At 61.2% G+C, this 44,663-nt stretch carries 37 protein-coding genes and 1 tRNA gene; 25 read left to right on the top strand and 13 right to left on the bottom strand.

The window, feature by feature from the left end; all coding sequences use genetic code 11:
* Positions 1-1,112: 1,112 nt before the first annotated feature.
* From OQE62_RS05460 to OQE62_RS05450, 3 genes are all read right to left on the bottom strand, one after another.
* The gene (locus tag OQE62_RS05460; RefSeq protein ID WP_265720991.1) at positions 1,113-2,336 is read right to left on the bottom strand and encodes a hypothetical protein; all 1,224 of its coding nucleotides are present in this window, start codon (positions 2,334-2,336) and stop codon (positions 1,113-1,115) included.
* A gap of 154 nt (positions 2,337-2,490) precedes the next feature.
* Positions 2,491-2,567, bottom strand: a tRNA-Pro gene (locus OQE62_RS05455).
* Positions 2,568-2,634: 67 nt separating this feature from the next.
* Positions 2,635-3,477, bottom strand: a complete 843-nt coding sequence (locus OQE62_RS05450; protein ID WP_265720990.1) for an acyl-CoA thioesterase — start codon at positions 3,475-3,477, stop codon at positions 2,635-2,637.
* 322 nt (positions 3,478-3,799) lie between these two features.
* Here OQE62_RS05450 and OQE62_RS05445 point away from each other — a divergent pair, with 322 nt between their 5' ends.
* The 4 genes from OQE62_RS05445 (at position 3,800) to OQE62_RS05430 (ending at position 9,948) form a co-directional block, all read left to right on the top strand.
* A complete protein-coding gene (locus tag OQE62_RS05445) occupies positions 3,800-4,480 on the top strand; it encodes a TetR/AcrR family transcriptional regulator (RefSeq protein ID WP_265720989.1) in 681 nt (226 codons plus the stop codon).
* Positions 4,473-5,015, top strand: coding sequence for a DUF1285 domain-containing protein (locus OQE62_RS05440; protein WP_265720988.1), 543 nt, complete (start codon positions 4,473-4,475; stop codon positions 5,013-5,015). The genes OQE62_RS05445 and OQE62_RS05440 overlap by 8 nt, the downstream gene beginning before the upstream one ends.
* A 343-nt stretch (positions 5,016-5,358) precedes the next feature.
* A complete protein-coding gene (locus tag OQE62_RS05435) occupies positions 5,359-7,104 on the top strand; it encodes a serine/threonine protein kinase (RefSeq protein ID WP_265720987.1) in 1,746 nt (581 codons plus the stop codon).
* A gap of 123 nt (positions 7,105-7,227) precedes the next feature.
* Positions 7,228-9,948 (top strand): TonB-dependent receptor domain-containing protein, encoded by a 2,721-nt coding sequence (locus OQE62_RS05430; RefSeq protein ID WP_265720986.1) that lies wholly within the window; start codon positions 7,228-7,230, stop codon positions 9,946-9,948.
* Positions 9,949-10,143: 195 nt separating this feature from the next.
* Here the strand turns inward: OQE62_RS05430 and OQE62_RS05425 are convergent, their stop codons facing one another.
* Complete coding sequence (locus OQE62_RS05425) at positions 10,144-11,781, bottom strand: electron transfer flavoprotein-ubiquinone oxidoreductase (RefSeq protein ID WP_265720985.1); 1,638 nt, start codon at positions 11,779-11,781, stop codon at positions 10,144-10,146.
* Between the two features lie 481 nt (positions 11,782-12,262).
* Here OQE62_RS05425 and OQE62_RS05420 point away from each other — a divergent pair, with 481 nt between their 5' ends.
* The 16 genes from OQE62_RS05420 (at position 12,263) to OQE62_RS05345 (ending at position 28,446) form a co-directional block, all read left to right on the top strand.
* Positions 12,263-13,015 (top strand): electron transfer flavoprotein subunit beta/FixA family protein, encoded by a 753-nt coding sequence (locus OQE62_RS05420; protein WP_265720984.1) that lies wholly within the window; start codon positions 12,263-12,265, stop codon positions 13,013-13,015.
* Positions 13,012-13,941, top strand: coding sequence for an electron transfer flavoprotein subunit alpha/FixB family protein (locus OQE62_RS05415; RefSeq protein ID WP_265720983.1), 930 nt, complete (start codon positions 13,012-13,014; stop codon positions 13,939-13,941). Before OQE62_RS05420 ends, OQE62_RS05415 begins: the two co-directional genes overlap by 4 nt.
* 223 nt (positions 13,942-14,164) lie before the next feature.
* The gene (locus OQE62_RS05410; RefSeq protein ID WP_265720982.1) at positions 14,165-14,854 is read left to right on the top strand and encodes a type II secretion system protein N; all 690 of its coding nucleotides are present in this window, start codon (positions 14,165-14,167) and stop codon (positions 14,852-14,854) included.
* A gap of 61 nt (positions 14,855-14,915) precedes the next feature.
* The gene (gene gspD, locus OQE62_RS05405; protein WP_265720981.1) at positions 14,916-16,922 is read left to right on the top strand and encodes a type II secretion system secretin GspD; all 2,007 of its coding nucleotides are present in this window, start codon (positions 14,916-14,918) and stop codon (positions 16,920-16,922) included.
* Positions 16,919-18,406, top strand: coding sequence for a type II secretion system ATPase GspE (gene gspE / locus OQE62_RS05400; RefSeq protein WP_265720980.1), 1,488 nt, complete (start codon positions 16,919-16,921; stop codon positions 18,404-18,406). The genes gspD and gspE overlap by 4 nt, the downstream gene beginning before the upstream one ends.
* Before the next feature lie 134 nt (positions 18,407-18,540).
* Complete coding sequence (gspF, locus tag OQE62_RS05395) at positions 18,541-19,758, top strand: type II secretion system inner membrane protein GspF (RefSeq protein WP_265720979.1); 1,218 nt, start codon at positions 18,541-18,543, stop codon at positions 19,756-19,758.
* A gap of 140 nt (positions 19,759-19,898) precedes the next feature.
* Positions 19,899-20,327 (top strand): type II secretion system major pseudopilin GspG, encoded by a 429-nt coding sequence (gene gspG / locus OQE62_RS05390; RefSeq protein WP_265720978.1) that lies wholly within the window; start codon positions 19,899-19,901, stop codon positions 20,325-20,327.
* 125 nt (positions 20,328-20,452) lie between these two features.
* The gene (gene gspH / locus OQE62_RS05385) at positions 20,453-21,034 is read left to right on the top strand and encodes a type II secretion system minor pseudopilin GspH (RefSeq protein WP_265720977.1); all 582 of its coding nucleotides are present in this window, start codon (positions 20,453-20,455) and stop codon (positions 21,032-21,034) included.
* Positions 21,024-21,410 (top strand): type II secretion system minor pseudopilin GspI, encoded by a 387-nt coding sequence (gene gspI, locus OQE62_RS05380; RefSeq protein WP_265720976.1) that lies wholly within the window; start codon positions 21,024-21,026, stop codon positions 21,408-21,410. Before gspH ends, gspI begins: the two co-directional genes overlap by 11 nt.
* Entirely contained in the window at positions 21,407-22,213 is an 807-nt protein-coding gene (gspJ, locus tag OQE62_RS05375) for a type II secretion system minor pseudopilin GspJ (protein ID WP_265720975.1), read from the top strand. Before gspI ends, gspJ begins: the two co-directional genes overlap by 4 nt.
* Positions 22,210-23,208 (top strand): type II secretion system minor pseudopilin GspK, encoded by a 999-nt coding sequence (gspK, locus tag OQE62_RS05370; RefSeq protein ID WP_265720974.1) that lies wholly within the window; start codon positions 22,210-22,212, stop codon positions 23,206-23,208. The genes gspJ and gspK overlap by 4 nt, the downstream gene beginning before the upstream one ends.
* Positions 23,209-23,223: 15 nt before the next feature.
* Positions 23,224-24,546, top strand: a complete 1,323-nt coding sequence (gene gspL, locus OQE62_RS05365; protein WP_265720973.1) for a type II secretion system protein GspL — start codon at positions 23,224-23,226, stop codon at positions 24,544-24,546.
* Between the two features lie 55 nt (positions 24,547-24,601).
* Positions 24,602-25,087 carry a type II secretion system protein GspM gene (gspM, locus tag OQE62_RS05360; protein ID WP_265720972.1) on the top strand — a complete coding sequence of 162 codons (486 nt, stop codon included), beginning with the start codon at positions 24,602-24,604 and terminating at the stop codon, positions 25,085-25,087.
* A 371-nt stretch (positions 25,088-25,458) separates the two neighbouring features.
* Complete coding sequence (locus OQE62_RS05355; RefSeq protein ID WP_265720971.1) at positions 25,459-25,746, top strand: acetyltransferase; 288 nt, start codon at positions 25,459-25,461, stop codon at positions 25,744-25,746.
* Between the two features lie 254 nt (positions 25,747-26,000).
* Positions 26,001-26,204, top strand: coding sequence for a DUF2788 domain-containing protein (locus OQE62_RS05350; RefSeq protein ID WP_265721026.1), 204 nt, complete (start codon positions 26,001-26,003; stop codon positions 26,202-26,204).
* Positions 26,205-26,241: 37 nt separating this feature from the next.
* Entirely contained in the window at positions 26,242-28,446 is a 2,205-nt protein-coding gene (locus OQE62_RS05345; RefSeq protein ID WP_265720970.1) for a response regulator, read from the top strand.
* Positions 28,447-28,557: 111 nt separating this feature from the next.
* On the opposite strand, the gene OQE62_RS05340 is transcribed toward OQE62_RS05345, so the two are convergent.
* Complete coding sequence (locus tag OQE62_RS05340) at positions 28,558-31,698, bottom strand: TonB-dependent receptor (RefSeq protein ID WP_265720969.1); 3,141 nt, start codon at positions 31,696-31,698, stop codon at positions 28,558-28,560.
* Positions 31,699-32,054: 356 nt separating this feature from the next.
* On the opposite strand from OQE62_RS05340, the gene OQE62_RS05335 reads away from it, so the two are divergent.
* Positions 32,055-32,858, top strand: coding sequence for a S1/P1 nuclease (locus OQE62_RS05335; RefSeq protein ID WP_265720968.1), 804 nt, complete (start codon positions 32,055-32,057; stop codon positions 32,856-32,858).
* Between the two features lie 85 nt (positions 32,859-32,943).
* Here the strand turns inward: OQE62_RS05335 and arsH are convergent, their stop codons facing one another.
* The 4 genes from arsH to OQE62_RS05315 are packed head-to-tail and all read right to left on the bottom strand — an operon-like array spanning position 32,944 to position 35,598.
* Positions 32,944-33,672, bottom strand: coding sequence for an arsenical resistance protein ArsH (arsH, locus tag OQE62_RS05330; protein WP_265720967.1), 729 nt, complete (start codon positions 33,670-33,672; stop codon positions 32,944-32,946).
* Positions 33,659-34,717: an ACR3 family arsenite efflux transporter gene (gene arsB / locus OQE62_RS05325; protein ID WP_265720966.1), complete on the bottom strand. Its 1,059-nt coding sequence runs from the start codon at positions 34,715-34,717 to the stop codon at positions 33,659-33,661. Before arsB ends, arsH begins: the two co-directional genes overlap by 14 nt.
* Positions 34,717-35,193, bottom strand: a complete 477-nt coding sequence (locus OQE62_RS05320) for an arsenate reductase ArsC (RefSeq protein WP_265720965.1) — start codon at positions 35,191-35,193, stop codon at positions 34,717-34,719. Before OQE62_RS05320 ends, arsB begins: the two co-directional genes overlap by 1 nt.
* 60 nt (positions 35,194-35,253) lie before the next feature.
* Entirely contained in the window at positions 35,254-35,598 is a 345-nt protein-coding gene (locus tag OQE62_RS05315) for a metalloregulator ArsR/SmtB family transcription factor (protein ID WP_265720964.1), read from the bottom strand.
* A 180-nt stretch (positions 35,599-35,778) separates the two neighbouring features.
* Between OQE62_RS05315 and modA the strand changes: the two genes are divergently transcribed.
* The 4 genes from modA to OQE62_RS05295 all read left to right on the top strand — a co-directional run bounded on the left by modA (position 35,779) and on the right by OQE62_RS05295 (position 38,963).
* Positions 35,779-36,525, top strand: a complete 747-nt coding sequence (gene modA, locus OQE62_RS05310) for a molybdate ABC transporter substrate-binding protein (protein WP_265720963.1) — start codon at positions 35,779-35,781, stop codon at positions 36,523-36,525.
* A complete protein-coding gene (modB, locus tag OQE62_RS05305) occupies positions 36,526-37,221 on the top strand; it encodes a molybdate ABC transporter permease subunit (RefSeq protein ID WP_265720962.1) in 696 nt (231 codons plus the stop codon). It begins immediately after the preceding gene.
* Between the two features lie 2 nt (positions 37,222-37,223).
* Positions 37,224-38,315: a molybdenum ABC transporter ATP-binding protein gene (gene modC, locus OQE62_RS05300; RefSeq protein WP_265720961.1), complete on the top strand. Its 1,092-nt coding sequence runs from the start codon at positions 37,224-37,226 to the stop codon at positions 38,313-38,315.
* A 306-nt stretch (positions 38,316-38,621) separates the two neighbouring features.
* Complete coding sequence (locus tag OQE62_RS05295) at positions 38,622-38,963, top strand: TraR/DksA family transcriptional regulator (RefSeq protein ID WP_265720960.1); 342 nt, start codon at positions 38,622-38,624, stop codon at positions 38,961-38,963.
* A 327-nt stretch (positions 38,964-39,290) separates the two neighbouring features.
* Here the strand turns inward: OQE62_RS05295 and OQE62_RS05290 are convergent, their stop codons facing one another.
* From OQE62_RS05290 to nhaB, 4 genes are all read right to left on the bottom strand, one after another.
* On the bottom strand, positions 39,291-40,316 hold the full coding sequence (locus OQE62_RS05290; RefSeq protein ID WP_265720959.1) for an isocitrate dehydrogenase: 1,026 nt from the start codon (positions 40,314-40,316) through the stop codon (positions 39,291-39,293).
* A 46-nt stretch (positions 40,317-40,362) separates the two neighbouring features.
* Complete coding sequence (locus OQE62_RS05285) at positions 40,363-41,244, bottom strand: universal stress protein (RefSeq protein WP_265720958.1); 882 nt, start codon at positions 41,242-41,244, stop codon at positions 40,363-40,365.
* A gap of 13 nt (positions 41,245-41,257) precedes the next feature.
* A complete protein-coding gene (locus OQE62_RS05280; RefSeq protein ID WP_265720957.1) occupies positions 41,258-42,745 on the bottom strand; it encodes a SulP family inorganic anion transporter in 1,488 nt (495 codons plus the stop codon).
* A 76-nt stretch (positions 42,746-42,821) separates the two neighbouring features.
* Positions 42,822-44,327: a sodium/proton antiporter NhaB gene (gene nhaB / locus OQE62_RS05275; RefSeq protein ID WP_265720956.1), complete on the bottom strand. Its 1,506-nt coding sequence runs from the start codon at positions 44,325-44,327 to the stop codon at positions 42,822-42,824.
* Between the last annotated feature and the right edge of the window lie 336 nt (positions 44,328-44,663).

The following is a 44,663-nucleotide window of genomic DNA, read 5'->3' as shown; positions in this document are numbered from 1 at the left end:
CCATTCCGCCGGTTCGACTCACCGGCACTCTCTATCGGCCGCGGGCGCTGGAGTTGCAGTCCGCTGCATAACCACTCTGCCACCCAGCCATATAATGTCGAATTTTGTGCTTCCATTCCGCCGGTTCGACTCACCGGCACTCTCTATCGGCCGCGGGCGCTGGAGTTGCAGTCCGCTGCATAACCACTCTGCCACCTAGCCATATAAAGTCGAAGTTTGTGCTTCCATTCCGCCGGTTCGACTCACCGGCACTCTCTATCGGCCGCGGGCGCTGGAGTTGCAGTCCGCTGCATAACCACTCTGCCACCTAGCCATATAAAGTCGAAGTTTGTGCTTCCATTCCGCCGGTTCGACTCACCGGCACTCTCTATCGGCCGCGGGCGCTGGAGTTGCAGTCCGCTGCATAACCACTCTGCCACCCAGCCATATAATGTCGAATTTTGTGCTTCCATTCCGCCGGTTCGACTCACCGGCACTCTCTATCGGCCGCGGGCGCTGGAGTTGCAGTCCGCTGCATAACCACTCTGCCACCTAGCCATATAACGTCGAATTTTGTGCTTCCATTCCGCCGGTTCGATGTCACCGGCGTTCTTTTCGGCCGCGGAGTTTAGCCGATCGGGGCTAAAAATCCCAGCGTTTTCTTATACTTACGCGCCGCTGGGCGTGTAAGAAGGCGCTATTCTAGGGGCTGGTCCGGATTAGTCAAGCGTTGTAAGCCCGCTCGCGTCGATTGCAAGGAAGTGCGTATGCGCACTGCTCCGGATTGACGGAAATTGGCAGCCGGCGGCTCCGGATTGTCGATTTTTTGTGCGGTCTCGGCGGTTTAATAACTTTTCGATTTGATTTTGGCCGGGCTATTTCCAATTATTCTAAATTTCGGTTGCGGGTCGACTGGCAATCTGTCGGCCTTGTTCGATACTTCTTTGTAACTGGCTAACACATCTCCCCCAAGCGTGTTCAGTAATGCCGGTAGGGCACTCCGCTAGTTAGTTGCCCGCTGTGTAGCAAGGATGAAATCCTCCAAGTTTCACTCCAAATGGTCTTGGCCCTGACGCTCTCCCCCCCCCGTCGTCAGGGCTTTTTTTTGTCTGCCTGTTTTGTCCCGCGCTTCTTCAGTCCGGTTTCTCGCCAAGACTGTCTTTGTCCAGGGTTTTGACGGGGCCATCGGCGGCCTGTTCGGCCAGTTGGCGGAACCTGGCCAGGGTTACCTCGCCGCGGTCCTCTGCCAGACCGCGGGCCACATCGTCGATGCTTTTCTCGCCGTCGCTGGCGCTGCGGATCTCGCGGTCGAGTGCCCGCATCACGCCGACGGCGCGGGCGGTGATCGGGCCGGAGGATCGGCGCTTGAACAGCGTGGGTGCCTCGCGACCCCACTGGACCAGATCCTCCATGGCTTCGTCGTAGCGCCGCTCGCTGATTCCTCCGGTGCGGCGCAGGATATCCAGGGAGTAGAATTCGGCGATACCCTCAACAATCCAGTCGCTTTCCTTGTCACCGCGGATGCCGGTGGCGACGTGGACCAGTTCGTGGATCAGGCTGCTGGTGCGGTTGCCGCTGATCAGTGGGCGATCGGCGTGCATGAACAGGGAGCGGGTACCGGAAAGGCCGCCGCGCCACATGGGGTCGCCGGCGCTGACTACCAGCAGCCGCTCCGGGAAATCGGGAAAGACTTGCTTGAGCTCCGGCAGGTTCCAGCCCAGGAAGGCGAGGGTGTCCTGGCGGTGGATATCATTGCCGAGCGGGGCGGCGACCCGGGTGTTGATGCCGGCGATGATGTCCTGGCGGCTGCCGATGCGTCCGACGATCATCCAGCCCTTGGGGCGGTCGAAGCGGCGGCCCGGATCGATGATCCGGTAATCGTCGTCTTCTTCCAGCTCCTCATAGGGCATTGCCGAGGACCAGCCTTCCGGCAGGCTCAGGTGCAGTTCCGCTTTCGAGTACAGGTCTCGCTCCGCGGTTACGGACATCGGCGGGATCAGTTTGTCGCCGCGCAGTATGGCCCAGTCGCCGGTGATGCGGGAATCGTAGCTGCCGCTGTCTTTCTGTTCGTCGATCTCGAACCGGTAACTGAGGCTGGAGTCGGGAGCAGTGGGTTCCCAGATGGCTCTGTCGCCATTCAACTCCAGCGGTTGGTCGCTCTCCAACTCGGAGTAGCGCCCCGATGACAGGTTGAGGTCGAGCTCGCTGGGCAGGGTGTCGCCGTCGAGCCGGATTTCGACCCGGGCTTTGCCGGTATCCGGATCGATAGTAACCCGGTAGAGGAGATCGTAGGTCTCTGCGGCTGCGCTCAGGGGCAACGTGGCAGCGAGAAGGGCAGTAAAAAACAATCGCAACATAGAAACGCCGTATCCGATTTGTTGAATCCGTTGGACAGCGCGAAAGCCTAAGGGTGCCGCGAGTGTGGATTCAAGCGATAAAGGTACGGACTTGCCCGCCTTGGGACTGGGTCGACGGAGAAAGTGGAAGTGCAGATGGGAGAGTGTAAGAAAATGGTCGGTGAGAGAGGATTCGAACCTCCGACCCCTTCCTCCCGAAGGAAGTGCGCTACCAGGCTGCGCTACTCACCGACTTGTTTGCTTCTCTGCGAAAGCGGGGCGCATTATAACAGCCAATTCCCCGCTGTAAACTACTGATTTACTTTATTTTTCGAATCAGCCCTTCCTGTGTGGTGGATGCCACCAGAACGCCGTCGCGGGTGAAGATCTGGCCGCGGCAGTAGCCGCGGGCGCCGCTGGCCGAGGGGCTGTCGGTCACGTAGAGCAGCCACTCGTCGGCGCGGAAGTCCCGGTGGAACCACATGGCGTGGTCCAGGCTGGCCGGCATCATATGCGGATCGAACAGCGAGGTGGGGTGCGGTTGCAGGCTGGTGCCCAGAAGCCCCATATCCGAGGCGTAGGAGAGGGCGCAGCGGTGTTCCACCGGGTCGTCACCCAGTTCTCCCTCGACGCGCAGCCACATCATGCCGTGCGGCGGGTGCTCCTTGTTGTCGTAGTGAATTTCCGGATTGATCGGACGAAAATCCACCATGTAGCGGCGCTGGTCGTGCTGCGGGGTGTTCAGGCCTGCCTCTTCCGCCAGTTGCTGGGTGCTCTTGAGGCTTTCCGGGGTGGGGATGTCGCCGGTAGGCATATCGCACTGGTGATCGAAGCCCGGTTCCCGGATCTGGAAAGAGGCGGACATATTGAAGATGGCCCGCCCGCGCTGCTTGGCCACCACGCGGCGGGTAGTGAAGCTGCCGCCGTCGCGGATCGGGTCCACATCGTAGATCACCGGCATTTCACTGCTGCCGGGGCGGAGGAAGTAGGCGTGCAGGGAGTGGGGCAGGCGGTCGTCCACGGTACGGGTGGCGGCCATCAGCGCCTGGCCCAGTACCTGGCCGCCAAACAGGATCTTGCGGTAGTTCTCCACATGCTGACGGCTGCGGAACAGATTGCTGTCGAGTTCCTCGACATCCAGGAGTTTGCTCAACTTTTCCATATATAAGGTAACTGCTGTCACTACAAAATGAGTATGTTCGATCGCACGGGAAGCTGCCGCATGCGAGCGCGGATGATACCAGTAGCACGTCCCCGGGGCATTGTCGGGTGGCCATTGTCGGGTGATGCAATCCGCCAGCGGGTGCGAGAGACCCGCCAACAGCGGGAATCGGGCGCCGGAAGGCCCTCAATGGCCGCAAAAAGCGCATCGGACTCCTCATCCACTTTCCCATGTTGGGCGAATTGCCTATCATTCATGAATGAATAGTCAATTTCAGTCCCCTGAACCGAGGGGAGAGACAAGGGCAGAGAAGGTCGGAAGTATGGACAAGGCAAAAGAGAAGGTACAGCGCTTCCGCGCGCGCGAGCAGCGCATCCTGGATGCCGCCCTGGAGCTGCTGCTGGAACACGGCGAGGAAAAGGTCACCGTGGAGCAGGTTGCCGAGCGCGTGGATATCGGCAAGGGCACCATCTACAAGCATTTTATCTCAAAAACAGAGATTTACATGCGTTTGTTGATGGACTATGAGAAGTCGCTGACCGAGCGCCTGAAGACCGCCGTGGCCGCCGCCGAACAGGGCGATATCACCGCACCGGCGCGGGCCTACTTCGAGTCGCGCATGGCGGATCCATCCAAGGACCGCCTCTTTCAGCGGCTGGAGGAGAAGATCATTGCCCTGAACCTGGCGCCGGAGATGATCGCGGAGCTCCACGCGATCCGCAATTCCAACGCCTCTGCCCTGAACCGCGTGTTCGAGCGGCGCATGGAGCAGGGCGTCCTGAAGAAGGTGCCGGCCTATTTCTATTACTCCACCTACTGGGCCCTGGTGCAGGGCGCCGTGGAACTCTACCACTCGCGCTCGTTCGCCGATGTGATCGAGGATCGCGAGGGGCTGATGGAGTTCATCATGGATGTCGGAGTCCATATCGGCGATGTTTCCGGCCGCAGATCCCAGGAAGAGAGTAAATCCGGCAGCGAGAGTGCGGGGCCCTCCTTTGGCTGAACCGCTGTTTGAGCAACTGCAGGCATTGCAGCGCGAGTTCCGTGGCCACCCGCCGGTACAGAAGTGGAACCCGGATTTTTGTGGCGACATGGACCTGGTGATCCGGCGGGATGGCCGCTGGATCCACGAGGGCACGGAAATCCGCCGCCGGCCCCTGGTGGACCTGTTTGCCAGTATTCTCCGCCGTGAGGGGAGCGAGTACTTTCTGCTCACCCCGGTGGAAAAGTGGCGTATCCGGGTGGAGGATGTGCCCTTTATCGCCACCCAGGTTGCCCGCGGCGGGAAGGGCGGCGGGGAACTGCTGCTGTTCACCACCGATACCGGCGATGTAGTGCCGCTGGACAGCGAACGGGACTGGCAGTTGAGATCCTTTGGCGAACCCCCGCAGAAGGTTCCCTACCTGGCAGTGCGGGACGGCCTCTACGCCCGTGTATCCCGCGAGGTCTTTTACCAATTGGTCGACTGGGCGGAAGATCGCGATGGTCGGCTCTGGATTCGCAGTGGCGGCAAGTCTTTTCTGCTCGGGGAATACTGAGCAGGCCCCGAAACACAATCCCTTCTGAGGCGCGCAATGAGGTGGTGTATAAAACACCACCTTGACTGTTGCCTGATCATTTACTGAAACATTTCTGCAACCCTATCGTAACTTTTGGTTTCCTGCGCATAAGTATTGCAACTTTTTCGGGAAATCCTTCCTGGAGTAACAATTTCGCAATATTCCCTTCCTACACTCCTTCGCGTCCGAATTGCTCAGGCGAGTAAATAACACGGTTTCAGGGACGCTGGAGATCGGTTTTTAAAACATTCAGGACGCACAGCTGAATCATAAGAAACGGGTTTTCACTGGCCCCAATCTGCAAACTTCCGTAGGGGGAAATATGAAGCGAGTCAATAAGAAACTGCTGCTGGCGGCTACCATCACTGCATTGCTGGCCGGTTGCGACAGTGGTGGCATCAATATCGAGCCGGAGACCAACGATAATTCCGTCGATGAAGGCGGTAATGATAACGATGGCAATAATAGCGGGGACAACCCCTGCGCCTCCTACGAGGAGGGTGGTGAGAATGTGCGGGGCAGTTTTGACGCCGACAGCGGGGACTGCACCTATTCCGCCAGTTTTGTCGACTCAGGCAACCCTCTGACCACAGACCTGTTCATTCCCGCGCTGGACAATGACGGTGTGCATATTTTTGAAGGCAGCCTGTTTGTCGGTAGAAACTTCGACGACGACGCCACCATGGCTGCAGCGGGTATCGCCGAAGGTGGAGATGGCACCAAGCTCACCGTCGAAGCGGGCTCCACCATCGCCTTCCCGGACAACACCAAGTTTGCAGTGATCAATCGCGGCTCGCAGATATTTGCCGTGGGCACCGAAAATGCACCGATTACCTTCACCTCCACTTCCGATGCCGTCGACAACGCCGTTGCCTACGATGACGTCCAGCAGTGGGGCGGGCTGGTGATCAACGGTTTTGGTGTGACCAACAAGTGCGCCTATACCGGCAACCTGGATGACGGTTCCCTGGCACTGGAAAGTGAGTGTCACGTACTGGCTGAAGGTGCCGCCGGTAAAGACCAGTCCAACTACGGCGGCGACAACAACGAGGACAGCTCCGGCCAGCTGGAGTACTTCATGGTCAAGCACACGGGTGCGGAAGTGGCCAATGGCGACGAGCTGAACGGCATCACCTTCAGCGGTGTGGGCAGCGAAACCATCATCAGGAACCTGCAGGCCTACTCCACCTACGACGACGGTATCGAGTTCTTCGGCGGTGCCGCGAATGTCGAGAACTTCGTTGGCCTCTATGTGCGCGACGACTCCATCGATATCGACGAGGGCTACCGCGGTTCCATCACCAACGCGCTGGTTATCCAGGCCGAGGCGGATGGCAACCACTGTATCGAGTCGGATGGTATCGGCAGTTATGACGGCGATACTGACTACAGCGACGTCATCGGTGAGGGGATCAACAGCCGTCCGAAGATCGACGGCCTGACCTGCATCATTTCCGCCCAAGAAACTGGTACTCACGGTGCCGGTGCCGGCTGGCGCTTCCGCGAGGGCATCTTCCCGCAGATTACCAACTCCATGGTGGTGGCTTCCTTCAGTGCCGACGAGAACGGTGAAGACGGCAGCAACTACTGCCTGCGCCTGGAGAGCGAGGAGAGCCGTACCGAGGCCGAAGCCGCCGACTCAGCCATCCGTATGGAATCCGTCATCTTCGCCTGCGAGGATCGCACCAGGACCGATATGGACGACAACGGTACCCCGGAAGACACGAGCGACGATTTCCCGCTGATGGACGTGGAGACCTGGGCTGTAGACAGCGGCAACGTCTTTGCCGATATCAGCGGCGAGGTCAACCCGACTGCCATCGCCAGCACCCAGCTCCAGCTTCTGGAAGGTACTCCGTCCTTCTACTCCATCGACACAGCCAGCATGATGGTGGATGGTGAATCGATCGCCATCAGCCCGGTAGTCGGCGCCACCGATGAGTCCGACGATGCGGCGGCCCGCGCCTATTTCGGTGCTCTGAGTCAGGGTGACCTGGACTGGACCCTGGGCTGGACCTACGGCCTGCACGACGGCAACCGCGCAGAAGCACTGTGGTTCGAGCAATAAGCAGTAGAAACGATCGGGAACAGGCTTCCCGATCCCTTTCGGGGCGCCACTTTCTGCAGGGGAGTCGGCGCCCTGATTGGTTCTAGCACAGTGTTGAACAGGAACGATTAAGAGGCCTGGGTAATGATTAAGATCGATAAATTTCAAAGAGCGCCGTTGGTGGTGGCTGTTGCCGCGGCCTCGTCAATGGCTCCGCAAGTCTGGGCGCAGGTGGAAATGGAGGATGTCTCCGGTCCGTCGAGCCAGCAGATTGAAGAAGTCATGGTGCAGGGGCGCCTGCGCGATTCGGCCGAGATGCTGATCGACGAGCGCCTGGACGAGGAAGTGGTTACGGATGTCCTCGGTTCCGAGATGATCGGCCGTGTGGGCGATTCCACCGTTGCGGCGGCGCTGCGGCGGGTTTCCGGCCTGTCGCTGGTCAACGACAAGTTCGTCTATGTGCGCGGCCTGGGTGAGCGCTATTCCAGCACCACCCTGAACGGCGCCACAGTGCCGTCTCCGGACCTGACCCGCAATGTCATCCCGCTGGATATTTTCCCGACCTCCGTGGTCGACTCCCTGGCGGTGCAGAAATCCTATTCCGCCGACCAGGCCGCGACCTTTGGTGGCGGCAATGTGGATATCCGCACCAAGGGCATTCCGGACCAACTGACCTATTCGATAGAGATGGGCAGTGGCTTCAACAGCGAAACCAGCGGCGATGTGCTCTCCTATAAAGGTGGCGGCGACGACGCATTCGGTACCGACGACGGCACCCGCGCGATGCCCTCGGAGCTGCAGGCGGCCCTGCAGCGCTTCCAGGGCGGCCTGGGCGTCAATGATATTCGCGAGACACTGCTGGCCGAAGGCAACGAGTACGGCTCCCCGCAGGAAGAAATTGCCGCGGCGGAGGCGCTGAACCGCGAGCTGGCACTGAACCTGAATCGCGATATCTCGATCAAAGAGGAATCCTCCGACCCCGATTACAATTTCAAGGGCAGTGTCGGCAATCGCTTCTATATCGGCGACGACTGGGAGCTGGGCTTCCTGGCCGGCAGCTCCTACCAGACCAAGTGGCGGGAAGAGGAAACCTTCAAACGCAGTTACGGTTTTCCTGAGGAACGTACCGACAACCGGGACAGGTCGACTTATTCCGTCGACATCAGCGGCAACCTGAACCTGGGCCTGCGCTACGCCGGCGAACACGAGATTTCCACCACCAGTCTCTATCTGCGCAATACCGACGATGAGACTTCGGTTCGCGATTACTTCAATGAGAACCGCCAGATTTCAGACGGCCGGGGTTTCCGCGAATACACCATCCGCTATGAAGAGCGCGACCTGCGGGTGCACCAGGTCAAGGGGAGCCACTCAATAGGGCCTGCCACCAAGGCGCTGTTTGACGGCCTGTTGGACTGGGTGCCGGAAGAGCTGGTAGTGGACTGGCAATACTCCGATTCCACTGCAGCCACCAGTATCCCGAACGAAATCAGCATCAATGCCGATACCATGACGGATACCAATGGCCTGGTGGAAAGCTCGTCTGTCAGCATCGGTGTCAACAGCGCCGGTTTCCGCTTCACCGACCTGGACGACGAAGTGATCAACTACGGCTGGAGCGCGACCCTGCCGCTGCACTTTTCGACCTCCACGCTGGAATTGAGCGGCGGTTTTGCCCGCACGGAAAAAGGGCGTACTTACAGAGAAACCCAGTTCCGCCTCGGCGCCCTCGATGTGGCCGATCCGGATTCCCTGGTCGGCGATCTGGACGAAGTGTTCGGCGATGAACCGATCACCAATCCGGACAACGATTTTGTATTCGACCGCGCCGGCGCCGACAACCAGAGTTATATCGCCGCGACCCTGACCGAGGCCGCTTTCGGTAAGGTGGACTGGACCTTCAATGAGACTTGGCGCGTGGCCGCCGGTGCCCGCTGGGAGGACTACAGCCAGGTCGCACTGGACTGGAACCCCTACGGCTACTCCGTTGATGATCCGCAGATTCCCATGGACCCCGACGAACTCGCCGACGCCACCTTCGCCGAAGATAAGGTATATCCCTCGCTGTCGCTCACCTATATGGGCTCGCTGTGGGCGGAAACCTTCCAGCTGCGCTTCGGCGCCAGCAAGACCGCAGTGCGCCCGGACCTGCGCGAGATCACCGATGCCATCTACATCGACCCGATCACCGACGAGCAGATCAAGGGCAACCCGGACGCGCGGCCATCGGAAATCACCAACTTCGACGTGCGCGCCGAGTGGTTCTTCGACAATGGCGACAACCTGACAGTCTCCGCTTACTACAAGGACATTGCGGACCCGATCGAGTTTTTCGAGCTGGCCTCCAGTGATACCAACGTGGCGCGGGAGATCATCAACGCCGAATCCGGCGAAATCACCGGTATGGAGATCGAGGGCATGAAGACCATGGGCTTCCTTGGCGAGACCATGGACAGCTTCTTCCTGCAGGGCAACGTGACGATGCAGGACTCGGAACTGCTGGCTGGCAGCAGGGCCGACGCCCCGACCAACCCGGAGCGCGAAATGACCGGCGCCTCGGATTATGTGGTCAATATGCTGGTGGGCTTCGATTCGCCGGATGGCAACCACTCGGCCACCCTGGGCTACAACGTGTTCGGCGAGCGCCTCTACCTGGCCGGCCGCAACGGTGCCCCGGATGCATTCGAGCAGCCGTTCCATTCCCTGGACCTGACTTACTCCTGGTACCCGACCGATGAAGTAACGCTCAAGGCCAAGATGCAGAACCTGCTGGACGAGGCGATTGAAATCGAGCGCAGTGGGGTGGCTGTATTCGAAGAGAAGCCCGGGTCGACTTTTGCACTGAGCGCACAATATCAATTCTGAATCCGGAAGCTCGAACTGATAAAACAGGGATGCTTGAACCGGACACTGGCAACAGTGTCCGGTTTTTTTGTCTGTGCGCCAGCGTGGGTCCCGTGTAAAGTCCGGTACGCTGAACAGGGGCACGAGTTGTGGTGGGTCCACAAAAAAGGGCGCCGGGGCGCCCTGAAAAGATAAAGCCGTTACAACTTCAAATCGTTACATGTTCGGGTAATTGGGCCCGCCGCCACCTTCCGGCGCGATCCAGACGATATTCTGGGTCGGGTCCTTGATGTCGCAGGTCTTGCAGTGCACGCAGTTCTGCGCGTTGATCTGGAAGCGCTTGCCTTCCGCATCCTCTACCACTTCGTAGACGCCGGCGGGGCAGTAGCGCTGGGCCGGTTCGTCGTAGATGGGCAGGTTGTGATTGATCGGGATCTCGCTGTCCTTCAGCGTCAGGTGACAGGGCTGGTCTTCCTCGTGGTTGGTGTTGGAAATGAACACCGAGGACAGCTTGTCGAAGCTGAGAACGCCGTCGGGTTTGGGGTAGTCGATCTTCTTGCAGTCCGCCGCCGGTTTGAGTTGGGCGTGGTCGGCCTTGGTATCGCGCAGGGTCCAGGGAAGCTTGCCCTGGAAGATGTTGATATCGATAAACGCGTAGGCGGAGCCGAGGATATTGCCCCACTTGTGCTGCGCCGGGCCGAAGTTGCGCTGCTTGTGCAGTTCCTTCCAGGCCCAGCTGTCGCGGTATTTGGTGCTGTATTCGGTCAGCTCGTCGCCGGCGCGCTCGGCGCCCAGGGCTTCAACGACGCTCTCAGCGGCGATCATGCCGGATTTCATCGCCGTGTGGTTGCCCTTGATCTTGGCGAAGTTCAGGGTGCCGGCGTTGTCGCCGATCAGCAGGCCGCCGGGGAAGGTCATCTTCGGCTGCGACTGCAGGCCGCCCTTGGTAATCGCGCGGGCGCCGTAGGCGGTGCGCTGGCCGCCGGCCAGGTACTGTTTGATGACCGGGTGGTGTTTGTAGCGCTGGAATTCGTCGAAGGGGCTCACATGCGGGTTGCTGTAGGCCAGGTCGGTGATCAGGCCCACGACCACCTGGTTGTCCTCGATGTGGTAGAGGAAGCCGCCGCCGTGGGAGCCACTCTCGTCCAGCGGCCAGCCGGCGGTGTGGACCACCAGGCCCTCTTGGTGCTTGTCGTCGTCGACCTTCCAGATTTCCTTGATGCCGATGCCGTAGTGCTGCGGGTCCACGCCCTCGTCGAGCTTGAAGTTGGAGATCAGCTGTTTGCCCAGGTGGCCGCGGCAGCCTTCGGCAAACAGGGTGTACTTGGCGTGCAGCTCCATGCCGGGCATATAGGCATCTTTCTCGGAGCCGTCGGCGGCCACACCCATATCGCCGGTGGCGATGCCCTTGACCGAGCCGTCGTCGTTGTACAGCACTTCCGCTGCGGCGAAGCCCGGGAAGATCTCGACCCCGAGGTTCTCGGCCTGTTCGGCCAGCCAGCGGGTCAGGTTGCCGAGGCTGATGATGTAGTTGCCTTCGTTGTGCATGGTGCTGGGCACAAAGAAGCCGGGCACTCTGGAGGCCTTCTCGGCGCTGCCCATCACATAGATGTCGTCGCCCTTGACCGGGGTGTTCAGCGGCGCGCCGCGGTCTTTCCAGTCGGGGAAGAGTTCGTTCAGGGCGGTGGGCTCGAATACGGCGCCGGACAGGATATGGGCGCCGACTTCGGAGCCTTTCTCGACAACGCAGACTTCGATGTCCTCATTGAACTGGCGAATACGGCAGGCCGCCGCCAGGCCCGCCGGGCCCGCACCCACGATCACTACATCGTATTCCATTGATTCGCGTTCCACGGCGCTCTCCTCTTTGTGTTCCCGGACCCCGAAGGCTGGCTTTCGGGCGAGTCGGGACCTTCAGGTTTGACTTGTGTTTATTCTGTTCGGGGCCTCCATCCGGCGCCCGATCTTCCTCTGGCCGCGGATTATATAGACCATCATTCAACCCTACCAATTGCAGGACTATTCAAATCGTGTGGCAAATGCGCTGTCATGCGGCGGGGCGGCCAGCGCCGATCCCGCGCCGGGAGCGAGGTGGCCGCTCGATTTCGGTGCGATCATCGCGCTCCCCGCCAGTCTGGAATAGACTTTCTTTATGCCCTGAAATTGATCTGCTGAATGATCCCTGGCCCGGGTATTGGACTATTGATTTTGGTGTATAGAAGGGCCAACATACACGCCGTTCAAACAGGTGTTTGACCAGAAGACCCTATTCGTTCGCGATATGAACTGTCAGTCAGTCGCGGCTCCCACAAAGCTTATTTAAGACGGGATTTCCATGAAAGTTCTTGTAGCTGTGAAACGCGTTGTGGACTTCAACGTCAAGGTTCGCCCCAAGGCGGATGGCTCTGACGTCGATACTGCCAACGTAAAAATGTCTATCAACCCCTTCTGCGAAATTGCGGTGGAAGAGGCGGTACGCTTGAAGGAGAAAGGCGTCGTCAGCGAGATAGTCGCCGTTTCCATGGGGCCGAAGCAGTGCCAGGAGCAGATCCGCACCGCGCTGGCACTGGGTGCCGACCGCGGCATTCTGGTCGAGTCGGACGACGAGCTGCAGCCGCTGGCCGTGGCCAAATGCCTGAAGGCGATCGTCGACAAAGAGGAGCCGCAGCTGGTGATCATGGGCAAGCAGTCCATCGATGGCGACAACAACCAGACCGGCCAGATGCTCGGGGCGCTGACCGGCATGGCTCAGGGTACCTTCGCTTCTGAGGTGGACGTCGAGGGCGAGTCCGTCAAAGTGACCCGCGAGATCGACGGCGGCCTGCAGACCGTAGAGCTGAAGCTGCCGGCCATCGTCACTACCGACCTGCGCCTGAACGAGCCGCGCTACGCTTCCCTGCCGAACATCATGAAGGCGAAGAAGAAGCCCCTCGATACCACCAACCCGGGCGACCTGGGTGTGGACATCACCCCGCGCACCAAGACCCTGAGCGTGGAACCGCCGGCCGAGCGCCAGGCGGGTGTCAAGGTTGCCGATGTGGCAGAACTGGTAGAGAAACTGAAGAACGAGGCGAAGGTACTCCAATGAGCATTCTGGTTATTGCGGAACACGACAACGCCGAACTGAAGGGCGCTACGCTCAACACCATCGCCGCGGCGAAGGCCATCGGTGGCGATATCGACGTCCTGGTAGCGGGCGAAAACTGTGGCGCCGCCGGCGAAGCCGCCGCCAAGATTGAAGGCGTCAACAAGGTACTGGTGGCCGACAACGCCGCCTATGGCCACCAACTGGCCGAGAATGTGGCCAAGCTGGTGGCCGATCTGGGCAAGGACTACAGCCACATCCTGGCCCCGGCCACCACCACCGGCAAGAACATGCTGCCGCGTGCGGCGGCGCTGCTGGATGTGCAGCCGGTTTCCGATATTATCGCGGTGGAGGGTCCCGATACCTTCAAGCGCCCGATCTATGCCGGCAATGTGGTTGCCACGGTGCAGAGCTCGGACGCCATCAAGGTGATCTCCGTGCGCACCACGGCGTTCGACGCCGTGTCCGCCGAGGGCGGCAGCGCCCCGGTGGAATCCGTCGACATTGCCGACGATGCCGGTGTATCCTCGTTCGTCGGTGAAGAGCTGGCTGAATCCGATCGCCCGGAGCTGACGTCCGCCAAGGTAGTGATCTCCGGCGGCCGCGGTATGCAGAATGGCGACAACTTCGAAATTCTGTACAAAGTGGCCGACAAACTGGGGGCCGCAGTGGGCGCCTCCCGCGCGGCAGTAGACGCCGGCTTCGTACCCAATGATATGCAGGTGGGGCAGACCGGCAAGATTGTCGCCCCGGACCTCTACATTGCCGTGGGTATCTCCGGTGCCATCCAGCACCTGGCGGGCATGAAAGACTCCAAGGTGATCGTGGCTATCAACAAAGATGAAGAAGCGCCAATCTTCTCCGTAGCCGATTACGGCCTGGTGGCGGATCTTTTTGATGCGGTACCGGAGCTTGAAACAAAATTGTAAACTCTGATTAATAGACTATACAGAAAAGAAAGGGCGGCCATGGCCGCCCTTTCTTTTGTCGCAAAAGTGTGTTTTTGTGTGCCCCGCAGAAATTTGTACAGAAAGTGTGCGGATTTGAGCGCCATCAACTGGAACATTGCCTTTCCGGGAGTGACGAAAGAGAATAGGCGTCAATAATTGATAAATTTGGTCAATCGTCGAATTGGCTAGTACAGGGTTACCCATGTCTGCAGTGCAGCGAGTTATCAGCTCCTTGGGGGCGGCGTTTTCCCGGCGCTCGGCGCGCAGGGGAATGTCGCTCGGCGCCAAAGCATCCATCGGCGTGGTCGGTGGATGGCTGTCTATCAACCTGCTTGCCTACGGGGCCCTGTTGGTTCCCGGCGAATCGCAGGAGCAGGACCTGCTGGCCGAACGCAACAGCGGCACTGCGCGCCCGGCAGCCGTCGAATCCCTGCCCAATACGCCCTTTTTCGGTCGCGCCGCGGTCGAGGCCGAAGACAGCGAGCCGGAAGTGGACCTCGCCAATATCCCCATTACCCAGCTCAACCTGGTGTTGTCCGGCGTTCTCAACAACAGCAGCAAGGATAAGGCCAGCGCCCTGGTGGCGGAGAAGGGCAAGCCGGCCGAGCGGGTCTATGTCGGCGATATGCTGCCCGGCGGCGCCGAGCTCTATTCCGTGGCAGTGGACCACATCGTGCTGCGCCGCAACGGCGAGATGGAAAAGCTGACCTATCCGGATCAGGATGGGCGGCCGGGTGTGGCCATGCGCCGCTACAGCAACCGCGCCCGCCAGGCGACGGGGGCGAGCGGGCGGAGTTCTGCCAGCCGCTCGGAAAAACAGCAGTCCATCCGCGACCGGCTGGAACAGTTACGGGACCTGGCCCGCGAGCGCCGGGCGGAGCGTCGCCAGTAAACCGAATTTATTTTTCCAAGACCATTTTTCAGTATCAAAAAATAAAAGAGCCAGATAAATAATGATGAGGATGTTTTATCGACGGCTGCTCGCAGTCGGCCTGGGTTTGTTGATAGGGACTTCAGTACTGGCTCAACCCCCGGAGCGGGTCACCCTGTCGCTGGACAACGCGGACATTCGCGACCTGATCAACTGGGCGGCGGATTTCACCGGCAAGAATATCGTCGTGCACCCCAATGTGAAGGGCAAGGTCACGGTGGTCGCCGGCGACCCCATGACCCACGACGAAGCCTTCAATGTGTTCATGTCGGTGCTGCAGGTGAACGGCTTCAGCCTGGTGGAGCGGGGCAACGCCTGGAAGGTGGTGCCGGATGCGCTGGCCAAGCAGCAGGCAATTCCCGTGGTGGATATGGAAAGCAAGGGAGGGGCGGCTGCACCGGAATCCCTGGTGGTGCGCACCGTGCGGGTGGAGAATATCTCCGCAGCGCAGCTGATCGCCATGCTGCGCCCGTTGATCCCCCAGACCGGCCACCTGGCCGCCTACGCCGATACCAATACCCTGATCATCGCCGACCGTGCCGCCAATATCGATCAGATAGTGAGCCTGGTGCGCCAACTGGACCGGGCCGGCGCCATCGATATCGAGCTGGTGCCGCTGCAGTTTGCCTCCGCCAAGGACGTCAAGCAGGTCCTCAGTGAACTGCTGCAGTCCGGCGGCAACAAGGGCAACGATGTGCAGCCTCTGCGCATCGCCGTGGACGAGCGTTCCAACAGTGTCCTGCTGACCGGCGACCCGGTTACCCGCCAGCAGCTGAAAGATGTCATCCGCCGCCTCGACCAGCCGCTGGACGGCGACGGCAACACTGCAGTGGTCTATGTGCAGTACGCCAATGCCGCGGACCTGAAGCCGATCCTCGAGGGCATGAGCGGCAGCATCCAGGAGACCGAGAAGGACCAGCAGGCCGCCGACGTGGAGGTCAGCATCCAGGTCAACGAATCCCTGAACTCGCTGGTACTGACGGCGCCGCCGTCGCTGTTGGAAACCATGAAAGGCGTGATCGCCAAGCTGGATGTGCGCCGCGCCCAGGTACTGATCGAGGCGATCATCGTCGAAGTGAGCGAGGGTGATGACAGCGATCTGGGTATCAAGTGGATCGCCGGCGCCGATGACGATGTGGTGGCGGGCTTCAATAACGACACTGCCGAGGGCGAAGTGGTGGACGAGGAGGGCGATGTCATCTCCGATATCAATCCCTTCTCCCTGAACCCGGGCAACCTGGTGGGCAGCGGACTGAACCTGGGCTATCTGAGTGGCACGGATATCCGCGTGGCGATCAACGCCATGGCCACGTCGCGGAATTCCAACATCCTCTCCACACCGACGGTGATCGCGCTGGACAACGAGGAGGCGGAAATCCTCGTGGGCCAGAATGTGCCCTTCGTGACCGGAGAGCAGCTGTTGTCCGGCAGCAATAACGACCCCTTCACCACCATCCAGCGGGAGGATGTGGGCACAGAGCTCAAGGTGACGCCGAGGGTCAACAACAACAATTCAGTCACGCTGGACATCGAGCAGAAGGTTGAGAATGTGCAGCCGACCAGCAGTGAGACCTCCGAGGCCGCGGACCTGATTACCAGCAAGCGCGAGATCCGCACCAAGGTGCTGGTCGACGACGGCGCCATCCTGGTGCTGGGCGGCCTGATCGCGGACCAGGTGAACGAGAGCAAATCCAAGGTGCCGCTGCTGGGGGATATCCCGGGCATCGGCCGCCTGTTCCGCTCCAGCAGCAAGGAAGTCAGCAAGACCAACCTGATGGTGTTCATACGGCCGCGGATCCTGAACACCCGCACGGCCGGCTACGAAGAGACCCGCAAACGCTACCTGGATATGCAGGAAAAGCAGATGCGCCTGCGCGACAAAACCAGCGTGATCTGGGACTGGCACCGCGGCGATACCCTGCCGGACCTGATGCCGCCCTCCGGTACCTACGACGAAGGCGACGAGCCGCAGGACGACGACGCCCCCATGAAAGTGCTGGATTCCGAGGTGATCGAGGCCGAGAAATGAGTGGCGGTACGGTAGACACAAGTGCGGCGGTACGGCGCCTGCCGTACACCTTCGCCAAACGCCACCGGGTGCTGCTGGTGGACAGTGACGGCCACCCCTGCTGCCGCTACGTGGCGCCGCTCAACCCGTCGGTACTGGCGGAGGTGCAGCGCCTCAGCGGCTGCGCCCTGGACATCGAGGCGGTAGAGGAGGGGGCCTTCCAGACAGCTCTGCAGGAACTCTACGAAAACCGCGAGGGCGGCAACCTGTCCGATGTCGAGGGGCTCGGCGATGAACTGGACCTGGCCGCGGTGGTGGACTCGCTGCCGGAGACCGAAGACCTGCTGGAGCAGGAAGACGATGCCCCCATCGTCAAGCTGATCAACGCCATTTTTGCCGAGTCCCTGAAGCAGGGCGCCTCGGATATCCATATCGAGACTTTCGAAAAACGCCTGGTAGTGCGCTTCCGCGTCGACGGTGTGCTGCGCGAGGTGCTGGAGCCCCGCCGCGCCCTGGCGCCGCTGCTGGTCTCCCGGATCAAGGTGATGGCCAAGCTGGATATCGCCGAGAAACGCGTGCCCCAGGACGGCCGCATTTCCCTGCTGATGGCCGGGCGCGAAGTGGACGTGCGCGTGTCCACCATGCCGTCCTCGGCCGGCGAGCGGGTGGTGATGCGCCTGCTGGACAAGCAGGCGGGCCAGATGGACATGGGCAAGCTGGGCATGGCCGACAAAGACCTCAAGGTCATCACCGACCTGCTGTCGCGCCCCCACGGCATCCTGCTGGTGACCGGCCCCACCGGCTCCGGCAAGACCACCACTCTCTACGCCGGCCTCGCCTCCATCAACAACCGCGAGAAGAACATCCTCACCGTCGAGGACCCGGTGGAGTACAACCTGGAAGGGGTCGGCCAGACCCAGGTGAATACCAAGGCGGACATGACCTTCGCCCGTGGCCTGCGCGCCATTCTGCGCCAGGACCCGGATGTGGTGATGGTGGGCGAGATCCGCGACCTGGAGACGATGCAGATCGCCATCCAGGCCAGTCTCACCGGGCACCTGGTGCTCTCCACCCTGCATACCAACACCGCCCTGGGCGCCGTGACCCGCCTGGTGGATATGGGCATCGAGCCGTTCCTGTTATCGTCGAGCCTGATCGGCGTGCTGGCCCAGCGCCTGGTGCGCGTCCTCTGCCCGCAATGCAAGCAGCCCCACGAGGCGGATGCCACCGAATGCAAGGTGCTGGGTGTCGACAGTGCCACCATCTACGGCCCCTCGGGCTGTGAACACTGCAATAACAGCGGCTACGTCGGCCGCGTGGGCATCTACGAACTGGTACCGGTCAACGAGACCATGCGCCAACTGATCCACGACCGCGCCTCCGAGAGCAAGCTGGTGGCCGAGGCGCGCGAAGTGTCGACGAGTATTCGCGAGGACGGGCTGGCCAAGATTCTGGCGGGAGTGACTTCGTTGGAGGAGGTGTTGCGTGTTACGCAGGAGTCGTAGAGAAATGCGGAATGCGGGACGGATACATGAGTACAGCGCCCTGCCCATCATCGGTGTATTGATCGGCGCCCATCCAGCGGGTAAGCACCATTGCTTGGCTTCGGCACCGAATATTCCGCATTTGGAGGCTTGCCGTGGCTGCCTTTGAATACACCGCCCTCGCCGACTCCGGCCGCAAGAACCGCGGCACCCTGGAGGCCGACAGTGCCCGCGCGGCGCGCCAGCAACTGCGCGCCAAGGGGCTGATCCCGCTCGAGGTGGCGCCGGCCACCGAATCCTCTTCCGGCAGCGGTGACTCCCTGCTGTCCGGCAGCCCCGGCCTCAGTGTCAAGAACCTGGCCCTGCTGACCCGCCAGCTGTCGACGCTGCTGCGAGCCGGTATCCCGCTGGAGGAAGCGCTGGGCGCCATCGCCAACCAGACGCGGAACCACAAGATCCGCCGCATCGTGCTGGCGGTGCGCGGCAAGGTGCTGGAAGGGCACAGCTTTGCCCAGGCCCTGGGCGGCTTTACGCGCGCCTTTCCCAAGCTATACCGTGCCACTGTGGAGGCCGGCGAGCACTCCGGTCACCTGGACGCGGTGCTGGAGCGCCTCGGCGACTATACCGAGGGTCAACAGCAGTTCCGCCAGAAGGTACAGCTGGCGCTGATCTACCCGGCGGTACTGGTGGTCATCTGTATTCTCGTGGTCACCGGCCTGATGGTGTACGTGGTGCCGGATGTGATCGAGGTGTTCACCGGCACCGGCCAGGTGCTGCCGCTGGCGACCCGTATCCTGGTGGCCCTCAGTAACTTCATCTCCGCCTGGGGCTGGCTGGTGCCGCCCGCCTGTATCGCCCTGGCGGCGGCGGTGATGCTGTTGTTGCGCCGGCCGGCGCTGCGCTATCGCTGGCACCACCGGTTGCTGGAAATGCCCCTGGTGGGCTGGCTGGTGCGCGGCACCCAGAGCTCCCGCTATATCGGTACCCTGGCGATCCTCACCGGCAGCAGCGTGCCGCTGGTGCAGGCGATGGGCATCGCCAGCGGCGTGATGAGCAACGAGTTTCTCAAGGAGCGCCTGGTGCGGGCGCAGAAGTCTGTGCGGGAAGGTGGCAGCCTGCGCCGGGCGCTGGAGGAGGTGGAATACTTTCCGCCGATGATGATCTATATGATCGCCAGCGGCGAGTCCTCCGGTACCCTGGACACGATGTTGCACCGGGCTGCGGAGTCCCAGGAGCGGGATCTGCAGGGGGCAGTGACCGCGTTCGTGAGCCTGTTCGAGCCGATCATGCTGCTGCTGATGGCCGGCATAGTCCTGTTTATCGTGGTGGCCATCATGATGCCCATCATGAGCATGAACCAGCTGGTAGTATAGGGCTTGGCGAAAGCCATTGATCGAGTAGAAAGTTTATTGTTATCAATGAGTTGGGCGGAGTTTTTGCAGTGCTTTCGAATCCGCCCGGCCCGCTGACTGCAGATCGCCCGGCAGGGCTGTGAATCGTTGAAGGTGATGAAATGACAAACTTACGCAAAAGCGGCGGCTTTACGCTGATCGAAATCATGGTGGTGATCGTGATTCTCGGTGTGCTGGCGGCGCTGGTGGTGCCGAACGTCCTCGGGCGCACCGGCGAGGCGCGCATGAAGGCGGCGGCGGTGGACCTGCGGGCCATCGAGACGGCGCTGGACATGTACCGCATGGACAATTTCGTCTATCCCAGCTCCGACCAGGGCCTGGAAGCGCTGATCTCCAAGCCCAGCGGTTTCCCCGAGGCCAAGAACTGGAGCCAGCCCTACCTGAAGAAAGCGCCCCGCGACCCCTGGGGGAACGACTACCAGTACATCAGCCCCGGCGCCAACGGCCCCTACGACCTGTTCAGCCTGGGTGCCGACGGCAAGCCGGGCGGTGAGGGCGAGGCGGCGGATATCTTCGTCAACGAAATCTGAGTGGGGTTGAGGCCGTGGGGCTGCTGGCAGTTCGGGTGCATGAAGAGGCCCCGGGGACCGGGGACCGGGGACAGGGGGCTGGGAGTCGCCTGCGAGCAGGCTCTGGCCCTACCGGTTCCACTTTATTGCGGCGCCGGGTTCCCCGGTCCCCACAGAAAGGCTTCACCCTGATCGAACTGCTGGTGGTCATCGTCATCATCGCCGTAATGGCCGGCATGGCGGTGTTGTCCCTGGGCAATTCCGGCGCCCGCGCCTGGAGCGGCGAAGTGCAGCGGCTGTCCAACCTGCTGCAACTGGTGGCCGACCGGGCGCTGATCGACAAGGCCCACTACGGCGTGGTGCTGGAACCCGACAACTACAGCGTGGTGCGCTACGACCCCTCGACCATGAAATGGCAGGCGCCCGGCGACGTCGCGGCCGGTACCGGCGTCGAGCGCTTCACCTCCCACGAGCTGCCCCCGCACACGCGCCTGGAGGTACTCAGCCAGGCCGAACTGCCCATGGCCGAGGAGACCGAGTTTGCGGCGGAGGAAAGCGAGGACGAGGACGGGCCCAAGCCGCAGTTCGTGGCGCTTTCCAGCGGCGAGATACTGCCGGTGGAACTGGCGATCCTCTATATGAGTGACGGTGAGGTCGGCCGCACCGCGAGTATTTCCTACACCAGCCTGTACGGTCTGCAGCTCGAATGGCAGGCGGATGATGACTGATTTTGCCAATGAACAGCGCGGCTTCACCCTGATCGAAGTCCTGGTGGCCCTGGCCATCTTCGGCGTCATTGCCGTCAGCCTGCTCAACACCATGCAGGGTAGTGTGCGCCAGCAGGCGGTCATGGAGGAGCGCCTCAGCGCCAACCTGGTGGCGCAGCAGGCGCTGGCCGAGATCCGGATGCGCAGCGCCTGGCCTCCGGTGGGCGAGAAGACCGAGCGCATCTCCCTCGGTGCCCGCGAGTGGCAGGTGACCGCCCGCGTGGAGGACACCAGCGAAGAGCGCATGCGCCATATCACCGTCGAAGTCGCCCGGCCCGAGAGCGAGAATCTGGCCTATACGCTGGATGCCTGGACCGCCCGGGAGGAAGAGCGATGAGTGGAGAGTGTCCGGCACGGTTCGAGACCGGGTTCCGCCAGTCCGGCTTCACCCTGGTCGAAACGCTGGTGGTTCTGGTCCTGGTCTCCATCATCAGCCTCGGTTCCTTCGCCCTGCTCCAGACCTTCAACAACACCGATGCGGCACTGGAGCAGCGCGCCGAGGAGCTGCGTCGTTTCTCCATGGCCATGTACCGGATCGACGATGACCTGCGCCAGTTGACCGTGCGCCCGGTGAAAAATGCTTACAACGGCTACGAACCGGCGCTGCGCGGCGATGCCGACGAGCTGGAGTTCACCCGCCTGGGCGCGGCCAACCTGGTCGACGAGCCCCGCGGAGAACTGCAGCGTCTCGGTTACAGCCTCGGCTTTCCCGAAGAGCAGGACGACGCAGTGAGCAGGGCGCTGGACGGAGAGGAGGCCGGTGCACTGCTACTGCGAAGCCGCTGGCGGGTGCTCGACCGGGCGCCGGATTCCGAGCCGGTGGTGGAGCCGCTGCTGATGGGCGTCGAGGCGCTGAACCTGCGCTACTACGACGGGGACACCGAAACCTGGCTGTCCCAATGGCCGCCGGTGACGGCCCGCGCCTCCCTTTCCCAGGCGGATACCAGCCTGCCACGGGCGATCGAGATGGTGTTGATCACCCGCAACGGCGGTGAGCTGCGCCGGGTTTTCCCGCTGTCGCGGGTGACCAGCCATGCCGGCGGGAGTAGCGGTAGCGGTGGGAGTAGCGGCAGTGGGGGAAACAGCGGTAGCGGCGGGAACGGCAACGGCGGTGAGCGCACACGGGGAGGCAGGCGATGACCGGTTTCCCGGGGCCATTGCGCCGCCAGCGCGGTGTCGCCCTTATCACCGTGATGCTGGTGATGGTGATCGCCATCGCCGCGGCAACCCACTCGATCCTGCGCAATCGCATCGCCGTGTCGCGCACCGGTGCGCTGCTGGCGAATACGCAACTGGCGGAGTTTGTCGGCGGCGCCGAAGTCTGGGCGCGGGTGGCACTGGAGAAGGATTTCGAGAGCGATCGCGAACAGACGCCCTCGTCGGACTCGGCGCTCGATTCCTGGGCCCGGAAGGCGCTCGCCTTCAATCCGGACAACGGAAAAATCCGTATTAATATCAAAGACTTAAACTCTTGTTTTAATGTCAATAATCTGTCGGACGCCGGCGACAACAGCGAAGATCAGCAGATCTTCGAGCGCCTGGTGCGCAATGTCACCGGCCGCGCGGAACTGGCCAAATCCATTCGGGACTGGCTGGATGCGGGCGACACCCCGCTGGCGCCGGGGACCGAGGACGACGGCTACCTGGGCCGGGAGATGGCTCACCGCACGCCGGATACCCCGATCACCGATATCTCCGAACTGCGTGTGGTGCAGGGCATGGAGGCCGAGGACTGGGAAAAACTGGAGCCCTTCCTCTGCGCACTGCCGGAGACGGGTACGACGATCAATGTGAATTTCGCGCCGCAGGAACTGCTGCTGGCCATCGATCCGCAGGCCAACGTCAACGAGATACTGCGTTTTCGCGAGTCCGAAGGCGTCTTCGATGACAACAGCCAGCTCGGCAGCTACGGCATCGGTGGTGGTGGCCGGCTGGTCTTCCACAGCCAGTACTTCCTGGCGCGGATCGCGGTGCAGCTGGGCAGCGACGGCCAGCACCGGCAGTACTGGGAGACAATGCTGCAGTTGGATGAAACCGACGGTAGTGTAAAGATTGTACAGCGGCAGCGCCGGGCCTTCTCCGGCGAGTTTATGCAGGAGCTGCTGGAATACAGTGTCTCCGGCGAAGAAAGTTAAATAAAACAAGCAGTTATGAAGAAAAGCCCAACTACAGAATCAACGCCCGCGGAGGCCCGGTCGCAGCTGATCCTGCTGCGACTGGTCGAAGGGGAAAGCGGCGCGCCGGTTCGCATCCAGTGCTGGAGCGACCGCGGCTGGCGCCCGGTGGCCGTGGACGACGAATTTGCCCGCGCCTTCGACCCGGCGTGCGAAATCGCAGGGCCCCCGCAGGACGCACTGGAACTGGACTTTCCCGAGGGGGCGCGGGCACTGCTGCTGCTGCCGGGCAGTTGGGCCTGGAGCGGCCTGGAAGCCGTGCCCAAGGCGGTGCGGCGCCAGGGCAACGCCGTGGGTTACATGGTGGAGGAGCGCCTCGCCGAGGATGTCGAGGATCTTCACTTTGTCTGCCAGCCGCGCAGCGGCGACCTGTGTTCCGTCTACGCCGTGGCGCGGGAGAAAATGGACACCCTTTACGGCCAGGTCCGGCGCCTGAACTGGCCCCTGGTGGCGGCGATTCCGGAATACCAGTTGCTCGACCTGATGGAACGGGACATCGCCCTGTGGCTCGACGGCGATCGCGCGCATATCTGGCGCAGCACGGGCTACGGCCTGACGGTGCGTCGCCGGTACCTGCAGCCACTGCTGGCGAGCCTGGCCCGGCCGGAAGGCGAGGAGGAGGATTCCGACGCGGAAGAGGCGCCCCTGCCGCGGCTGCAACTGCTGGGGGCCGGCGACAGCGACGGCATGACTGCGGCGGAGCTGGAGTCCCTGTTCGGCGACAACCTCGAACAGCTGCCCGGGGCGGCGGAAGAGGAACTGCTGGCGCGCTGCAAGACCTCGCGCCTCGCCAACCTGCTGACCGGCGAGTACCAGATTGAAGAGAGCAGCGACGAGCGCGACTGGTGGCGGCGCCCGCTGAAACTGGCGGTCGCCTGTTTTGTCGTCCAACTGCTCCTGTTCGCCGGCGCCGGCGGCTACTACCAGTGGCGTGCCAGTGCCGCCGACAGCGAAGTGCAGGCACTGTTCAGCGAGCTGTTCCCGGAGGTTACGCCGCGCGCGGACATCCGCCGGCAGATCGAGGGCTACCTGAACCGCGCCGGCGGCGCCAGCAGCAGTTTCGGCAGCCAGGTGCAGTTGCTGGCCGGCGTCTGGAGCAAGAACAGGGGCGACGGGCTGAAACTGCAGTCGCTGCGTTTCGACGGCAATCGGGGCGAGATGGTGCTGCAGCTGCAGGCGGCCAACCTGACGGATCTGGATCGCATTGTCGGGGAGCTTTCCAGTAACCGCTTCCGCGCGGAACTGCTGGCGGCCAACGAGCTGGAAGAGGGCGTGGCGGGGCGTATTCGCCTGCGGTAACGCGGTGTTGAGTGATGGAGGTTGGAGTGCGAACTCCAACACTCGGTGATGAACAATGAATGAACAAATAGAACAACTGAAACAGAAATGGCTGGCGATGCCGCGCAACGACCAGCGGGCCCTGGGCGGGCTGATACTGTTTCTCGGCGGTCTGTTTCTGGTCTACGGCCTCTTCATGCCGGCCAAGCACTTTTTCGACAGCGCCCGCACGGAGGCCGAGGAGTCCCGCCAACTGGTGGACTGGATCGAGTCCCAGCGCCCGGTACTGGAGCAGCTGCAGCCCGCCGGCAATTCCGGCCAGTCCTCCGGGACCCTGCTGCAGCGGGTCACCGCCGCCGCGGAACAACACCGCATCACCATCAAGCGCTTCGAGCCGGAGGGCGACGGGCGTATCCGCGTATGGATCGAGCGGGCCCGCTACCAGGACCTGCAGCCCTGGCTGAACAACCTGATGCGACAGAAAATGTCGATTCGCACCGTCAATCTCGACGCGCTGCCGGACGAGGGCTACATCTCCGCGCGGGTGACGCTCGAGGGGTGATTTTTCGGTTTCGCGGCAGTCGACCGGTTGAGGTGCAGCCTTCGGAGGCCCTCTCCCCGGCCCCTCTCCCGGTGGGAGAGGGGAGCTACGTAGAGAGGTCTGGGGGTTGCGCGAACCCAGTCCCCTCTCCCTGGGGAGAGGGTTAGGGAGAGGGGGAGCTACCGGCAGTGGGCTGGCCGAGGCACATGCTTTCGAAAACTCTGAAGTAAAATAGTGCGGCCACTTCCATTTTTTCGAACATCACGCGCTCAATATTCTTTTAATTTTTCGTTTCTGTCGATTTCAATTCGGCCCCCGGCGCTTGATCCAATTTTTCGCATCCGTCACGAAGCGGCCGTCTGACGCCCTATACTGTGGGTTAGTACGACGAAATGAGTGCCAAGACGATGCTGTTTAAAGATGTTTCCACCAGCCACCTGATCGAGGTCGCGGACATAGTCACTCTTTCGAATCCCTACGAACTGACGGTTGTCGGACGCTATCTCTGGGGCGAGGAGGTGCAGGATCCGGAAGTGTTCGACAAGACGGAACTGCGCTTCCTGTCCGGCGAGGAGCTGCCCCGATGCTGGCACGACAGCCGCTACCGGGATCGCGAAGTGCGCCGCCTGCGCTGCGGTACCCGGGCGGCAGAGGACGGGGATTACTACCAGGGGGCCTAGTGGTCCATGCGATAAATTCAGTAACACCATCTCTTCGCCACAGGCCCCAGTGCTGCGTTGAAAAAGCTTGAATTAGCGCTGCTAGTCCTGCGCTTTTTCGCCTTGCCCTGGAACCTGTGGCTGTGAGCTAGAGTCACCGAATTTACCACATGAACCACTAGTGGGGCTGGCGGCGGCCGTCGCTGGCCACTCACCACTAACAACTCACCAGCGACCACTGTACAATGCGCGCCAATTTCCAACCGGGCAGCCCCATGTCGTTCGAGCAGTTTGAAGAATATTCCCTCTGGTTCGGTATCGGCGGACTCATTCTCTTTATGACGTTCATCGTCTGGAACCTGGCGAAGGAGTCCAGGGCCGGCCGGTTTGGTACCTTTATTCTGTTTATCGCGCTGGGCCTCGGATTGCTCGGCTTTCTAATAAAAACCGTGTTGGTAGAAGTACTGGGAATAGGCTAGTGGGCTAGCCCCGGCCGGTGTTCCAGGGAATATCTCCATGCCGATATTTGACCGCCCCGAACTCAAAGTCCAGAAAGACCGCCGCGTGTGCCGGGTGACCGATACACGTATCGCCAAATACAGCCGGCGTGGCATGCTTCTCTCCGTGGGCGCCTTCCTGCTCGCGGCAGCCGTTGGCGACCTGCGCCTGGAAGTACCGCAGATGGTGCTGATCCTCGGCATCGGCCTGGTGGTGCTGACCCTGGCGCGTGGCTACTATGTATTCCGTTTCAGTCGCCTCTATGCCACTGGACCGCACCGCTGGCGGCGGCGCTACTTTCTCGCTTCCACCGTCGGCGCGGCCTGGTGGGGGCTGATCCTGCTGTGCCACGTCTGGATCGTCGGGTTTGCCCCGGAAACCCAGTTCCTGTGGCTCTATACCGTCATTTTCTGTTCCAGCGTCACCTCGGTATTCGCGCCCTACCACCGCTTCCTGAGCTGGTTTGTCGGCGCCTCGCTGTTGCCGGCCGCCCTCAAGGCGCTGGTGTCGGGCGAAGTGCTCGGCACCATCTACGGCGCCCTGACCGTGGCGTTTGTCTGGCTCACCGCGCACCAGGCGCGGCGGGATTCGGAAAACTACTGGGATCGACTCGCCGCCATGCAGGAGTTGCAGCATCGGGCCAGTAGCCTGGCGGCAGCGCGCAAGCACTCGGAAGCGGCGGTGGAACTGACCAACGAGTTCGTCGCCAATATCGGCCAGGAATTCCGCAGCCAGTTGTCCGATTCCCTGGGCGCGCTGGCACTGCTGGAGGCAGAGCCGCTGAACGATCGACAGCGGGAGTGGGTACAGTTGGCCAAGGCCGCCGGCAGTCAGCAACTGAAACTGGTGGACAACGTGGGGCTCTTCACCCGCGTGGCGCGCAAGGATATCCGCCTGCGCCAGGGCCAGTTCAATCTGATCAAGACGATCGAGAAATCCTTCAAGTTCGCCGCCCGCGTCGCTCACCGACAACGCCTGGAATTCAATTTCCAGATCGACGACAACCTGCCGGTGATGGTCACTGGCGACAACCGCAAGACCTCACAGCTGATCCGCAATCTGGTGGAGTCCGCCACCGCCATCGCCCGGGAGGGCGAACTCTGGGGCCAGGTGAGCTTCACGCCGATCACCAGTGCCGAGGGGCAGCTCAGTATCAGTCTCAACGACGACGGCCAGGGGGAAATCCTGCCGGACGAGAGCGAACTGTTCGGCGCCTTCTCCCGCCTCGATACCACCCAGGTCACCACCGGCCTGGGGTTGTCCATTGCCAAGGGGCTGGCGGAGGCCATGGGTGGTTACCTGCAGCTCAACTCGTCCGCCGAGGGCAATCGCTACCTGGCGGTGGTGAAGTTCACCATGGAACCGAACCAGCGGGTATACCTGACACCAGATCGCCGCCTGCAGGATTCCGAGGTGCTGCTGTTGCACCAGAAGGGGCTTTTCGTCGCCGGACTGGTACAGGTTTTGCGCTCCTTCGGCATGGAAGTCAATACGGTGAAGTGGAAGCCGGAGTTCAGGCACGAGGTGGAGCAGGAGTTGCAGATGGCCCTGGAGCGGGGGCGGCTGGTGATACTGGCGCCGGCGATGAGCGATCCGCGGTTGCTGGAGCATGCGGCCGAGTACCTGCACCGGAACGAGTCCGAAAACTGCCAGTTGATCTGTCTCGGTGGCTTCGGGCACAAAGCCGAATTCACGCCGGTGCTGCACGAATTGCCCAGCGCCCTGTACCTGCAGCGCCCGGTCACGCGCAAGGAGCTGCACGATAGCCTGATCACCAAACTGTTCGGCGGGGTCAAGAAGACCAATCGCCGCGTCGTCTCCAGCGGCAGCGACCAGCCGCGCCAGCGCTCCCTTCTGTTGATCGAGGAGTCCCGGCAGCACCAGGGTGTCACCGAGGAGATGTTGCAGGCGCTGGGTTACCGGGTGGACGTCGCGTCGTCGGTGGTGGATGCCATCGAGCGGTTGCCGCAAACCGACTACGACCTGCTGCTGGTGGACTGCCAGCAGAACACGAATCACAGTGCGCGCATCATCGAGAGCCTGCGTCACTGGGAATCCGAAAACACCCCCGACGACCGCCTGCCGATCGTGGCGCTCACCAGCACCACGGAAGAACAGTTCGAGGGCCGCTGCCTGGCCGCGGGCATGGACGACTTCCTGACCAAGCCGCTGAACAAGGATGCGCTCTGCGAGACCCTGGAGCGCTGGTTGGGAGACGCCTGATTTCCTCCCGAATACTGTAAACCCTGCTCCTGTCGCCATTGCAGGAGTTGCTTCCATAAAAAAGCCGGCGCTGGGCGCCGGCTCCATTCTGAAACGATTTCCGATACGGGATCAGAAGTTGTATTTCAACCCCAGCTTCACCCGCCAGGTGGATTCGGCTGTCTGGAAGCGGGAGTAGTTGTCGCTGTTGAGACCGCCGTAGGGTTCATCGTAAACATACTGACCCTCTGCGTTGAGGTCGTAGTCGAACAGCTTCTGTTGCGGGTACTCGAGGTCGTATACCTTGCCCCAGTCGTCGTTCAGCAGGTTGGCAAAGTTGTCCACGGTGAAATAGACCAGGCCGCGGTGGTCCGGCAGAAGGCCGGGCACTTCCTGGGTAATGGCGAGATCCATGGTGGTCACCCAGGGCATGGTGTCGGAATACTTGTCCGTGTAACCGCCGGCCGAACCGGCCACGCCTGCCGCGCGCGCCATCTCCATGACTTCCTCGTAACTGAGGCCGTTTTCGAAATCCACGGCCGGGTCGTTGGGGCCGGAGGGAATGTAGGCCAGGTAGACATCGGAGTCGTCGAAGTTCGTCTGGTCACCCAGGTCCCCGTCCTGGTAGGCATCCAGGGTCCAGGAGAAGGGGCGGCCGGAACGGCGCTCCACAAACAGGTTGAAGTTGGTGGCGTAGTCCTGCACAAACTCCGCGCGGTAACCGAGGTTGAGCACCAGGCGGTGTTCAATTTCGTAGTAGGCGGTGCCCTCCAGCGGTGTGTTGCGGTTCTCCACCACCTCGTACTGGTAGTTGGATTCCGCCGTGGAGCTGGTGCCCGGGTTGACCTCGGTAATGTCCTGGTGGGTGTAGGACAGGTTGAAAGACACACCGTTATCGAAGGCCTTGTCCAGCGATGTGGACCAGATGACACTGCGGCCGCCGTTGTCGATATTGGTCAGTTCCAGGTCGTAGTTGTCCTCGAACTCGGTGCCAGCGTAGACGTTGTCCCAGATCACACGGCCGTCCGGCGTTCTATCGCCGCTGTCGATCCGCGACAGGTCGCGCCAGTAGACGGCGTCTTCGCGGTCCACATAGGTCAACTCCGTACTCCAGTTGAAATCCTCGGCCACGCCGGGGATATCGAAGGCGTAGTCAGCGGCCAGCTGGTAGCGCCAGTCCGACGGCAGCTCGAAATCGGGGTCGATATTGTTGGTGCTGCCGGCACCCGGTGCCAGGGCGTCCATGGCCGACTCGGGCACACCGGTAAAGTCCACGTCGCCGGGGTTCAGGCTGTCGAAGTAGACGGAGTCCTTGGTCGTGCCGTCGTTGGTGTAGGCGTTGGAGACCCATACCAGCGGCATACCGCCGCTGAAGCGACCGACGCCACCGCGCAGTGTCAGGTCGTTGCGCAGATTCCAGGTGAAGCCGACGCGCGGCAGCCAGATATCGCGGCCGTCGAGGTTTTCGGTGTTGGCGTAGCCGTAGGTTTCCTCGAAGTTGCTGTTGCGGTTGGGCGCGCTGCCGACGCTGAGAGTCTCGTAGCGCAGGCCGGCAACCAGCTCGAAATCGGTGAAGGGCTCGAGGGTGACATCGCCGTAGAGTGAGTAGGTCTTGCTGTCGACGTCGTAGGCAATATCCTGGATATCGTTGGTATAGGCATTGCCGTACTGGAAGCCGTTGGCCATGCGGTTTTCGAAGTCGTCGATACTGGGGAAGCTCCAGGTGCCGGAGGCGTGACGGCCGTAAAGGTTGTAGTTCCAGGTATCCTCAAGTTCCGCACCGAAGCGGTACTGCGCGTAATCGCTGGTATAGATGCCGTGAACACCGAAGTTCCACACTTCGTTTGCCAGCACATTGGCATGACGGTTCTGGTCGGCACCGGCGACGATGTAGCCATTGGCCGTCCTGATATTGACTTCGCCCCAGTCGGAGTCGGTCAGAGAAGCCTGCTCGTATTCCTTGTAGGAAAGGTTCACCTCGGTGCTGAAGGAGTCGCTCCAGTCGGAAAACAGGTGCGAAGTGTAGTAGGTGGTGTCCTGGGCCATGGTCCACAGGTTGGACGCCAGGTTCAGGGTTTCGCTTTCGTTGGTGTAGTTGCGGGCCGAGCTCGTTTCCTGGTTACTGTAGGTGAAGTCCGCGCGGTGGTTCTCGCTGATGTTCCAGTCCAGCTTGACCAGCAGCTTCTCGTCTTCATCGGGGGAGGGCGCCGAACCCACGGAGTCGTTCAGGCCGTACACATCCTGCATGATGCCCAGCACACGTGACGCTTCGTCGGGAGTGACATCGTGGTTTGCCAGTGTGTCGAGGTTGTAGTCGAAGGCGACTTCCTCTTCCCATTTTTCATAGGAGGTGAAGAAGAACAGCTTGTCCTGGATCAGCGGGCCGCTGAAGGCCACGCCGTAGGTTTCCTCTTCGTTCTCGATATCGTATTCGGTGACGGAACCGTCATCGGGAAGCTTGTCATCCTTTGCCGTTCCCGCCCAGGGCACGGATTCGAAATAGGCGCTACCGTGGAATTCGTTGGTGCCCGACTTGGTCACGACATTGATGTTACCGCCGGTAAACTTGCCCTTGCGCGCATCAAAAGGCGCGTAATCGATGGAGATCTGCTCCACCGCGTCCAGGGATATGGGCGGGCGATTGGTCGGATAGCCGTTGTCCTGGAGACCGAAGGTATCGTTGATGCCGACACTGTCGATGGTCAGTGAGTTGTACTTCGGGTTGCTGCCGGCAACACTGAGCTGGTTGCCGTCCGGGCTGACTACGGCCAGCGGGTTGGAGCGGACCACATCCTTCAGGTCGCGGTTGAAAGTGGCTGCATCTTCGATCTGGTCCTCGCCGAACACGCTGCTGGAACCGCTGTTGGAGAACACCTCGGCCTCGGCGGTGACCACGACTTCTTCCAGGTCATTCACCTGGATGTCGGCCTCGGTGAGGTCGACGGGCAGGCTCAGGGGGCTGCCCAGGGTCAGGTAAATACCGTCCAGTACCTCTTCCCCCTGATCGGACTCCACGCGAACGGTGTAGGGGCCACCGACACGCAGGCCGTTGAGATTGAAGCGCCCGGATTCGCCGCTGGTCATCTCCCTCCGGCTGTTCGACGGCTCGTGGATGGCGATGACTTTTGCGTTGTCGACCGGCTGACCGCCTGCGCCGGTGACGATACCGCGAATTGCCGCCGCGGTTTCCTGTGCGAATGCCGCGGGCGTCGTGCCCATTGCCGAAATGACCGCCGCGGACAAGATCGCGTGCGGGAAGAGGCAACGTTTCATAGAAATCTCCTGGTCTTATTAATTGGCCGAAGCCCGGCTGCCGGTAGCAGCCAGGGGATAGGCAAATAACATTCTTGTAAATCAAGTTTCAGGGTTGGAGGTGCCTGCCGATGGCGCCGGCTCCCAAAAACTGAATCCGTAACTTGAATTTTTATTGGCACTGGTGATTCGGTCGGGACTGGCCGACTCGATTTGGGGCTCTCCATGCCAGTGCGCTTTGTAGCAGGAGAAGTTGACGGGTTGGTGAAATGTTTGTTGCAGTTTTATATCTTTTTTATGAAGGAAAAGTGACCCCCGGTTTTCCGGCGCTAAAGTATGCATAATAGGCCGCTGATGTACTGATTCGGGAATCGAGTATGAAAATAGCGAACAATGTTTTTCGAGTGGCGCTGCTGGTGGTCATGATCGCGGCCGCACCGCGGGTATTCGCCTGGGGTGGTGACGGACACAGAGTCGTGGGGGAGCTGGCCCGGTTCTACCTGGAACCGGATACCCGCGAGAAAGTGGAACGGCTGCTGGACAGTGTCGACGAACCGAGCCTGGCCGAGGCCTCCACCTGGGCCGACCGCATCCGCAGCGACGACAGCTACGATTGGGCGGCGCCGCTGCACTATATCAACCTGCCGAAAGACTGGCAGGGTTATGACGAGAAGCGGGATTGCCCCCCGGCCGGTTGCCTCCTGAAGGCGATAGAGCGCTTTGAAGGCGTGCTGGGGGACCGCAGTGCGACGGAAACGGCCCGCGCCGAGGCGCTGATGTTCCTCGCGCATTTTGTTGGTGACCTGCACCAGCCGATGCATGTGGGCCTGAGAGAGGATCGCGGCGGCAACGATGTGGAGGTCACTTTCTTCGGTTTCGATACCAACCTGCACTGGCTCTGGGACAGCAAGCTACCGGCGGGTTTTATCGGTGATTGGCGCATTTATGCAGAGGAGGCCGCGGAAGAGATTACACCGGAACAGCGCGCGGCCTGGCGGTCCGGCACTGTGGAAGACTGGGCGGCCGAGTCCCACGAGCTGGCGCACCGCTATGCGTACACCGACAGGAAAGCGCTGGGGGAGGATTACTACCTGCGCAATCGCGACAGGGCCGCGCGGCGTTTGCACCAGGGTGGGGTGCGCGCGGCGCTGTTGATCGAACAGGCGCTCGACGGCAACTGAGGCCGTAAGGTGCGCCGTGCGCACCGATATCACTGCGGCTCGATCCAGCCGGTGCGCACGGCGCACCCTACCGCTGTGGGAGCCGCTACTTTTCCGGGGTCTGCAGCGCGCGCTGGTCGATACGCTTGCGGAACTCGGCCTCGCTCTCCCTGCGCTCGGAGTAGCGGTCGACGAGATATTCCTTCCTGTCCTTGAGCAGAAGGGTGAATTTCATCAGCTCCTCCATGACATCCACGATCCGGTCGTAGAAAGGTGAGGGCTTCATGCGGTCGTCGTCATCGAACTCCAGCCACGCCTTGGGCACCGACGACTGGTTGGGGATGGTCACCATGCGCATCCAGCGCCCCAGGATACGCATCTGGTTGACGGCGTTGAACGACTGCGAGCCGCCGCTGACTTCCATCACTGCCAAGGTTTTGCCCTGGGTGGGGCGCACGCCGCCCAGCGACAGCGGAATCCAGTCGATCTGCGCTTTCATCACGCCGGTCATGGCACCGTGGCGCTCCGGGGAGCACCAGACCATGCCGTCGGACCATGTTGCCAGCTCCCGCAGTTCCTGCACTTTCGGGTGATCCTGGTCGGTGTCGTCCGGCAGCGGCAGGCCGGACGGATTGAACATGCGTGTCTCGGCACCGAAGGTTACCAGCAGGCGGCGCGCCTCTTCGGCCGCCAGTCGGCTGAACGAGCGTGTACGCAGAGAACCGTACAGCAGCAGTATCTTCGGTTTTTCCTCTCCGATCGGGCCCTGCAGCTTTTGCCACTCGATGGGGTGCAGGCTGTCGGAATCGATATTGGGCAGATTATCCGTATTCATCGGTCACTCTCTTCAGGTCGGATTCGGGCGCGGCAAAACAGTGGCGGGTGCGATTGGCGAAGGCCACCAGCGTCAGCATCACCGGTACCTCCACCAGTACGCCCACCACCGTGGCCAGGGCCGCGCCGGAGTTGAGCCCGAACAGGGAGATGGCCACGGCCACTGCCAGTTCAAAGAAGTTGGAGGTGCCGATCATGCACGCCGGCGCGGCGATATTGTGTGGCAGCCGCATGGCTTTGGCGGCGCCGTAGGCGAGGGCAAAAATGCCATAGGTCTGGATCAACAGCGGTATGGCAATCAGCACAATGGCGATAGGCTGGGCCAGGATTGTCTCCGCCTGGAAACCGAACAGCAGTATCACCGTGGCCAGCAGCCCGGCGATGGAGACCGGTTTCGTTCTCTGGATAAAACGCTCCAGCCGGGTGTGATCGCCGGCGCTGTCGAGGGCGCGCCGGGTCAGCAGACCCGCCAGTAGCGGAATCAGCACGTAGAGGATCACTGAAAGCAGCAGGGTATCCCAGGGCACGGCCACATCGCTGACGCCGAGCAGGAAGGCGGCGATGGGCGCGAAGGCGAAAACCATGATGATATCGTTGGCCGATACCTGCACAAGGGTGTAATTGGCGTCGCCGCGGGTCAGGTGGCTCCAGATGAAGACCATCGCGGTGCAGGGCGCCACACCCAGCAGGATCATGCCGGCGATATATTCGGAGGCGGTCTGCGGATCCACCAGATCGGCGAAGATCACGCGGAAGAACAGCCAGCCCAGCGCCGCCATGGTAAACGGCTTGATCAGCCAGTTGACCACCAGGGTCAGCGCCAGCCCCCTGGGCTTGTTGCCGATATCGCGAATGGAACTGAAATCCACCTGCACCATCATCGGGTAGATCATCACCCAGATAAACAGCGCCACCGGTAGATTGACATGGGCGACCTCCAGCCCGGCAATGGCCTGGAAAACGCCCGGCGCAACGCTGCCCAGCAGCAGGCCGGCGAGAATGCACAGCCCCACCCACACAGACAGAAAGCGTTCAAAGAATCCCATTACTTTGCGTCCTCCGCGATTTTCATCAACACGCGCTCCAGCTCGGCACCGCGCAACCGATCCGCGTTTTCGTCCAGCAGTCTGCCAATCCGGGCCTCGACAGTATCCATGACCGAGGTAAACGCCGCTTCGATTTCCGAATCCGATCCCCGCAGTTTCGATGGATCCGGCAGTCCCCAGTGCACCTTGACGCTGTCGCCCAGCCAGAGAGGGCAGGCTTCGCCGGCGGCGCTGTCGCAGACGGTGACCACCGCATCGGGATTTGTGCCCTCGAGCTCATGCCAGGATTTGCTGACCAGCCCTTCGGTGGAAATACCGCGTGCCTGCAGGTAGTGGATCGACTGCGGATGTACCTCGCCGACCGGTTGGCTGCCGGCGCTATAGGCGCGGATTCTTCTCGCGGCGAGATGGTTGGTTATAGCCTCGCTCAGAATGCTGCGGCAGCGGTTGTGGGTGCAGATAAACAAGAGTTTCATGACTTTTCCCGTGGTTGTCGGTGGCCGCCCGGCTGCTGGACTTCGATGCAATTTGCCGCATCAGCAATCCGCGCCGCAGCGGCCGGGCCTGTCGGCCATGCGCTCGAGTCTCCGGATACTGTCCGCGAGAAAGCCCGGATTGGCGGTGCGCGTCTGTTCCAGAACGGCCTGCGCCCACTCGGGCAGCGATGGATCCATGCGGTAGTAGACCCACTGGCCCCGGCGGCGGTCCTGCAGCAGGCCGCAGTTGCGAAGCTGCGCCAGGTGCCGGGAGGTTTTCGGTTGGCTCTCCTCCAGGGCCTCCATCAGCTCGCAGACACAGAGTTCTCCCTCCCGGGCTATCAGCAACAGGCTGCGCAGGCGCGTCTCGTCGGCGAGGCATTTGTAGAACTGGACGGGATTCATGGGAGTCGCCTCTGTGGTCGTGTCCGAATGCGCGCCAATATATATGAAAATTCGCATATATGGAAATACGCATTAGCGCCGCCGCTTGCCGCTCCGCGCTGTATACTTCACTATATAACGATTGCCACACGGAACCGGCTCCGGGCCGGGCTTCGTCGGATACAGGGAGTAGGACACGGGATGCGCGGGATCCGTTTAAATCTGTTGCTGGTCCTGATGGGCGCGAGTCTGCAGGTGCAGGCGGAGCAATTGACCGTGGCCGTGGCTTCCAACTTTACCGCACCGATGCGGGAGATTGCCGGGGCCTTCGAGGGCGAGACGGACCACCGGGTGCGGCTGGTCTTCGGCTCCTCCGGCAAGTTCTACGCCCAGATCCGGCACGGTGCGCCCTTCGAAGCCTTTTTTTCCGCCGACCGGGCCAAGCCGGAGGCGCTGGAACAGGCGGGCCTGGCCGTGCCGGGCAGTCGCTTTACCTATGCCGCGGGCGGCCTGGCGCTCTGGTCCGGCGATGGGAACCTGGTGCGCGGTGGCCCCGGCGCCCTTGAGCGGGGCGATTTCAACAAGCTGGCGCTGGCCAATCCCCGCCTGGCGCCCTACGGTGCCGCGGCGGTGCAGGTATTGCGCAAGCTGGGTCTGGAAGAGGGGACCAGACCCCACTGGGTGCAGGGGGAGAATATCGCCCAGGCCTACCAGTTCGTCGCCAGCGGCAATGCGGATCTCGGTTTTGTGGCGCTGTCCCAGGTCAGCGAAGGTGGGCACATCGATTCGGGCTCGGCCTGGGAAGTGCCGGAGGATCTGCACGACCCCATCCGCCAGGACGCGGTGCTGCTGAAACGTGGCGTCGACAGTGCGGCGGCGCGGGCGCTGTTGCGCTTTGTGCGCAGCGAAAGGGCGGCGGCGATTATCGAATCCTACGGTTATCGCTAGATGGGTTTTTCCGACACCGACTGGACAGCCATATGGCTGACACTGCGCCTGGCATCGACGGTAACGGTGTTGCTGTTGCTGATCGGCACACCCATCGCCTGGTGGCTGGCGAAAAGCCGCTCCCGCTGGAAGGGGCCCGTGGGCGCCCTGGTGGCCATGCCACTGGTGCTGCCACCGTCGGTGCTGGGTTTTTACCTGCTGCTGGCGATGGGCCCCGGTGGGCCCATCGGCCAGCTCACCCAGGCGCTGGGGCTGGGCATCTTGTCATTTACCTTCTGGGGGCTGGTGATCGCCTCCCTTTTCTACTCGCTGCCGTTTGTGGTGCAGCCGATCCAGAACGCTATCGAGGCACTGGGCGAGCGTCCACTGGAAGTGGCGGCGACCCTGCGTGCCGGCCCCTGGGATCGCTTTTTCACCGTGGTAGTGCCGCAGGCGAGGCCCGGGTTTATCAGTGCGGCGATACTCGGTTTTGCCCATACCGTCGGTGAATTCGGGGTGATACTGATGATCGGCGGCAATATTCCCGGGGAGACGCGGGTGGTCTCGGTGCAGATCTACGATTATGTGGAAATGCTCGAGTACGATCGCGCCCACTGGCTCGCCGGCGCCATGTTGCTGTTTTCCTTTGCGGTCTTGCTGGGGCTCTACCTGTTCCGGCAGCGGCGCTCGCGTGCCGGAATCGGTGTGGGAGCCTGACTGTGGCGGTATCGGATATTTGCGCCGGTTTCCGGCTCTCTTTTCCGGATTTCTCCCTGGATATCGATACCCGCATACCCGCGCGGGGCATTACCGCAATCTTCGGGCAATCCGGTTCCGGCAAGACCACGCTGTTGCGCTGTATCGCCGGCCTGCAACAATGCGAGTGGGGCAGGCTGGTGGTCCGCGGTGAAACCTGGCAGGGCGAACGTATCTTCCTCCCCACCCACCGGCGGCCACTGGGCTATGTATTCCAGGAATCCAGCCTGCTGGCGCACCTGAGCGCAGAGGATAATCTGCAATACGCACTCCGGCGGGCGCGGCCGGTGCCGCCGAGGGATCTCTACTGGCGCGTTGTGGCGCTGATGGGAATCGGGCCGCTGTTGCAGCGCTATCCGCAGCAGCTGTCCGGCGGCGAGCGACAGCGGGTGGCCATTGCCCGCGCGCTGTTGGTGTCGCCGCAACTGCTGCTGATGGACGAGCCACTGGCATCGCTCGATGCGGCCCGCAAACGGGAAATCCTGCCCTATCTGGAGCGGTTGCGTTCCGAATTCGAGTTGCCGATCCTCTACGTGAGCCACTCCATCGACGAGGTGGCCCGGCTGGCGGATCATCTGCTGGTGCTGGACCGCGGCCGGCTGGCGGCCTCGGGGGCGCTCGCGGAAGTGCTGGGGCGGTTGGACCTGCCGCCCGGGCTGGGGGAGGACACCGGCGTCGTGCTCGAGGGTAGGGTGGTGGAGCGCGATGCCCGCTGGGGCCTGGCCCGGGTCGCCTTTGCCGGCGGCGAACTGTGGCTGCGCGACAGCGGCGATGCGCCGGGACAGCACTTGCGGGTACGTGTGCTGGCGCGGGATGTGAGCCTGGCACTGGCATCCCACGGCGATACCAGCATCCTCAATCGCCTGCCGGCGACCGTGGCCGAAGTGGCGCCCGACGCAGACAGCGCGCTGGTGCTGGTGCGTTTGCGACTGGAAGGGGAAGAAGGGGAGAGCGGTATCGTCGCCCGGCTCACAAGGCGTTCTGCCGATCACCTGCAACTGGTGTCGGGAAAAAAAGTCTGGGCACAAATTAAATCTGCGGCCATCGTAAAGTAGGAGTTTGGGCCGTAGGGCGCAGTGGGTAGGATGGGCACGCCGCTGCGCTCCTTTGACTCGCGCCATCCCTGGCGCTCGCCCGCTGCGCGGACGCCTCCGGCGTCCAAATAGGCAATCCTGCCGATTTGTGCCGATCCTACAGGTAAATAGCGGCAACTTCTTGGTGTGTGGTCTTGCACGTATCGGGGCCGGGAGGGCGAGACCGCATTTTCTGGCGAAGGAGCCGGAATGGCGGGCGCCACTCCTGGCCAATAAGTGCATCGGGCCCTATTATAAACCGTTTAAGAGGGCCAGGATCTAATCGACATGTCGGACATCGACCAGTACAGGAGCAGATTGCTCGCCGCCAGAGAAGCGATTCTCGGCCTTGCGGATACCCGCAAGGCTTCCACGGCCACTGTCGCACTGGATCAGTCCAGTGTCGGCCGCCTTTCGCGTATGGATGCCCTGCAACAGCAGGCCATGGCAGTCGACAATCGCCAGCGGGCGGAGCGGGAATTGCGGCGTATCGAGGCGGCCCTGCATCGCTGCGACGATGGCAGCTACGGCTATTGCGTCAGTTGCGACGAGCCCATCGACCCGCGCCGCCTGGAGCTCGATCCGGCTGCCCCGCTGTGCATCGAATGCGCGTCGGAGCGCGATCGCTGAGCCGGTTTAGTCGGTCCCGGGCTCTCCGTTCCCACTGTGGAGCATATCCACCAAAACCTGCGGCCGGCCATCGGCGTCAAGCTCACCAGAAGTGTCCGCTCAACCTGGTAGATCATGCAGTTCGTGCTGGCGGTGATGCCAAATCCGAAACTGGAAGCAATGAAGAGAGATTGTGAGCCGCCACAGGTGGTGGTCTGCTTGCGCCCGGCGTAGATAATCGGGTGCATTACCCGAGCCGTGCACAGGTTGAGCACGGCAGAGCGAAGAGGTGGTATTCGAGAGAGGCCGCCCGACCATGCGAGTGTTGCACCGCCGGGGCCGCGGGAATTATCCCGCCTGGAGCTGATCCAGGCGATCCAGCAGCGCCTGGGTAAATTCGCGGGTGCCGCCATTGCCGCCCAGGTCGGGGGTGGTGCGGTCGCCGGCCGCGATCACATCCTGCAGTGCCTGTCGGATCATCCGGGCTCTATCCCCCTGGTCCAGGTGGTCGAGCATCTGGCAGGCGCCCAGCAGGATAGCCGTGGGATTGGCAATATTCTTGCCGGCGATATCCGGGGCGCTGCCGTGTACTGCTTCAAAAATGGCGCAGTCGTCGCCGATGTTGGCACCCGGGGCCATACCCAGGCCACCTACCAGACCGGCGCACAAGTCGGAGAGAATATCGCCGAACAGGTTGGTGGTCACGATCAGGTCGAACTGCTGCGGATTCATGACCAGCTGCATGCAGGCGTTGTCGACGATCATCTCCTGCATCTCGATCTCGGGATAAGTTTCCGCAATTTCCCGCGCGACCTTGAGGAAGAGTCCGGAGGTGGATTTGAGGATGTTGGCCTTGTGCACGACCGTTACCTTCTTGCGGCCTTCCTTCCGCGCCAGTTCAAACGCGTAGTTCAGGATACGGGAAGCGCCTTCGCGGGTAATAACGCTCATGGCTTCCGCAACCCGCTCGTCATCGGACACGCGCTGGCCGGCACCCGAATACATACCCTCGGTATTTTCCCGCACCGTAATGATATCGACATCCTCGAAGCGCGCCCGGGTTCCCGGAATGGAGAGCACCGGGCGAACGTTGGCGTAGAGCTGGAAGTGCTGGCGCAGGCTGACATTGAGAGACTTGAAGCCGCCGCCCACCGGCGTCATCAGCGGTCCCTTGAGTGCGACTTTGTTGCGGGCAATGGTCTCCAGAGTCGTTTCGGGGAGTAGTTCCCCAGTATTCTCCATCGCGGACAGGCCGGCTTCGGCGAACTCATAGCTCAGACCGCAATTCAGGTGATCCAGTACTTGCAGGGTCGCATCCACAATGTCGGGGCCAATGCCGTCGCCTCGAATTACGGTAATGGTGTTGTTACTCACAGTGTTCTCCTTGTATGTGATTGCCCGGTTTTCACAGAGGAATGTATCAGCGAAGGATCATCAGGGGCTTCTTCGCGGTTTCGAGCATTTTTGTCGTCGTACTGCCAATCAGAAACTGCCGGATACGGGAGTGACCATAGGCTCCCATAATCAGAACGTCGATATCGTGTTGCTCCTGGTAGGAATGCAGGGTTTCCTCAACATCACCGGACCGAATCGCGATGTTGGTGTCCATACCCCGACCTCTCAGCGTTTCCGCCGCCTGCCTGAGTTGTTCACGGTGCTCTTGGGTATCTGAACCCACCATCACAAGGTGCAGGGGCAGGTCTTTGAACAGGCCCGCATCGGCGAGCAGGTCGATGCTCCTGAAAGCTGTTGCGCTGCCATCGAAAGCCAGCATGGCACTGCGAGGTTCAGAGAATTCATCGGGAACCAGGAAAACGGGTTTATGCACGCTGCGAATTACCGTTTCCAACTGGCTTCCGATATGTCGTCCTGTTTCAGTGCTGCTTTCGCCATGCAGGCCCAGAACGAATACTCGCGATTCCTGCTCCAGTTCCCGCAAAGAACCGGCCAATTCATCATGGCGCTGGCGTTTTACCGGGTTGTCGACCCCGGATGCAGCGACCCGCTTTTCCGCCTCATCCAGCATCAAATGGCCGTACTGCAGCGCCAATTTGCTGCGTTTCTGATCCAGTTCTGCCAACTGTTCGAGCAACTGCTCCCGGCTGCCCAGACCGATATTGCCGGCCATATCCGATTCTGCCGGATACTTGTCTTCGTCAAGTACGTGAAGCAGCATCAGGGGCGCGCCCATGTGTTTGCTGAGCCAGGCCGAGTAATCGCATACCGATGGCGCCGCGGTGGAGCCATCGATGCAGGCAACGATCACGTGTTCGTGTGTGGAGTCTGTCTGCTTGTCTGTCATCCTGGAAACTCCTTCAGTGACCCATCAGACGCTCAACAGCGTCCGGTTTATCGTGTACCCCGAAGCGATCGACGATAGTGGCGCTCGCTTCATTCAAGCCGATGATCTCGACTTCGGCGCCTTCCCGGCGAAATTTGATGACGGCCTTGTCCAGTGCCGCAACTGCAGTGATATCCCAGAAATGGGCACGACTCAGGTCGATGACCACATTTTCGACGGCTTCCTTGAAGTCGAACGAGTCCATGAATTTCTCGGAAGAGCTGAAGAATACCTGTCCGACCACATTGTAGGTGCGGGTATCACTCTCTTCATCATAACCCGAGTTCACCAGCATGAAATGCCCCACCTTGTTGGCAAAGAACAGCGCGGCAAGCAGCACACCGGCCAGTACCCCGAATGCCAGGTTGTGGGTTGCCACCACGATTACCACGGTAACCACCATGACGATATTGGTAGAGAGCGGATGCTCCTTGAGATTCTTGATCGACCCCCAGCTGAAGGTGCCGATGGCGACCATGATCATTACTGCTACCAGCGCGGCCATCGGGATCTGCACCAGCCATTGATCCAGCACCAGTACCATCAACAGTAGGAAGACGCCGGCAGAGAGGGTGGACAGGCGTGTGCGGCCGCCGGATTTGATGTTGATGATGGACTGGCCAATCATCGCACAGCCGGCCATGCCGCCCATCAGGCCGGCGCCGATATTGGCGACACCCTGGCCTTTGCACTCGCGGTTTTTGTCGCTGGGGGTATCTGTCAGGTCGTCGACGATGGTCGCGGTCATCATGGATTCGAGCAGGCCCACGACGGTAAGCGCAACGGAGTAGGGGAGGATGATCGTCAGGGTTTCCAGGTTCAGCGGTACTTCCGGCCACAGGAATACCGGCAGGGTGTCCGGCAGTTGCCCCATATCGCCGACAGTGCGGATGTCCAGGTTCAGGTACATGGCCACGCCGGTCAGCGCCACGATACAGATCAGCGGAGACGGCACGATGCGGCCGATGAACGGAATCAACGGGAAAAGGTAGATGATCCCCAACCCCGCTGCGGTCATGGCGTATACATGCCAGGTGACGTTCGTCAGTTCCGGCAACTGGGCCATAAAGATCAGGATCGCCAGGGCATTCACAAACCCCGTCACTACCGATCGCGATACAAAGCGCATCAACGCCCCGAGTTTCAGGTAGCCGGCGATGATCTGCAGTACCCCGGTCAACAATGTCGCCGCCAGCAGGTATTCCAGACCATGCTCTTTTACCAGTGTCACCATCAGCAATGCCATGGCCCCGGTCGCGGCTGAAATCATGCCCGCCCGACCGCCCACAAAGGCGACAACGACAGAGATACAGAAAGAGGCATACAGCCCCACTTTGGGGTCAACCCCGGCAATAATGGAAAAGGCGATCGCCTCGGGAATCAAGGCCAGCGCTACCACAATACCGGCGAGGAGGTCGCCTCGGATGTTGGCAAACCAGTTTGTGCGTATACTTCTGAACATCGTTTTTGAGTACCCCAAAGAAAGTTTGAAACAAGCAGGGCACAGCCGCAGCTGTGCCTTATTGTTCGATAGAGATTTACAGGAACTGGATAACGGAGATCAGGCCGACACCGCCAAGCACCAGCGTGTAAGGCAGCGCCATGACAACCATCCGCCCGTAGGAGAGACGCACCAGCGGCGCAATGGCGGAGGTCAGCAGAAAGAGAAAAGCAGCCTGACCATTCGGGGTTGCGACACTGGGCAGATTGGTACCTGTATTGATGGCGACCGCCAGTTTCTCAAAGTGATCGGCACTGATGGTACCGGCAGCCAGTGCCTGTTTGATTTCGCTGATGTAGACCGTTGCCACAAACACATTGTCACTGATCATCGACAGCACGCCATTGGCCACAAAGAACATGGCCGGCTGCTGCGCCTCGGGCAATGCAAGCACAAAGTCAATTACCGGCTCGAACAGGTGTTGCTGGTGGATTACCGCGACTACGGCAAAAAATACCACCAGCAGAGAGGTAAACGGCAGCGACTCCTGGAATGCCTTGCCAATCTGGTGCTCGTCCGTGACGCCATTGAACGAGGTGATCAGGACGATCACCAGCAGTCCAATCAGGCCGACCTCGGCTATGTGCAGTGCCAGTCCGATGACCAGCACCAGAGCGGCGATTGCCTGGACCCAGAGTGCGGCCTGCTCCGATTTGCTGCGCTTGCCGCGCTCTTCTTCGGCGAACTCTTCCAGTACCCGGCGAACCGGCCTTGGCAGGTGCGCGCCGTAGCCAAACCAGCTCAGTTTCTCCAGTAGCCAGCAGGTGACCAGGCCGGCAACGAATACCGGCAGGCTGATGGGGGCCATGCGCTGGAAGAACTCGACAAAGTCCCAGCCCACCACTTTGGCAATCAGCAGGTTCTGTGGCTCACCCACCATGGTGGCGACGCCCCCCAGCGCGGTACCGATGGCACCGTGCATCAGCAGGCTACGGAGAAAGGCCCGAAATTGAACCAGGTCTTCCCGGTGCAGTTCGATGATATTTTTATCGCAGTTTGCGTCGTGGTCGGCATGGTGATAGCCGCGACCTGAGGCGACCTTGTGGTACACGGAATAGAAACCCACGGCCACACTGATGATGACCGCGGTTACCGTCAGTGCGTCCAGAAATGCTGACAGTACCGCAGCTGCGCCGCAAAACAGCAGGGAGAGGGCGGGCTTGGAGCCTACATCAATCAGGATCCGGGTAAATGCAACCAGCAACAACTGCTTCATGAAATAGATCCCTGCCACCATAAACATGAGCAGCAGGATCACCGGCAGGTTGGCGGACACCTCACGATAGACCGCACCGGGCGTCGCGAGCCCGATCAGCAAGGCCTCGACCGCCAGAAGCCCACCGGGAAGCAGGGGATAGCACTTGAGCGCCATCGCCAGGGTGAAGATAAACTCTCCCACCAGCAGCCAGCCTGCGGCAACCGGCCCCATCACCCACATCACCAGCGGGTTGACTACCAGAAAGAGAATGATGGTTTTTTTGTACCAGGCCGGTGCATTGCCGAGAAAATTATGAATGAAACCAGAGATAACCGTTTGGGGCATTACTGAATAACCGCAATTCCGCTAGAAAACATCGAGACAACAGCATCCCTGGCACCCAACAAAAAATATTGCGTGCAGGTTTGAGCCTTGCTCAACACATTGAATAGAAAGAGGGGGAGGAACTTACGGCGGAAGGATCGTCACGGTCTGGTTTTCGGTAACTCTTGATACAGATTGATGGGGGCTCAGTAGAGGGCGCGGATTCTAAGGGAGCAACCGGATTTAAGCAAGAAAATAATGATAAATGTTACAGGATTTTAGAGAACCCGGTAGTCACCAGCTATCTCTGTCATCGATTTCGCGTTCAGCAATTTTTGCGAGACCGCGGTGTCAGTG

The organism is Microbulbifer halophilus, assembly GCF_026183675.1.
In the GTDB taxonomy this organism is placed as follows: Bacteria; Pseudomonadota; Gammaproteobacteria; order Pseudomonadales; family Cellvibrionaceae; genus Microbulbifer; species Microbulbifer halophilus.
Note: the sequence above shows the minus strand (reverse complement) of the source record. Positions and strands in the feature narration are given on the sequence as shown.

Excerpts from the sequence above, each read along its gene's own strand:
- gspI (WP_265720976.1), top strand. The coding sequence starts at position 21,024 with ATGATGACTGATTTTGCCAATGAACAGCGCGGCTTCACCCTGATCGAA.
- OQE62_RS05320 (WP_265720965.1), bottom strand. The coding sequence starts at position 35,193 with ATGAAACTCTTGTTTATCTGCACCCACAACCGCTGCCGCAGCATTCTG.
- OQE62_RS05450 (WP_265720990.1), bottom strand. The coding sequence starts at position 3,477 with ATGGAAAAGTTGAGCAAACTCCTGGATGTCGAGGAACTCGACAGCAAT.
- nhaB (WP_265720956.1), bottom strand. The coding sequence starts at position 44,327 with ATGCCCCAAACGGTTATCTCTGGTTTCATTCATAATTTTCTCGGCAAT.
- OQE62_RS05335 (WP_265720968.1), top strand. The coding sequence starts at position 32,055 with ATGAAAATAGCGAACAATGTTTTTCGAGTGGCGCTGCTGGTGGTCATG.
- OQE62_RS05340 (WP_265720969.1), bottom strand. The coding sequence starts at position 31,698 with ATGAAACGTTGCCTCTTCCCGCACGCGATCTTGTCCGCGGCGGTCATT.
- OQE62_RS05285 (WP_265720958.1), bottom strand. The coding sequence starts at position 41,244 with ATGACAGACAAGCAGACAGACTCCACACACGAACACGTGATCGTTGCC.
- OQE62_RS05280 (WP_265720957.1), bottom strand. The coding sequence starts at position 42,745 with ATGTTCAGAAGTATACGCACAAACTGGTTTGCCAACATCCGAGGCGAC.
- gspJ (WP_265720975.1), top strand. The coding sequence starts at position 21,407 with ATGAGTGGAGAGTGTCCGGCACGGTTCGAGACCGGGTTCCGCCAGTCC.
- arsB (WP_265720966.1), bottom strand. The coding sequence starts at position 34,717 with ATGGGATTCTTTGAACGCTTTCTGTCTGTGTGGGTGGGGCTGTGCATT.
- OQE62_RS05460 (WP_265720991.1), bottom strand. The coding sequence starts at position 2,336 with ATGTTGCGATTGTTTTTTACTGCCCTTCTCGCTGCCACGTTGCCCCTG.
- OQE62_RS05430 (WP_265720986.1), top strand. The coding sequence starts at position 7,228 with ATGATTAAGATCGATAAATTTCAAAGAGCGCCGTTGGTGGTGGCTGTT.
- OQE62_RS05295 (WP_265720960.1), top strand. The coding sequence starts at position 38,622 with ATGTCGGACATCGACCAGTACAGGAGCAGATTGCTCGCCGCCAGAGAA.
- OQE62_RS05315 (WP_265720964.1), bottom strand. The coding sequence starts at position 35,598 with ATGAATCCCGTCCAGTTCTACAAATGCCTCGCCGACGAGACGCGCCTG.
- OQE62_RS05350 (WP_265721026.1), top strand. The coding sequence starts at position 26,001 with ATGTCGTTCGAGCAGTTTGAAGAATATTCCCTCTGGTTCGGTATCGGC.
- gspG (WP_265720978.1), top strand. The coding sequence starts at position 19,899 with ATGACAAACTTACGCAAAAGCGGCGGCTTTACGCTGATCGAAATCATG.
- OQE62_RS05355 (WP_265720971.1), top strand. The coding sequence starts at position 25,459 with ATGAGTGCCAAGACGATGCTGTTTAAAGATGTTTCCACCAGCCACCTG.
- gspK (WP_265720974.1), top strand. The coding sequence starts at position 22,210 with ATGACCGGTTTCCCGGGGCCATTGCGCCGCCAGCGCGGTGTCGCCCTT.
- OQE62_RS05410 (WP_265720982.1), top strand. The coding sequence starts at position 14,165 with ATGTCTGCAGTGCAGCGAGTTATCAGCTCCTTGGGGGCGGCGTTTTCC.
- OQE62_RS05435 (WP_265720987.1), top strand. The coding sequence starts at position 5,359 with ATGAAGCGAGTCAATAAGAAACTGCTGCTGGCGGCTACCATCACTGCA.
- gspM (WP_265720972.1), top strand. The coding sequence starts at position 24,602 with ATGAATGAACAAATAGAACAACTGAAACAGAAATGGCTGGCGATGCCG.
- OQE62_RS05420 (WP_265720984.1), top strand. The coding sequence starts at position 12,263 with ATGAAAGTTCTTGTAGCTGTGAAACGCGTTGTGGACTTCAACGTCAAG.
- arsH (WP_265720967.1), bottom strand. The coding sequence starts at position 33,672 with ATGAATACGGATAATCTGCCCAATATCGATTCCGACAGCCTGCACCCC.
- gspE (WP_265720980.1), top strand. The coding sequence starts at position 16,919 with ATGAGTGGCGGTACGGTAGACACAAGTGCGGCGGTACGGCGCCTGCCG.
- modB (WP_265720962.1), top strand. The coding sequence starts at position 36,526 with ATGGGTTTTTCCGACACCGACTGGACAGCCATATGGCTGACACTGCGC.
- gspD (WP_265720981.1), top strand. The coding sequence starts at position 14,916 with ATGATGAGGATGTTTTATCGACGGCTGCTCGCAGTCGGCCTGGGTTTG.
- OQE62_RS05415 (WP_265720983.1), top strand. The coding sequence starts at position 13,012 with ATGAGCATTCTGGTTATTGCGGAACACGACAACGCCGAACTGAAGGGC.
- modA (WP_265720963.1), top strand. The coding sequence starts at position 35,779 with ATGCGCGGGATCCGTTTAAATCTGTTGCTGGTCCTGATGGGCGCGAGT.
- gspL (WP_265720973.1), top strand. The coding sequence starts at position 23,224 with ATGAAGAAAAGCCCAACTACAGAATCAACGCCCGCGGAGGCCCGGTCG.
- OQE62_RS05445 (WP_265720989.1), top strand. The coding sequence starts at position 3,800 with ATGGACAAGGCAAAAGAGAAGGTACAGCGCTTCCGCGCGCGCGAGCAG.
- OQE62_RS05345 (WP_265720970.1), top strand. The coding sequence starts at position 26,242 with ATGCCGATATTTGACCGCCCCGAACTCAAAGTCCAGAAAGACCGCCGC.